This window comes from Alienimonas sp. DA493, from assembly GCF_043951915.1.
GTDB lineage: Bacteria > Planctomycetota > Planctomycetia > Planctomycetales > Planctomycetaceae > Alienimonas.
Genome location: NZ_JBINJD010000005.1, coordinates 1 through 57,671, shown reverse-complemented (window position 1 = coordinate 57,671; position 57,671 = coordinate 1). Strand labels below are relative to the sequence as shown.

The window sequence follows — 57,671 nt, the reverse complement described above, 5'->3', positions numbered from 1 at the left end:
TTCTGGGACGCGGACAAGAAACCGCTCGCCATGGCGGTCGACGTCGCCTGCCCCTCGCAGGAGGTGGAAGGCCGAACGGCCGTCAACGCCGACTTCTGGCACCCGACCCGCGACCTGCTGCGGAAGCGTTACGGCCAGCAACTCGAGGTGGTGGGGTGGTGCGGGGCGGCCGGCGACCAGTCGCCGCATCTGATGTACAACCGGGCGGCGGAAGCGCGCATGCTCACGCTCCGCGGCCTCACGCGTCTCGAAGAGATCGCCCGACGACTGGACGCGGCCGTGGCCGAAGCCAACTCGGCCGCCCGGAACGATATCCGCACCGACGTTCCGATGAAGCATCTCGTGCGGACGCTCAAACTCCCGATTTGGAGGGTGACGGAAGAGCAGAACGCAGCAGCCCAGGCCGAGGTCGATCGTCTCTCCAAGGATCCCGCCGACCGGCGCAAGATGAACTGGCATAAGACGGTGACGGACCGATACAAGCAGCAGCAAGAAGGCGACTTGTACGAGCGACAATTCCACGTCGTTCGATTGGGCGATATCGCGATCTGCACCAACCCCTTTGAGCTCTACACCGACTACGGCGTCCAGATCAAGGCCCGCAGTAAGGCCGTGCAGACGTTCGTGATCCAGTTGGTCGGTGAGGAATCGGGGACTTATCTTCCGACGGTTCGGGCGGTCGGGGGCGGCGGTTACAGCGCGATTCCGCAGAGTTGTCCAGTCGGTCCCGAGGGAGGGCAGGCGCTCGTCGATCAGACGGTCGAGGCAATCAATTCTCTGTGGGACGAGTGAAATCACAACAGGCGACCGGCGGCCGGCCGGGGTCGGCCCGCGGTTGGCTCGGTCGTTCTCGCCGCCGGGTGCCTGGGGCGGTCTGACCGCCCGCACCTTCTCCGACTTGGGTGGCTGGGGCAGGAGGGAGGGAGGCGTCAGCCGACCGACCGGAGGCCCCTGAACCTGTGACGGCGGGTGGCACTGGCGGGGGCCGAGAGCGCCTTGCGCTTTGGGTGCCACTGGCTCTGCCAGTGCGTTCGGTTCCCGCTCGTTCCCGACGCGTCCGAGTCGCTCGTGACTCACCGTGGCACTGGCAAAGCCAGTGGCACACGACGGGCCGCAAGGTGTGGTCGTCACCGTCTCCGCCGTCCGGCGGGGCGGCCTGTTTCCGGACCCCCGGGGGCCGCCCGTCCGCTTCGCTCCGGCGTGAGCGCCTGGCGCCCGGCGGGCCGTCATTGCTCCGCCGTGTCCGGGTGCATGGCGACCCACAGGCGGTAGAGGTTGCGGACCTGCTTGATCCCGCCGAAGGAACTGATCGGGCCGCGGCTCAGGCGGGCCGCCCGGGCCAGCTGCTCCGCCGTCAGCGGGCGGGGGCGGCGGCGGTTCTGGTGCAGCGTTTTGAGCAGGGCGTGCAGCGTCCGCACCGTGGCGTCCTCCGTTGCCGCCGCCGCCGGCAGGCCGGCGGCGACGCGGGCCGACCGCCAGTCCCCGCAGTAGCGGTTCACCGTGCCGGAGGTGATCCGCGCCCAGCGGACGAACTCCTGCTTCGAGAAGTCCGGCCCGCGGCCGGCGGCAAACTCCCGGATCAGGGCGTGCAGGGCCTCCGCGGTCCAGTAGGCGCCCGTCCGGCCGCGGGCCCCGCCGCGGGGACGGGGGGCCGGCCGGGGCGGCCAGAGGTCGAAGCGGAAGCCGCCCAGGTCGCTCTGCGGCGGGGCGTCCGGCGGGGGCAGCCGTTCCAGCAGCGCCGCCCGCACCCGCGTGCGGCGCTCCTTCTCCCGCCGCCGGTCTTCCGGGGCGTACTGCGGGGCGTACTGCGGGCCGCGGTCCGGCCCCGGCGGCCGGACGCGGGGCGGGGCCGGGTTCGAGCGGTCGGCGCCGGGTTCGATTTGCGGTTCGGAGGGCGGTTCGGTCGGCACGGCGGGGGCGGGGTTCGGGGGGAAGAAACGCACGCCCGAGGATCGATCATGAACGCCTGTTCACAAGGGGGATCCGCGGAAACGGCGACCGCCGGGCCGAAATGTTTACGAATGGGACCGGCCGCCCGCCCGACCCAGCCCCCCGGATGTCGCTTGATCGGCCGGCGGCGCCGCGGTGGGCGGGGGGGCCGGGGGCTCTAGGATGCGGCATGCCTGCCGACCGCCCCCTCGACCGTCGCCTGTTCGTCGCCTCCGCCGCGGCCGCCGCGCCGGCCGCGCTTGCCGGGAGCGGCCCGCCGGAGACGCCGGCCGCCCCCGCGGGCCTGACGCGGCGACCGAAGGTGATCTTCCTCGACGTCAACGAAACGTTGCTGAACCTCGACCCGTTGGTCGCCTCGGTCGGCGAGGCCCTCGGGGGACGGCCGGACCTGGTTCCGCTGTGGTTCTCCTCGCTGCTGCATTACTCCCTCGTCGCCACCGTGGCGGACCGCTACGAGGACTTCGGCGTCATCGGGGCCGCCACGCTGCGGATGCTGGCGGCGAATCACGACGTCGATCTCTCCGAGGAGCAGGCCGCCCGGGCGCTGGCGCCGATTCGCTCGCTGCCGCCGCACCCGGACGTCGAACCGGCTCTGAAGCAACTCGCCGACGCCGGCTATCGGCTGGTCACGCTGACGAATTCCTCCGTCGCGGGCGTGAAGGCGCAGATGGAGAATTCGGGCCTGCAGCGGTATCTGTCGGACCGCCTGAGCGTGGAGACGGTGGGGCTGTTCAAGCCGCACGCCCACGTGTATCGCTGGGCCGCCCGGCAGGTGGGCGAGTCGGTCGAGGATTGCCTGCTGGTGGCGGCGCACGGCTGGGACGTCGCCGGCGCCGCCTGGGCGGGGATGCGGACCTGCTTCCTCTCCCGGCCCGGCAAGCAGCGTTACCCGCTCGCCCCGCCGCCGACGCTGCAGGCGGCCGACCTCCTCGAAGCCGCCGGCGCCCTCGTCGCCCTGCCGCGATAGGGCGACGAGGCCGTCGCGCCGGAGGCCGGAGGCGTCCGACGCCTCCCCCGCGCGATCGCGGAGAGCGCCGCGCGGGCCGCGAGGGGGACGGGGATGCGGCTGATCTGAACGAGGGCGCGGTCGTTCCTCTCGCCGGCGCGCGTGTTGGGGGGACGGCCGCCGCGTCGGATGGTTTCCCCGTCGCTCCACCAAGACGGCCCGGACGCGGCGCGTGACGTTCGGATCGGCCCCCCGGCGCCGGTCGCCGTGGGGGAGCGCGGCGCCGGACGCGGGCGTCGACGCCCACCGGCGCTTGCGGCTCCGGCGCCGGTGCGGCCCTGGTGGGCAAGCGTTTTTTATTGCGAGCGAATCGCTGCGGAAGATTGAGAAATCTATTCCCCGGCCGCCCGATTCGATCTTCGGGTCGTCCGTCTCTGCCTCAAAATAACGTCGTCGGAGGCGCTGGACGACGCTCGTCGTTCGCAGCGCGGCCGCCGCTCGCCCGTCTGCTTCGTTCTTCTGACGAAGTCGTCTTCGTCGGTTCTGGTCCCGAATTAAGGTTCTTCACTGTGCAACCGCCGCTCCGCGCACTCACTCGCTCCTGCTCACGTCCCGCGAGCGGGCCCGAGGGAAGGCGTGCCGGGTTTACGCTCATCGAACTGCTGGTCGTGATCGCGATCATTGCGATCCTCGTTTCCCTGCTGTTGCCGGCCGTACAGCAGGCCCGGGAGGCGGCGCGGCGGAGCCAGTGTCAGAACAACCTGAAGCAGCTCGGGTTGGCGCTGCACAACTACCACAGCACGGCCAAGATGTTCCCCGGGAACGTCCGCCAGAATACCGACCCGATCCAGAAGGGCGCCTCCTGGATCGCGCAGATTCTGCCGCAGCTGGATCAGGCGGCGGCGTTCGAGCAACTGACGTTCGTCGACACCACGTTCGTCACCCAGGACGGTCAGCCGGACCGGAACTGGGAGCTCCGCTCCAAGTTGTGGATCGGGGCGTTGCGGTGCCCGTCGAATCCGATGGACGAAACGATCGTCGCCAACAATAACTCGGCGACCGAAGCCCTCGGCGCCCCGGACACGATGCCGGTTCAGGCGTCCGACTACGTCGGGATCACCGGCGGGTACTATCTTCCCGACACCGAGACCATTCCGCAGGGGTCCATCGACACCGGCTACGGCTATATGATGTACGTCGGGGCGATCGTCCCCTGGAACTCTCAGAATAAAAAGGTCTCGATCTCGAAGTTCCGGGACGGCACCACCAACACGATCGCCATCGGGGAGCACTCCGACTACCTGACGGATGCTGCCGGCAACAAAAAGGACCTCCGGCCGTGCACCCACGCCGGCGCCGGCGCCTTGGCCAACGGGGGCGGGCTGCACGCTCGGGGCGGATGGACGCAAAACCTCACGTCGCCGCGGTTCGCGATCAATCACATCGGCGGCACCACGGCCGGGGCGGACTCCCGGCCCTACGAACACCATCTGGGGATCCGGTCCGCCCACTCCGGCGGGGCGATGGTGGCGATGGCGGACGGGTCGGTGCAGTTCCTGTCCGAGACCCTGGACGTCAATAAGGTGCTGATGGCCCTCTGCAACCGGGAGGACGGGGTCGTCGTCGACGACGCCTTCTGACCCGCCGTGAGCAGGCCGCGTGTTGGCCCTCGTTCTTCGGGGCCGCGTCCGACCGACGCGGCTCCCTTCTTTTGTCCGCCCTCTCGTTTTCTAAAGGTTTTCCATGCTTCGACGGACGTTCCCCCTCGGCGTGTTTTCGTTCGCGGTCGTTGTGGCGTCCGGCTGCGGCGGGTCGCCCGACCGGCCGGAGTTGGGCGAAGTCGCCGGTACAGTGACCGACGGCGGCGCCCCGGTCGTCGACGCAGCGGTCGAGTTCAGCCCCCAGACCGGCCGGCCGTCGGTGGGTACGACCGACGCCGAGGGCCGCTACTCGCTGCGGTACACCGTCGATGCGGAGGGGGCGCAGCTCGGCCCGCATACCGTGCGCATCACTCCCTACAACGAACCCCCGCCGGCCCCGGGCGAGCCCGGTTCCGATAGGCCGCCGGCGGCGGCGGCTCCGGCCGTCACCGTTCCCGACCCGGTGGTCGTGGAGGCGGGCGATAACAACTTCGACTTCGACCTCGACACGCTCGGCTCGTAGCGCCGCTCGCAACCCCGGGAGACGGGCGGCGGGGCAGGTATAAAGATCTCGGGAGGGCGTGCAGCATCCGTGGTTCCGGGACCTCCGTCGCCCAATTCGCCGGCGGGCCGGCGGCCTGTCAGGCCGTCGGCTCCCGCGCGTTCAGGGCCGACGCGAAGACCGTCGACCCGGCCGCGCCGCACCAAAGCAGGGCGACGGTTTGAGCCGCGTCCGCGAACCGCAGGACCGCCGCCGTCGGGGCGGGGGACCGGCGTCCGCTGTTCGCTGGGATTTCACACGGCGGGCTCCCCGCGGGGCTCCGCCCAGTCGAGACTGTGGGGCCGGTTGCTCCGGCCTCCGCGGCGCCCGATCCTGCGTGCGTCCGCGGCGATCCGGCCGGGACGATCGCGGCGCCGCCCGCGAGTCCCCGCTCCTTCCCCCGGTGCTCAAAGACTTGCAGACGCCCATGCCGAACCGACGCCCGACCCCGCTGCTCTCGATCCTCCTGCTGGCCGGCGGGACCCTCGCCCCGGCGGCGGCGGGCGCGGACGGGGAGCGGACCGGGGACGTTCTCCGCGAACTCCAGGAGCGGGCGATCGAGGAGGGAGTCTCCGAGGCGGCCCACTGGGGGTGGAAGCCGGAGACCTACACGCTGTGGGGGACGCACACGAACCGGCTCATCCCCGTCTACACCTACGGCACCGCCGGCGCCGGGGAGGGGGTGGACCTGAACGACTACGTCGGCGCCAACAGCGTCTACCGCGACGGCAGGAAATTAATCACCCTGTACGGCCGCCCGCCGGCGAACACCTTCAACCCGCAGGCCGAGTATCTGGACCAGACGAACGTCTACGACCTGCAACGGGCGGCGCTGGACGCCGGCAAGAAGCACGTGTTTCTGGTCGTCTTCGACGGCATGGACTGGCAGACGACCCGGGCGGCGGCGATTTATAACACCGGGCGGGTCCCCTACGCCTCCGGCCGCGGGACCGGCGCCCACTTTCAGGACTACGACGCGAACGGCACGAGCCAGTTCGGGTTCATGGTCACCAGCCCCCACAACGACGGAACCGACGTCGACGTGGACGCCCAGCGGGTGCTGAACCCCGGCGGGGTTCTACCGGGCGGGTACGACCCGGCCCGGGCCGGCGCCGCCCCCTGGACGCCGGGGGAGGACCTCGAATACCTCGTCGCCGGGCCGAAGTTCTCCGCGAACCGGCACGCCTACACGGACTCCGCCGCCTCCGCGGTCAGCATGACGGCCGGCATCAAAACGTATAACAACGCGATCAACGTCGACCCGGAGGGCCGCCGCGTCCGCACGATCGCCCACCAGGCGCAGGAGGAGGGCCTCGCCGTCGGGGCGGTCTCCAGCGTGCCGATCAGCCACGCCACCCCGGCGGCGGCGTACGCCCACAACGTGCACCGCAACGACTACCAGGACCTGACCCGCGACCTGCTGGGGCGGCCGTCGATCAGTCACCCCGACCGCCCGCTGCCGGGGCTCGACGTCCTCGTCGGCGGGGGCTACGGCGCCGATCGGGAGAAGGACTCCGGCCAGGGGGAAAACTACGTCCCCGGCAACTCGTACCTCGCCGCGGAGGACCTGCGGGCGGTCGACGTCGCCCACGGCGGCCGCTACGTCGTCGCCCATCGCACGCCCGGCGTGAACGGTCCCGAACGGCTGGCGGAGGCCGCCGCGGAGGCGGCGGCCGGGGGGAAGCGGCTGTTCGGCTTCTACGGCACGAAGGCGGGCAAGGGCCATCTGCCGTTCCGCACCGCCGACGGCGGCTACGACCCCACCGTCGGCCGCTCCAAAACGGCCGAAAAATATTCCCCCGCCGATCTGGCCGAAAACCCCACCCTCGCCGACATGACGCGGGCCGCCCTGACGGTTCTCGAAACCGACCCGGACGGCTTCTGGCTGCTCGTCGAAGCCGGCGACGTCGACTGGGCAAACCACGACAACAACCTGGATAACGCGATCGGCGCCGTAAACAGCGGCGACGAGGCGGTGAAGGTCGTCACCGACTGGGTCGAGCGGAACAGCAACTGGGAGGAAAGCCTGATGATCGTGACCGCCGATCATGGGCACTACCTCGTTCTCGACCGCCCCGAGCTGCTCGCGCCGCAGTCCGGCGCCGCCGAAGCCGCCGCGGCTGAGTAGCGGGCCCAACGCACGACGCCCGGCCGCGAGCGGCCGGGCGTCGTCGGGGTTCTCCTCGCTCCGCACGCGGCGGGGTCGTGGAACGTTGAAATCAGTTCGTTCGGCTCACACGCCGGCGGGGCGTTGCGCTTTCATGTGGGAGCCGGTGCCGGGACGGGGGTCGGCGGGGACCGCGGCGGGGCTGCGGGTGTGCGTGAACAGGGCGGCGCCGATCTCCATCAGACCGATCGCTACAAAGACCGCCCACGTCCAGTCGCCGAAGGTCTCCGCGAAACCGAACAGCCACGGGGCGGCGATCAGGACCGCGCCCAGGGCGGCGTCGGCGGTCAGGTGGGCCGGCATCGGCACCGCCGGGAGCAGGCCCCCCTCGTAGTTCGTCACCAAACTCAGCAGGGCCACGCCGGCGCCGGCGGCCACGCAAACCGCGACCAAGGCGCTGTAGCCCTCGCCGCGTTCGGCGGCGGCGAGACCCAGCAACCAGGGCAGGGCGAATAGCAGGACGGCGGTGCCGTAGTCGGCAATCGCGTGCAGGCGAGTGGGGATAAAACGCATCGCGGAGGCTCCAAACAGGAGGACAGGGAGGGGAGGGGAAGCACGTTACGGGCGGCCGCGTCGGCCGGGGACGGGGCGGCCGCCCCGCCGTCGGTTCGGTGCGGTCCCGTCGGTTTCGTCCCCCCCGCCCGCCGCGGGAGCCCCCGTCGGTGCCGACCCCACCGTGGCGCGCGTCATCGTCCGGGGAGGGCGACGCGGCCGACGGCTACGGTGGGCGGTCGCTCTCGTCCGATCTCGCCCCCTCCGAAAGCGTCCGATGTCCCGCCAGCCGATCGCGACCGACCCCCGTGAGATGGGGCCCAAACCGCCGTTCCCGGCCCAGGAGCAACAGCCCGTCGGCAGCGAACGCAAGATGGAGCCGGAGCCGGACTACGGCGAGACCTCCTATCAAGGCCACGGCCGAATGAAGGGGAAGGTCGCGCTGATCACCGGCGGGGACAGCGGCATCGGTCGGGCCGTGGCGCTGGCGTTCGTCCGCGAGGGCGCCGACGTGTTAATCTCTTACCTCGACGAGCACGCCGACGCGAAAAAGACCGTCGAGGTCTGCGAGAAAGAGGAAGGCCGCCGCTGCGTCGCGGTCCCGGGCGATCTGGCCGACCCGGCCCACTGCGAGGCGCTGGTGGACCGCTGCATCAGCGAGTTCGGCCGGCTGGACGTGCTGGTCAACAACGCCGCCTATCAGATGACTTTCAACAGCATTCGAGAGGTGTCCGCGGAGGAGTTGGAGAAGACCTACCGGACGAACGTCTTCGCGATGTTCCACCTGTCGAAGAAGGCGCTGGAGCGCCTCCCGCCGGGCGGGGCGATCATTAATACGACCAGCATTCAGGCCTACCAGCCGTCCCCGCCGCTGATTCCGTACAGCACCACGAAGGGAGCGATCCTGACCTTCACCAAGGCCCTCGCCGAGGAGGCGATCAAGCAGGGGGTGCGGGTGAACGCCGTCGCCCCGGGGCCGGTGTGGACGCCGTTGATCCCGTATTCGTTCCCGGGCGAGCACGTGGCCGAATTCGGCGGCGACACGCCGATCGGCCGCCCCGCCCAGCCGGCGGAGCTGGCCCCGACGTACGTGTTCCTCGCCACGCCGGACAGCAGCTACATCGTCGGCGAACGCATCGGCGTCACCGGCGGCAAGCCCCTGCCGTAACCGGCTCGGCGCCGGCCGCCGTTATTCGAGCGCTGCGAATTCCGGTTTGGTTTCGGTGAGAATCTCCCGCAGCGCCCGGCGGTCGGCGGGCGTCAGCCGCGGGTACTCCTCCGCCGCGGTCCCGCCCCGCAGGATCGCCTTGAGCTTCATGAGGACCCGGCGTCGTACCTCGTCGGGCAGCCCGTCGAAGGCTTTCGAATAAATCAGGTAACTGCACGGGTGGCGGAACAGCCGCGTCTGGAGATCGAAGTCCCGCAGCGAGCGGCCCGCCGCGTCGCGGACGCCCCGGGCCGCGAACTCCTCGGCGAAGCCGCTCGTGCCGGCGACGGGGGAGGTCAGCGGAAACTCGTCGCGGAACAGCAGGTATTCCAGCACGCGATCGGCCGCGGCGTCGATGCGGCGCGTGCTGGTGGGACTGAGGTAATCGGCCGGACGGTCCAGCGCCTCGTTCATCACCTGCGACTGGTGAATCGCCCGCCGCGTTTCGTAATTGGCCCAGGCGAGGGCGTTGTGCATCTGGGTTTGATGCTCCAGCACCATCAGGGCCACGAGATCGCTGTGTTCGGTGAGGTACGGCTCGGTCGAGACGCGGGTCTCCAGCGACGTCACGTTGGCGCCGGCTTCGCGGTCTAAATCGCCCTTCCGGCGGTGATAGACGGCGTTGCCCATGTGCCGCATGGCGCCGTGCGTGCCGGTGACGTACCAGCCGCCCCAGCGCTCCTCGAACGGGCTGGCGTGGTCGGTCGTGAAAGTACCGCTGCCGAACTCCGGCTGACCGCTCGCCTGGGCGAACACGCTGCGCACGAGGTATCCGGGTACGTCCTGCGTGCGGGTGGAGGCGTGACAGGTCAGGCAGTTGCCGCGGTCCCGAATCAGCCGCGGCGGCTCCTCTTTGGATTGCTCCAACGTATAAAACTGCGCGCCCTGTTCCGCGTCGGTGGCCGCCAGTTCGAGCACGCCCCCGCCCTGGCAGAACCCGACATACACGTCGTCGTTGAAATAGAGGGCGCGGGGCGTCCGCGAGGAGATCCGGCTCCGCTGCATGCTGGTTTTCGAGAACACCAGCGTCTGGGAACTCTCCGGCACGTCCAGCGCCCCGAGCAGGGACTTGAGGTAGCCGTGCTCCTCGTCGAACGCCAATTCGACTTCGCCGGCCTCCAGTCGGCGGGCCAGCCGGGCCACCGGGTCGTCGACCGGGGCGGTCTCGTAGTTAATAGGCGGACCGCTGAAGCCGTCGCGTTGAGCCGTGCAGGGCGACGACGCGAAGGCAAGCGCCAACGTCGTCATGCAATACGTCAAGCAGTACGTCGGCGACATCCGGTTTCGACGAACCATGAGACTGCTCAATGCACGACGGGCGGGAAGGCGAGACGCGGGTCTCGGACGCTCCGTCCAGGATAGGCTCCCCAAACCTGCATGTCCAGGTGTAGTATTGGCGGCGGCCGATTGGCAGGCGGCGGACTTTGTTTTCCCAGGAGCAGTTATGAAGCAACCGATCGCCGGCTACCATCAGGACGAGGAGGGGCATTGGGTCGCGCAGCTGGCCTGCGGCCACAACCAGCACGTGCGGCACGACCCGCCCTGGACGGTGCGGGAGTGGGTGACGACCCCGCGGGGGCGCCGCGGGATGCGGGGGCATCGGCTCGACTGCCCGAAATGCGACCGCCACGCTCCCGCCGACGCCCGCCCCGCCGAGTGAGACCGGGCGCGGCGCAATTCCCGTCGGCGGGCATTGGACGCTCGCGCAGACGAAAAGACGACGGGAAGGCCGTCCGGCGGACCGAGCGCTGGCCAAAACGGGGGGACGGCAGCATACCCGGGGGCGCTTGCCTGGAAGCTCAATCCCCCAAGGACCGGCCGGGGTCGCCCCACGGGTTCGCGGCGACCTGCACCCAGTAGCGGCCGTGCTCGTGGCTCACCCGCACGTCGCAGCCGAACGCGGCGGAGAGGGCGTCGTTCGTCAGCGTCTCGGCCGGGGCGCCGTCCTCCACGATCCGGCCGGCCCGCATCAGCCACACGCGGTCGGCGTCGCCGGGGATCTCCTCCACGTGATGGGTGATGAGCAGGATCGTCGGTCGCGGCCGGGCGGCCCGCAGGTCGGCCAGGGCGGCGAGCAACTGCTCCCGACCGGGCAGGTCCAGCCCGGCGGTGGGCTCGTCGAGGATCACCAGTTCCGGCCGCGTCACCAGCGCCCGGGCCAGCACCGCCCGCCGCTGCTCCCCGGTGGAAAGCGTCATCAGCGGGTGGGAGAGCCGATGCCCGAGGCCGACGACCCGCAGCAGCTCCGCGGCGGTCTCCCGCTGATCGTCGGTGGGTTTTTCGAACTGGCTGACGGTGGCGAAGAAGCCGGTGCAGACGGCCGCGACGGCGTCCAACCGGGCGTCGACGATCGAGCCCGGCCGCCGCAACTCCCCGGGGCCGAGGTCCGTGGCGCCGTTGACCACGCCGATGCGCCGCCGCAGTTTGCGCAGCTCCGTCCGGCCGAGGCGTTCCCCCAGCACGTGCACGACGCCCTCCGAGGGCCACATCTGGCCGAGCGTCACCCGACTGAGGGTCGTCTTCCCGCAGCCGTTGGCCCCCAGCAGGGCGACCGTCTCGCCGGCTTCGATCCGGCCGCTGACGCCGTCGAGGATCCGCGTGCCGCCGCGGTGCAGCGTGACGCCCTCCAGTTGCACCGCGGGCGGGGCGTCGGGGCGGGGGGAGTGCGACATGCGGGCGGCGGCCGGGGGGACGGAACGGGGGCGGCAGTGTTCCCGCCCCGGCCGTCCGACGCGAGGGCGGGACGGACCGACGCATCGGAGAGAACGCCTCGGTAGGCTGACGGCGTTCTCCCGCGTTCGCCTCCCCGGAGCCGCCCCCGTGTCCGTCGATCCCGCCGCGTCCCCGTCTCCCGAACCCACGGGGCCCGAACCCGTCGATCCCGCTGTCCGGCCGCCGGCCTCGGCGTACGACCAGCGGTTGCTGGATCTGTACGACGATCTCGCCCACAGCCGCATCGACCGCCGCACCTTCACCCGCAAGGCCGCCGCGTTCGTGGCGGCGGGCGTGGGCACCGAGGCCCTGCTGAACGCGCTGGCCCCGAACTACGCCCTCGCCCAGCAAGTCAAACCGGACGACCCCCGGATCAAAACGGAGTACGTCACCTACAAGTCGCCCCAGGGCGGCGGGGAGATCCGCGGGTTGCTCGCCCAGCCGTCCAAGGGGGCCGGGGCCGGGGTGGAGGCGAAGCTTCCCGCCGTGCTGGTGATTCATGAGAACCGCGGGTTGAACCCGTATATCGAGGACGTGGCCCGCCGGCTGGCGGTCGCGGGGTTCGTCGCCCTGGCCCCGGACGCCCTCACCCCGCTGGGCGGCTACCCCGGCAACGACGACGAGGGCCGGGCGATGCAGCGGAAACGCGACGGCGAGGAGATGACCCAGGATTTCATCGCCGCCGCCCGGTGGCTCGACAAATACCCCCGTTCGACCGGCAAGGTGGGCGTCGTGGGCTTCTGCTTCGGCGGGGGCATGGCGAACACGCTGGCGGTCCGCATTCCGGACGTGATCGACGCCGCCGTCCCCTACTACGGCCGCCAACCGGACGCGGAGGACGTCTCGAAGATCGAGTCGCCGATCCAAATTCATAACGCCGGGCTGGACGAGCGGATTCTCGCCGGCGCCGCGGCCTACGAAGCGGCCCTGGAAAAGGCCGGCGTGCCGTTCGAGTCATACGTCTACGAGGGCGCCAACCACGGCTTCCACAACGACACCACCCCCCGTTACGACGCCGAAGACGCGAAGCTGGCCTGGGAGCGGACGATCGCCTTCTTCAACAAACACTTGAAGACCGCCTGAGCCGGCCGCGGGCCGGGGCCGGCTCCCGCGGCGCTCAGGGGGCGTCGCGGGGGACGGCGGCGGCGGCGTAGGCGGCGGGGGCGATCCAGTGCAGATCGTCCCAGTGGCCGGTGTCGTTCGGCTGCGGCGCCCCGGGGGTCGTGCGGCCGCGGGTCACGATCTCCGTGATCGACCGCGTCAGTTCGGCGACCCGGTCCGGGAACTCCGCGGCGCGGTCCGTGGTCTCGGCGGGGTCGTCGGTCAGGTTGTAGAGTTCGGCGGCGTGTCGGTCGTCGCCCAGGATCAGCTTCCAATCGCCGTCGGTGACGGCGTAGCGGTAATCGCCCCCGCCGTTGCCGTGGGTGACGAGGGGCAGGCGGTCGAAGTCGGCGGACGGATCGGTCAGCACGGGGGCGAAGCTCTGGCTGTCCTCGCCGGCGTCGTCCGGCAGCGGGGCGCCGACGATCTCCGCGAGCGTCGCCAGCAAGTCCACCTGGCCGATCGGCCCGTCCCAGGTGCGGCCCGGCTCGGCGATCCCCGCCGGCCAGCGGACGAAGAACGGCACCCGGTGGCCGCCCTCATACACGCTCCGCTTCCCTCCGCGGAAGCCGCCGCGGCTGTCGTGTCCGTAGTTTTCGATCCGCCCCTTCCACGAGTTCTCCGGGCCGTTGTCGCTGGTGAACACGATCAGCGTGTTCTCGTCCAGCCCCTCGTCCTCCAGAAAGGTCAAGATGCGGCCGACGTGGTGGTCCGTTTCAATCACGAACTCGCCGTAGGCGCCGGCCTCCCCGCGGCCGTGGAACTCCGGCCGCGGGCAGACCGGATAATGCGGCGAGGTGTACGGCAGGTACAGGAAGAACGGCGTGCCGTCGCGGGCCTCCGCGGCCTGCCGGCCCATCCACTCGATCGCCTTGTCGGTGAACCGCACGAGGCATTCGTTATCGATAAAGTCGGGGGCGACTTCCAGTTTCTGCCCCCGCGGCGCGTCGGCCGGGGTTTCGGCGTAGGGCGGGCGGATGCGGTAGTCGACGTACCGCGGGTTCGGCTTCTTCGCCGTATAAAGCGTCGGCGGGACGGCGGCGCGGCGGCCCTCGAACCAGGCCAACACCCCGTAGTTCAACGACGCCGGCACGCCGTAAAAATAATCGAACCCCTTGTCCAGCGGCATGTCGAGCGTCGGCCGCGACCAATCGCGGGCGCCCCGCTCGCCGGGGAAGTCCATCCCCAGATGCCACTTGCCGACCATCGCCGTCTTATATCCCCGCGACTTCAACAGCGAGGCGAGCGTCATCCGGCCGTCTTCGATCAGCCCCTTCCGCTCCGCCCCGAACACGCCCCGCTTCAGGATCGTTCGCCACGGGAGGCGGCCGGTCAGCAGCGCGTACCGGGACGGCGTGCAGACGGAATCGGCGCTGTGCGCGTGGGTGAACGACACTCCCTCGGCGGCGAGCCGGTCGAGGTGCGGCGTCTCGAACTTCGCCTCCGGGTTGAGGGCGCCGGCGTCGCCGAAGCCTTGGTCGTCCGTATAAATAATCACCACGTTCGGGGCCGCCGCGACCGCGGCGCCGGTCGCCGCGAACAGGCAGGACAGGGCGGCCGACCAGAACGGTCCGTTGAGGCCGGTGCGCGACGACATTCGATCAATCCTGGCGAAACTGCATGCGGGACGTCGTGAAGCTTCGGGCGGCCCCTTGGCGCCGTCAACGACGGCCGGTCCGGGGGAAGCGCCGGCCGTCAGCGGCGAACGGGGGCGGGCGGAGCCATACTGGGGGCGCCGCGTTCCGCTCCGTTGCCGCTCGACTCATGCTTCGACCGCTTCCGCCGCTGCCCGTCGCCCTTCTCGCGGCGATCGCCCTGTCGACGACCGCGGCCCGCGGGGACGACCGACCGGCGGATACGTTCCCGCCGCTCAAGAACGGGCGGGCCCCCGCGACCTTCAAGGAACTGTGGGCCGGCTTCGACCCGTGGGCCGAACCGCTGGAGGTCGAAACGTTGCGGGAGTGGGAGGAGGAGGGCGTCGCGATGAAGGTGGTGCGGTTCCGCGTCGGCGTGTTCAAAGGGGAAAAGGCGACGCTCGCAGCGGTGTACGGCGCTCCGGCCGACTTGGCGGCGGGCGAGACGGTCCCCGGCTTGGTGCAGATCCACGGCGGCGGGCAGTACGCGGACGAGAAGGCCTGTCTGACGAACGCCCGCCGGGGCTACGCCACGGTGTCGATCGCCTGGGCAGGACGAATCTCCGCCCGGGATTACCGCGTCGGGCCGGACGAGGTGCGGCTGTTCTGGGACGGGCGGACGGACGATCCGGCCTATCGCGTCACGACCGATTGGGGGGCCGTCGACGGCTACCACGCCCCCGGCCGCAACCCGGGCAACGCGTTTCCCAGCGCCGAGCCGGCGGCCTGGACGCTGGACGCGGTCGAATCGCCGCGGAACAGCGGTTGGTTCCTCGCCGCGACCGCCGCCCGTCGGGCGTTGACGTATTTAGAGAGCCGCCCCGAGGTCGACGCCGGCCGCCTCGGCGTCTACGGCCATTCGATGGGCGGGAAACTCACGGTGATGACCGCCGTCGACGACCGCGTGAAAGCCGCGGCGCCCTCTTGCGGCGGGATCAGCGACCGGGACAACGCCAGCCCGCTGTTCCGGGCCACACTGGGCGACGACGCGAGTCTAAAACACGTCGAATGTCCGATTTTCTTCCTCAGCCCCGCGAACGACTTCCACGGCCGTATCGGCGATCTGCCGCGGGCGATCTCGGAAATCGGCTCGGACGAATGGCGGGCGACCTGCTCGCCGCACCGCAACCACCAGGACGCCCCGGAGTACGAAGTCGCCACGCAATTGTGGTTCGACGAACATCTCAAAGGCGCGTTCGTCACGCCGGAGACGCCGCGGACGATCCTCGACCTCACCGCCGCCGGCGGGACGCCGACGCTGACCGTCGAGCCGGACCGCTCGCGGACGATCCTCGCGGTCGACGTATATTACACGCAGGACGGCAAGCCGGACGAGACGCCCGCGGACCGCGACGACGTGGTGCACCGCTACTGGCGCCACGCCGAGGCGGTCGAAACGGCCGGCCGCTGGACGGCCCCGCTGCCGCTCGCCTCGACGGACGCCCCGCTGTGGGCGTACGCCAACGTATTATACGCGCTGGACGAGCCGGTGACCGGCGCCGGGTATTATTACGGAACGTACACGACGGACCGCTTCAACCTGTCGTCGCTGTTGACGGTCGCCTCCCCGGAGAGCCTACGGGAGAACGGCGTGAGGCCCACGCTGGCCCGTCCCGCGGCCCCCGGGCCGGTCGCCGTCGAGACGTTCGAGCCGGGCTGGGAGCGGGAGTGGTTCACGAACGCGCCCGAACGCTGGGGCCGCACGACGAACAAACTCTCGGACGAGATCTACGCGGCGCCGGCGGGAGCGCGGCTGACGCTCGACGTACGGTCCGAACGGGCGAACGAGTTGGTGGTCCGGCTCGACGACCACGTCGCCGTCGTCCCGGTCCGCCCGACCGACGGCGGATGGCAGACGGCGTCGCTGTCGCCGGGCGATTTCCAAACCGTCGACGGCGAGGCGTTGGCCGGCTGGAGCGGCGTACGACAATTGGAGCTCAACGAGACCGCGCGATTGCGAGGCCCCCGCGGCGGCGCCCGCTCGTCCCGCGTCTTCGGTCGGGCGTGGCAGGGGGCGCCGCCCCGCTTTCGCAACCTCCGCTGGGAAGTCCCGGAGGCGCCGGAGGCGGAGGCGGCGCCGCCGAGGGACGGTTCCGCTCTGCTGGACGTCTTCCCCCCGCCGACGGCGACCGTGGCCGCGGAGCGTCGCGGCGAGACGCGGTTCGTTGAAACGTTCACGGCCACCGACCCGGCCCTCTGGGACGAGCGCCTCGACGAGCATGCGGTCTTTCACCTGGAGATGCGGCACGACCAGCGGCCGGAGAATTCATTCCGGTTGCGGCTCGGCCGCGGCGGGCAGATTTATTCGTTGCAGGGGCCGTTCGGGGAGAGCGTGCCGCCGTCCTGGCGGGCGCCGGGCGGCAAGCTCTCGCCCTGGAACGACGAGGTTTGGCAGTTCGTCGCCGTCTGCACGCGCTATAACGGCCTCGCCGCGGTCGAGAAGGCCGGCGACGTCCCCCCCGCCTTCGCCCGGGCCCTGCGGAACAGCGGGTATTCGGACACCTTCTTCATTCATAACTCCGGCGCCTACGTCCCCGGGGACGTAGGCGCGCCCTCGCTGTACTGCCCGCTGCTGGCGGCGGACTACGACGAAGACACGCGAACGGCCCGGATGTTGAACTGGGGGCTCGTGCCGCAACTCAAGACGATTCACCGCTCGCCGTTATTATATTACACGCAGGTGCGGGACGCGGGCGACGGCGTGATCGAGCTGACGTGGGTCGTGCATCACTTCGGCGACCGGGAGGACGTGGTGTTCGACCACCTGAACGCCCCCTGGGGCGGCACGCGGGTCAGCAGTTTGCCGGTGCGGCGCGTCAGTTCGCCGACGGGCGAACTGCTGCGACGGGAGGGGCTCCTCAGCGAGCACGGCACGATCGACGTCCGGAAAACGGGCGGCTGGAACCTGTCCAGCGCCTCCGAGGCCGCCGACAGCCCCAGCCTGGCGCTGGTGTTCGGGCGCGACAAACATCTTGAAGAGGAACTCGCCCGCCGCGACGCCGGCGAACCGTACGTTCAATTCAGGCATTCGCTGTACCGCGACTGGCGCGCCAGCGAGCCGCTGTATGAGACGCGCTGGAGAGACTGGGCCGAGCGTCCGGCCAACTCGTTCCGCAACTACGACGTGTGCGAGATCATCCCGAAACTGCGCATCGTGCCGGACTCGACCATCTGGTTTCGCAGCTACCTGGTCGTCGGTTCGAGGGACGAGGTGAGGCGGCAGGCCGCCGAGTTGGCGGCGCATGTGGATTACGGCCTGCTGCGATTCCCGCGGGAATCGACAGTTCGCACGACCGTTTCCCTGCCGCATCGCAACGTCGCCCCCGCCGCCGCGTTCGAGCTGTATGCCAAGCCGGTTCCGGGCTCCCGGCCGCTGTTTCTCATCGCGAACCGCACAACGGGGGAGGAGGTCGTCACCGCCGACCCGTATGCGTTCGTCGAGTCGGAACCGCTGTCGCTCAACCTGCCGGCGGAGCACCCCCACGCGGATTATTTCGCCGAGGCGCGCGGCTACTCCCTCGCGGAGCGTCACAGCGATTGGCGGGCGCTGCTCGGCTACGCCCTGGTCGAGCGGCCGAAGGAACCCGGCTGGCGACCGTTGTCGCAGGCGCTGCGGGGGGACCGGCTCCCGAAAATGGGGGGAGGGCGTCGCGACCTCTGGGTGTACGTCGGCCCGCAGGAGGACGCGTCGCCGCGGTGAGACGCGTTCCCGCACATCGGTCAGACCGCAGCGTGCGACATGGGAGCCGGAGCCTACGCCGACCCGCGCGCGGCGACCGTCCCGGCGGTTACGCGGCGGCCATGCGGCGGCGGTATTCGGCCTCGTCGATCCGCCTCGTGAGGAATTGATAGGCGAGGGCGTACTTCCGCATGCGGTCGAAGTCCTCCGCCTCCCGGCCCTCCCGGAATATCGTGCGGCTCTGCAGGGTGTTGTCGTGCAGGTCCGCCAGCTTGACCCGCCGGGCGATCGGGGCGGCGGCGAGGGCGACGACGTAGTCCGCGTAGGACTGCTCCGGCCCGTGGGTGAGGAGTTCCAGCGCGACGAGGACCCGCTCCGAAAACCCCTCCGCCCGCAGGTCGTCGAAGGTCACGTCGCTGTCCTCGACCACGTCGTGCAGCACGGCGACGGTCTGGGCGTCCAGATCGTCCGGGTCCTGCTCCGCGATGCGGCCGGCCGCCCGCAGGGGGTGGGTGAGGTAGGGGCGGCCGCCCTTGTCCCGCTGTCCGGCGTGGGCGCGGGCGGCGATTTCGACGGCTTTCTCGAAGGTGGCCACGGGGCGGGCTGCGTTGGGGGCTGCATTGGGGGCGGGGGCCGAGACGGACGCCGTGCAGCCTAACGACTCGCCCCGATCCGCGATGGGCGCGGCGGACGAAACGCTCTATAGACGGTCGCCCCCCACCGCTCGCGCCGCCGCTCGCCGATGTTCCCGCTCTCCCACCTGCTCAGCCGGTTCGTCCAGGCCGGAACCCTGACCGTGTTCGACGCCGATGGCGGGACGCACGTGTTCGGGGGGAAGGAGCCCGGACCGGCCGTCGCCTTCCGGCTGCACGACCGCAAACTGTATCGCACGCTGTTCCTCAAGGCGGACCCGGGGCTGGGCGAGGCCTATATGAACGGCACGCTGACGTTCGGCGGCCCCGACGGCGGCCCCGGCCCCAACGGCGAGGCGGCGGGCGTCGACGGCCTGCGGGATTTCCTGCGCCTGTTCAACGTGAACCGCTTCGCCTTCGTCGATCACCCGTTGCAGAAAACGCTCAAGCGGTTCTCCAAGGCGGTGAAGAAGGTTCGGCAATACAACCCGGTCGGGACGGCTCAGAAGAACGTCGCCCACCATTACGATCTCTCTCGGGAACTATACGAACTGTTCCTCGACGAGGACCTGCAATACAGCTGCGCGATTTTCGCCCACGAGGGGCAGTCTTTAGAGGACGCCCAGCGGAATAAAAAGCGGCACATCGCCGCCAAGCTGGCCCTCGCCCCCGGCCAGCGGGTGTTGGACATCGGCTGCGGGTGGGGCGGGCTGGCGCTGTATCTGGCGAAGGAGCACGACGTGCGCGTGACGGGGGTCACGCTGTCCGTCGAGCAGCACCGCGTCGCCTGCGAGCGAGCGGAGAAACTCGGGCTAAGCGACAAGGTCGAGTTCTTATTGAAGGACTACCGCGAATTGGACGGGCCGTTCGATCGGATCGCCTCCGTGGGAATGTTCGAGCACGTCGGGGTGGGCCACTACGCGGAGTTCTTCGCCAAGGTGAAGAGCCTGCTGACGCCGGACGGGGCGGCGCTGGTGCACTCCATCGGCCGCTGCACCCCGCCCAGCAGCACCGGGCCGTGGCTGCGGAAATATATCTTCCCGGGCGGCTATTCGCCGTCGCTCTCGGAGGTGTTCACCCACACGGAGCAGGCCCGACTATGGGTCACGGACGTGGAGATCCTGCGGCTCCACTACGCCAAAACCCTGCGGGCGTGGGCGGACCGCTTCGCCGCGAACCGGGCGAAGGTCGCGGAGTTGTACGACGAACGCTTCTGCCGCATGTGGGAGTTTTATCTCGTCTGCTGCGAGATGGCCTTCGCGGAGGGCAACGCCCTGGTGTTCCAGATGCAACTCGCCCGGGACCGGGCCGCCCTGCCGCTGACGCGGGATTATATGTACGCCGGCGCCCCGTCCGCGGAGGCCGCCGCGGCGGACGAGAACGGCGAGGCCGTCCGCCTCGCCGCCTGATACACCGTTCCGAAACCTGATCGCCCGCCAACCCGAAGCGTGAGCGAGGGCGTTCCGCTTTGCGGACAGGGCGGCGCCGGCCTCCCTCGCTGACGCTTCGGGTTCGTGTTGAAGCGGCGTTCCGGCCCGCAGGACGGCGCCGCAGGTGTGGCGCCGGGGGGCGAACGTTAACGTGTTCGCCGATCCGTTCCCGCGCCCGCCGGTGCCGACTCATGCTCTGCCGCGTTTTCCTCTCCGCGGCCCTGGCCGCGTTGTTGTCCGTTCCCGTCGCCCCCGCGGCGGAACCGGCCGACGCCGGGGAGCAATGGGTCGCCGTGGGGTACGGCGGGCGGCGGATGATCTCCGAGGACGGAAAGCATTGGACGATCACCGAGGAGTGGGCCGTCGACGGCAAGGACGACTCCAATAATCTAATGGGGATCGCCCGCGGGCAGGGCAAGTACGTCGTCGTGGGCGGCGGCGGGTGGAGCCGCGACACGCAGGCCGGGCACATTCTCGTCTCCGAGGACGGTCGCACCTGGCGCGAGGTTTATCAAGCCCCGAACCGCGTGAATCCGATCGTATTCGGCCCCAACGTCGACGAGAACGGCCGGTTCGTCGCCGGCGGTCCGAACCGCACGCTGCTGTGGTCGGACGACGGCGAAACCTGGCACGAGGGCGCCGCGATCCCCGCCGACGACTTCCCCGGCTGGGCGATGTGGTTCCGCCACGGGGCCTACGGCAACGGCACGTTCGTCTTCCTGGGCGAGGGCGGGAAGAACAAGGAGTTTTATTGGGCCGTCAACTCGAAGGACGGGGCCGAGGCCCGCTTTCGCCGCGATCTGCCGCATTTGAAGGGGCTGGCCTTCGGGGCCGGCCGGTTCGTGGCCGTCGGCCCCGGGGTGATCGCCGCCTCCGAGGACGGCTGGAACTGGACGACCCGGCAGCGCCCGGAAGCGGATAAGTTCAGCTGGATCGTCTGGACCGGCGAGCAATTCCTCATCGGCGGCGGCACACAGAGTTATTCCTCCGCCGACGGCCTCGCCTGGGCGCCGCACCCCCTCAAACCCCGCGGGAAGTTGGTATGGTCCGACGGCGCGCGGTTCATCTCCACCGGCTGGCCCGGGAAGATGTTTTATTCCGAAGACGGGACGAAGTGGGAGCAGGCCCCGGAGCTGACGCCCAACGGCATTAACAAGGTCCTCCGCGGCCCCGCGGCGGAGTAGCGGACCGCCAAGGCAATAACCCGAAGCGTCAGCGAGGGCCGACCGCGAAGCGGTCGCAGGTCGCGTCGACGTCCCTCGCTGACGCTTTGGGTTGGTATTGAAGGTGCGACGGGTTCCGCCGTCAGTCGGCGACCTGAAACGTCGTCCAACGGACGGTTTCGTAGGGCGACTTGTCCCCCGCTTCGTACAGCAGCCCGACGCGGCCGCCGCCGAGATCGACCAGCGCCGAGTACGCCGACGGCCCCGCCGTGATGACGCCGGCCCGGTCCCACGCCGGCAGCGGGTCGTCCGAATTGAGCAGCGGTTCGACGGGGGCGGAAAGGACGCTCAGCCCCCGCCGCGGGCCGGGGTCGGGGATGAGGGAGAGCAGCACGCGGCCCTCGGCGACCGCCAGCCCCGCCTGGCAGGGCGGGCAGTCCAACTCAGATCGGGCCGCGGTCTCCGGCCAGGTCGCCCCGCCGTCCGTGGAGCGGGCGAACAGCCGCCGCCCGCCGGACTGGTCGCGGATCGACATCAATAACTCGCCGTTCGGCAGCGCCGCGACGGTCGTTTCGTTCGCCCCGGTCGGGCCGATCGGGGCGGTGTGGGTCCACGTGGCGCCGCCGTCGTCGGAATAAATTGCGTGCGACTTGTATCCCGGCATGCCGTTCGCCGGGTCGGAGTGGTTCGCGGAGACGATCAGCCGGCCCGAGGGCAGCACGACGCCGGCGCTGCCGGGGCCGGTGGCGTACCACCGCCAGCCGTCGGCCCGCACGGTGTCGCTAATCTCCCGCGGCGACGCCCAGGTCATGTCGTCGACCGTCAGCCGCGTATAAAAAGTCCGCCGCGGCGGGGCCTCGCCGGACAGCACGCGGCGTTCGTGATCGGTCGCGCCGCTGGTCGTATAGATCAAGTGCACGACGCCCCGCGGCGGGTCCGGCAGGAACACCGGGTTGCCGGCGGTGCCGTCGCCGTTCTCGGCGATCACGGTCGACGGCGACCAGGTCGCCCCGCCGTCGGCGCTGGTGCGGAGGACGGTGCGGATCTCCCCGGAGTCCGACAGCGTCGCCCGCTCCTCGCAGGCCGCCAATAAGAGTCCGTGGTCGGACCCGTCGTCGTACCGGCAGACCGCCGGAATGCGGTACGCCAGTTCGCCCGTCGTCCACAGGTCGACCGGAGCGGCGAGGTGCGTGAACGCCGGGGCCGTCGGGGCGGGGGGCTCGTCGGCGCCGGCGGGCGCCGCGAGCAGCAGGAGCGCGGCCGGGAGAAACGGGCGGAGCATGACGTCGGGACGAAAGGGGGAACGCGAACGGGGGCGGCCGTCACTCCGTGGCGGCGTCGGCATTGGCATCGGCGTCGGCCGGCGGGTCGAAGACGGCGTTCTGTTCCATCACCACGTCGCGGGGGGCGTCGCCGCGGAAGTCCGTCGCGGGGGCGCTCAGGCCGCTGAACAGGTTGCCGACGACGACCAACTCTTTCGGCGAGACCGCGACCATCCCGCCGGCCGCCCGGTCGTTCGGGGCTCGCCTCACCTGGCCGTCGCCGAGATAACTGTCGGAGAAATTATTGCCGGACACGGTGATCCGTCCGCTGCCCTCGCCGATCCGCAGGGCGTCGCCCCGCATGATGGTGAAGGTGTTGGCGCTCACGGCGCAGCCGTGGGCGTCGATCAGATTTACGCCGGCGCCGTTGTGGGCGATCACGTTCGCGGAGACCGTGATGCCGTAGCAGTCCCGGTCCAGCGTGACCGCGGCGGCGGCGCACTCCTCAATCATATTGCCGCTTAAAACGCTGCCGTAGGTGTTCTCGATGACGACCCCGCGGCCGAGGTGGTCGTCGAGGTTGTTGCCGTTCATGCAGAGGTTGTAGGCGTCCGTGCAGAGGACGGCGTCCTGGTTCTCCTCGAAGTGATTGGCGGAGACGACAATGTCGTGGCAGCCGATGATATTCAGACCCGCGGCCTTGTTATAGGTGAACAGACAGTCGGCGACGCGGGGATCTTCGTAGCAATAATCCAGCCGCACGCCGTCGCCGCCGTGCTCGGAGACGGACAGACCGTGCAGAAAAATTTCGTTGATTTGAATCGCGTGCACGCCGGGGCCGCTGGCCGGGTTGCCGGTGACGCGGAAGTCAGTCAGCTCCACCCGCCAGAGTTTGTCCGCTTTTTTGACGTCGATCCCGTCCGGGTGGGAGAGCAGCAGGGCCGGCTCGCCGGTTTTATTGTCGTTAATAATGTGCGTGGCGGGGCCGGCGCCGACGATCCGCACGTCGCCGCGGGCCAGCCGCAGGGGCGATTCGATGCGAAACTCCCCAGGCGGCAGCCGGACAACGCCGCCCTCGGCCGGGATCGCGTCGAAGGCCGCCTGCAGGGAGGGGAAGTTCTTCGCGAGGATCTCCTCCCGGGCGCCGGGCAGTTCGGGGCCGTCCGCGACGAGGACCGGGCCGTCCTGGGCGGCCGCCGGGTCGAGCCGGGCGCCGGGGAGGGCGAATGCGGCGAGGCCGGCCAGCGCGAGGGCGGCGACGGCGAGCGGCGGCGAGAGCGACATGGCGGCGGTCTTCCTGCGAGGCGAAGGCGACCGTGCATCCTGCCGCCCCGTCGATCCGCCGCAACCGCGGCCGGAGCGGGGCTCCCCGTCCTCCCCCCGCCCGCCGCGACGAACGCCGCCCGCGCGTCCGTCAGGCCGTCGGTTTGCCCGCGGCGGCGTCGGCCGTTGGGGTGCCGGCGGCCGGGGCGGGGGCCTCGTCCGCCAGGAGGACGTCGTCGTCCGCCTCCTCCTCGTCCAGGTCGACCTCGGTGGAGCGGTCGATCCACCGCAGGGCCAGCCAACTGGCGGCGGCCCAGGTGGCGCCGAACGTCCAGCCGGCCAGCACGTCGGTCGGCCAGTGCACGCCGAGGTACACCCGGCTGGAGCCGATCAGCAGGGTGAGCAGCGTCGCCCCCAGCACGAAGGAGATCTTGCCCTTTTTGCTGGGCTGAGCCCGCGCCGCCAGCCAACCCAGCGTGAGGAACACCACCGCCGACATCGCCGAGTGCCCGCTGGGAAAGCTGCGGGTGAACACCTGCGTTTCGTGGGGCACCAGATCCGGCCGGGGGCGGTCGAAGCCGACCTTCATCAACCAGCTGACGAACGTGCCGAGGACGATCGCCGCCAGCGTCGCCGCCGCCAGCTTCTTGCGTCCGATCATCGCCAGGTGGCCCAGCGCCGCGATTGTGAACAGCGACAGGACCGCGACGCTGCCGATCGCGGTCACGTCCCGGGCCATCTCCTCAAACCAGTGCGGGCCGATCGGGTCGCTGTGGTCGTCGGCGTGCCGGAGGGACAGCAGCACGGTGCGGTCGACCGCGGTGCTGTCGCCCTCGGTGACGGCGTCCGCCAGTTGAACGAATCCGAACGTGCCGGCCGCCACGCCCAACACCAGCAGCGCCGTGGTGAGTTCGTGCTGGAACACCCAGCGGATCGCTCGGAAGCACAGGCGTTGCAGGCGCTTCCACATGACTCGGGGCGGCTCCGGAACGAAACGGGGCGGAGCAGGGTAGCCGACCGCCGCCGCCACGCGGAGCGACCGAACGTCGCGGGGGCGGCCCCACCCCCGGCCCCTCCCGCGACGGCTGGCCGTCGCCGGGGCGGACGATCTCGCCGGCCCGGCGCCGCCGGGCGGGTTCCGGGAACGAGCGACGGGGCGAAACGGATTTCGTACGGTCGAGGGCCGTGTGCCCCGTTCCGTTCGTTCCTCCCCCGCCGGTCCGATGACGCCGCCGCTCTCCCGCCGCCAGTTCGTGCAAACCTCCTCCGCGGCCGCCGCCGGCGCCTCGCTGGCCGTCCCGGCGGTCGCCCGGGACGAAGCGGGCGCCGCGGCCGCCGGCGGGCGGCCGGTGCGGGTCGCGGTGATGGGGCTGGGCCGCGGCCTGGCGCTGGCGAAGGCGTTCTCCGGCCTGCCGAACGTGACGGTCGCCGCGGTCTGCGACGTGGACGCCAGCCGGCTCAACCGCGGGGTGAAGGACGTGACGGCGATGTCCGACGCCCCGCCGAAAGCCGCCACGGACGTGCGGGAGGTGCTCGCCGACCCGACGATCGACGCCCTGCTGGTCGCGGCGCCGAACTTCTGGCACACCCCCGCGGCTCTGATGGCGCTGGAGGCCGGCAAGCACGCCTACGTGGAGAAGCCCTGTTCGCACACCCCCGCCGAGGGCGAACGGCTGGCGGCCGCCGCGAAGAAAACCGGACTCTGCGTGCAGCACGGCACCCAGCGCCGCAGCGCCCCGCCGATCCTGGAGGGGATGGAATTGGTCCGCGGCGGGGGGATCGGCGACGTCTATCTGGCCCGCGCCTGGTACGCCAACGGCCGCGGCCCGGTGAACCTGGACGCCCCGACCGACCCGCCGCCCTCCCTGAACTACGACCTGTGGCAGGGCCCCGTCCCGCGGGCGCCGTACCGCCCGGGGATGATCCCCTACAACTGGCACTGGTTCTGGAACTACGGCAACGGGGAGCTGGGCAACAACGGCGTGCACGCGCTGGACCTCGCCCGGTGGGGGCTCGACGCGGAGTTCCCGGACTCCGTCTTCTGCGCCGCCGGCCGCTACGCCTGGGACGACGACCAGCAGACGCCCGACACCGCCCAGTGCGCCTGGACCTTCCCCGGCGGCAAGCAGATGACCTGGGAGGGGCTGTCCTGCAACAAGCTCGGCGTGATGGGCGACGGCTTCGGCGTGACCTTCCACGGCACGGAGGGCTCCGTGCAGCTGACCAGCGGCGGCTACCGGTCGTTCGACCGGCAGGGCAAGGAGACGAAGCGCAGCGCCAACGTCGACTTCGGCGAGATGGACGCCGCCCACGCCGCGAACTTCGTCGCCGCGATCCGGGCGGACGACCCCGGCCTGCTGCACGCCCCGGCGGACGTCGCCCACCGCAGCACGCTGCCCTGCCACCTCGGCAACATCGCCCACCGGGTCGGCCGCCGGCTGACCTGCGACCCGGCGACCGGCCGCATTCTCAACGACGACGAGGCGACCGCCCTGTGGGACCGCGACTACGCCGACGGCTGGGAACCCGCCGTGCCGGCCTGACCGCCGCCGGCCTGACCCGTCCTCAGTCGCCCGCGGCCCGGTCGGCCGGCGTCGGGAGGGCGGGGACGATCTCGTAGGCTGTGTGCGGCCGGGAAGATTTCCGCACTGCCGGCGCCGGTCGGGCGAGGAACGCCTCGTAGCGGACCGCCGCGGCCTCCGCCGCGTACGGCCCGGGGTGCACGTGCAACAGATACCGCAACCGCAGCGGCTCCTCCGCAGAGACTTCCCGGGGCCCCGTCCGGCAGAGCGACGGGCCGATCCAGCCGTCCGCCCGCACGTGCCAGCGGGTCGGTTCGCCGGCGGGTTCGTCGCTTTCGTCCCCGTCCGCGGCGGGGCGGTTGGCGGGGTGGTCGAAGACGGTCACGCCGTGCGGTTCGAACCGGAAGCCGTCGCCGCGGCCGACGGGGACGGGGCCGCTGTAGTCCACCCAGCGGGCCGGGTTGCCGAAGATTGCCGCCTCCCCCGTGCGGCCGGCGTCGTCGGTGAGTTGTCCGGCGCCGAAATGTGCGGACACGCTCTCAGCGACCCGCACGCCGAGCAGCCCGAAGTTCGTCTCCCCCAGGGTGATCGGCCCGCCGACATCCGGCCCGTCCTCGCCCGGCCCGTCCTCGCCCGGCCTGAAGGCGACGGTCAGTTCGAGTTCGTAGCCGCCCTCGTTCAGGGCGGAGCCGAGCGGACGGAGGGCTGTGACGAGTTCCTGCGTCAGGACCGTGCGGCCGTCGGCGTCGACCCAGGCGATGCGGCAGGCCATGCGGCCCTCGCCGAGGCCGCTTTCGAGGGCGAGCCATTCGGTCTGCCGCACGGCGACGTTGGGGTCGTTCTCCCAGAAGTTCCGCCCGTCCACGTCCCGGTGGGCGAACCAGACGCCGCGGTGATGATCGTGATTGGGGGCGCCGGGGTGCCCCATCCGCACCAGCGAGCCGGCCCCCGGCGCGGCGGTCGGCGCCGTGAGGGGATAGAAGAACGGCCGCCCGCCGGCCCCGCCGGGATGCCAGCGGGTCGCCTCCACGCCGCGAACCCGGAAGGAGACCGCGCCCCCCGGCACCGGTTCGAGCTGCACGTACGCCGCCGCCGGGCCGGCCGCGGCGGGGGGCGCGTCGGCGGGGGCCGGCAGGCCGGCGAGGGCGGCGGCGACCGCGAGGGCGACGGGCATCGGGGACTCTCCACGGAAACGGGGCGGGGCAGGGTGCCGCGCCCCGTTCCCGCCCCGCAACCCGCCGCCGTGACGCCGCCGCCGTTACTCGGAGGGCACGAGTTCCGGCTCGGCCGGCTCCGGGGCGTCCTCGCCGGGGGTGAGGACGCGGAGGTTCTCCTGGAGGTAGAACTCGTCCCGCCACAGCCCCTCCGGGCCGACGACCATCAGACCCATGTCCCGATGGATCGCCACGCGGGCCGATTCGTAGTTCACGTAGGTGGAGATGAGGTCGTTGGAACTGCCCAGCAGACTGCTCAGGGCGTTGAGCAGGTCGAACTGGCTGCCGCCGCCGCCGGGGCCGAACTGCCGTTCGACGGCGTTGTCGAACTGCACGGCGGCGATGCGGACCGCCTGCCGGGTCGTTTCAAAGTTCTGCTTGAGCACCGCGAGCTGCCGCCATGCGGTGCGGACGTCCGCCCGGACGGCGTCCTCGGCGGCGATGAAGTCCCGGCGGGCCCGCTGGTAATCGATCAGCGCCGCCCGGTAGGCGTTGCGTTCCTGCACGCGGTCCAGCGGGGTGTCGAACTCCACGCCGACGTTGAAGTCGCTGTCGTCGAGGCGGAAGTCCAGCGGGTTCGTGCTGCCGTCGGCGTTGAACAGCGGCTGAGTGCGAAAGTTGCCGTTCGCGGTGAGGTTCAGCACGCCCTGCAGCGCGTTGGCGGCGAGTTCCAGTTGCCGGCGGGCGTCCGTGACGGCGGCCCGCTGGTTCATCAGGTCCAGCCGGTTCTCCAGCGCCAGTTGCACGGCGGCCTCCAGCGGCAGGTCGAACGGATTGAGCGCGAGCTGCTCCACCCGCAAGCCCGTCTGCACGACCTCCGCCCCGCGGGCGTCCCGCAGGAGGTCCTCCCGCAGCGTGCCCACGAGGTCCGCCGCCCGCGCCTTGGTCCGGGCCGTGACGTTCGGGGCGTTCAGCTCGGCCAACACTTCCGTCAGCTGCGTGGTTCGGCGGTCCAGACCGCGGAGCAGCGTGTTCAGCGTGAGTTCGTCCCGGTCCAGGTCGCGGCTGAAGCGGGCCTGCTGCAGTTCGTCCAGCTCGCTGAGGCGTTGCTCCTCGAAGCTGCGGACGTTTTCCAAATCGGTTTCCAGCAGGTCCCGCACCACCGCCCGGGTGCGTTCGTTGAGTTCCGCCAGGCCGCGGACGACCTCCGCGATCGCCTCCGCGGGAATCGCCTCGGCGGCGGCGAGGGTCTCCTCGTCCGACCCGATCAGGTTCAGGGCGGCCCATTCCGCGACGAACTCCTCCACGACCTGCTCGTTGGCGATCAGGTCCGCGTCGATCAGCTGGAACGGCTGCAGGAAGGACTCGTCCAGCGTGACGACCATGTCCGGGGGCAGGCCGAGGTACAGCTTGTAGCTGTCCAGGTTGTCCTGCAGGGAGGCCTCCGCCTGCCGCAGCCGGGTGATGAGGTTGACCAGGTTGCTTTCCAGCTGCGAGGCGGCCAGCGTGACCGGGTCGGTGCGGATCTGGGCAATCGCCTCCGCGGCGGCGTCGCGGAACAGCGGGTCGTCGGAGAGCTCCAGCAGGGCCTGCTCCTCCGCCTCGGTGATGCCGTCGACCACCTCCAACAGCCCCAGCGAGGGGTTGTAGCGGGCGACGCCCTCCAGCGGGCCGGTGAACGGAATGTTGATCTGCACCGGCTCGCCGGCCCGCAGCCGCTCCTCGACGGTGGGGACCTCCTCGCCGGGCTCCGCGAAGCGGCTTCCGGGACGGGCCAGGATGTCCGCCGGCACGTCGTCGATCACGTCGTCCGGCAGCCGGGCCAGCGGCACCGGGAACTTGGGCGGCCGCTGCCGGTCCAGTTCGCGGCGGAGTTGCAACAACTGCTCCGTCCGGCGGATGTTGTCCCGCAGGTTGTTGATCGTCTGCACCTGGGTGAGCAGCCCCAGATACCCCCCGCCCGGTCCGGCGGTGGCGGCGTCCGCGAAGAACGTCTTGCGGAACCGGGCCAGTTCCCGGATCGCGTACAGCAGGTTCCGCTCCGACTGGGTGAGGGCTTCCAGCGTGACCTTCCGCCCGGCGCCGCGGAGCAGCGGCTGGACCAGCGAGTAGCTGATCAGGCTGGCGCTGGCGCTGTCCGCCCCGCCGCCGAACACGTACAGCGTGTTGTTCGTCAGTTCGATCGCCCACTGTCCGCCGGCGGGCAGCAGCCGGGAGATCCCGAAGTTCGAGGTGACGGTGCTGGTGTCCGCCAGCGGCCGCCGCAGGTATTCGTCCTGGAAGTTCACGCCCGGCGGGTTCCCGCCCAGCCCCAGGAACCGCACGTCGAAGCGGAACCGCTCGAACGACAGGGCCAGCGCCGCCAGATAGACGTCCTCCAGGATCGTCTGGTACTCCCGGTTGTGGATGTACGCCAGCTCGATCGCCCCCGGCAGGGTGAGGTTGTGCACCGCCGGCAGGAACGGGTTGCCGGAGTCCAAATCGGACCCGCCGACGTCCTCGGTCGGCTCCAGTCCGGCAAATTCGCCCTCGTCCGGCACGACGGTGGCGTCCACGTCCCCGGCGCGGAACCGCTCCGGTCCCCGCCCGGCCTCGTCCGGCGGGACCGGACGCCGCAGCGGGGCGGTCTCCTCGGGATCGATCAGCCCGGTCTGAAAGCCGGCCTGCCGCACGCCGCCCTCGGCGTCGGCGTCGCCGTGGTGGGCGGCCCACGCGGCGTTCAGCCCGGCCCGCGTCAGGCCGAACCGCTCCAACCACAGCGGGTTTTCGATGAACGGCGTGTAGCCGTACGTCTCGTGCCAGTCGTCGTCCCCCTTGATCCGGCCGAAATCGCCCATCCGGTCCATGAACCGGTTCGCCGCGGGGTCGTCCGGCGGAACCGGCTCGCAGTCCGGGTGATTCGGGTCGAAGAACCGGCTGCGGGGGTCCGGGATAATGTCCAGCCGCGGCGGGGCCCAGCGGGGGTCCTGGCTCTTCTCCCAGGCCAGCCCGTAGGCCTCGGCGTCGGCGTTCTGACGCCAGAACGCCTTGCCGCAGCCGATCGGCAGACAAACCGTCGCCGCCAGCAGGGCGAACCCGCAGGCCCGCCGGCCCCGGAACGGGGGCCTCACGGCGGGGGCGCCCGGGGGGCACGCAAACCGGCGGCGGTCACGGCGGTAGGTCATCGGCGGGCGAGGCGGAGGCGGGCAGCGAAAGAGTCCCCGGGAGTCGGTTGATCCCCGGGGACTCTCAGGATTGAGTCAAAAAGCGTCCGTCAGGCGACTTTGCGGCGTCGGCCGGCGTCGGCGTCGGTCTGCTGCACGCCTTCCAGCAGGCGGCTGAGGGCTTCGCACAGCCCGTCCCGCTCCTCGTGGGAGAGGGCGACGCACAGTTCCTTGGCGGCTTCGGCCCGGGCGGCCTCGGCCTGTTCCAAGGCCTCGCGGCCCTGGTCGGTCAGCAGCAGGACCCGCTTGCGGCGGTCGCTCTTGGGGTGCAGGCGGTAGACCAGCTTGCCGGTCCGCATCCGCTCCACCAACGTGCTCACGCTGCTCTCGCACTGGCCCAGGGCGGCGGCGAGCTTCGCCTGGGTGCACCCTTCCGGGGCGCTGTCCTGCACGACCCGCAGGGCCATGTAGCGGGCGTCGGTCATCTTCATCCCGGCGAACCGGGCGTCGAGCACGCCTCGCACCCGGTGGCCGAGCTTCATCAGCGTGTCCAGCACGCGGTTGGCGGCGGCGTCGGCCGGGGAGAGTTCCGGGGTCGGCACCTCCCGGGTCGGGCCGATGCTCCCGGCGATCTGGGCGTATTCCTCCCGCGGACCGGCCGGGGCGGCGGGGTGGGGCTGGGAGGCGAAGCGGTGCTCCGCCGGGATCGTCGCCGGGCCGGTCGGGCGGGCGGCCTGCGTCGGAGCGGCGGGCCGGGCCGGCTGCGGCGCCGGGGCGGCCGGACGGGCGAACGGCACCACCGGGGGGTGCTCCACCCGCTCGCCGTGCGAAGCGGTCGGCTGGCCGGAGCCCTGCGGGCTGTAGGGCGAGCCGCTGACCACCGCTCCGCGACCGGCGGTGACGGCGGCGACCGCCGGGCCGGTGAAGTAGGAGGACTGCGGGCTGTTCGCCGGCAGGGAGGTCACCGCCCCGGAGGGACGGCTGAACGCCGGGGAGCTCGACGCCGGCTTGCCGGACACGGAGGCGGGCGGCACGGTCACCGGCCGCGGCGGGTGCGGCGGGGCGGCGGCCCGGGCGGCGGCGGAGATCGGCGGGTGTTCGACATGGCCGCTGGCGTGGGGGACGGCGGCGGGATCGTTGGGGGTCGCGGGCGGCATGGGGGACTTTCGCTCGTCCTCGAAGTCGTCCGATCGTCGGCGCCCGAACTGACGGGCCGGAAGGATCGGGAGTGGTGGGGGCGCGAACCGCCCGCACACCCGGTATCGGCCGTTCGTCCGCGCCGCATGAGCCGACTTTGCCGATTCTTCCGACGAAGCCCGATTCGCTCCCGAACCCCTTCAGTTCTCGTCCCGGGCCGCGTTGGTTCCGGCCCGCGTCCGCCCCGGGTCGTCGCGGAGCCAACCGGGGCGGCCGGGCGGGCCGAAGCGGTCGCGGGTACAGTGGGGCGACTCCTCCGTCCCGTTTCGCCCCCCGCACCCGCCGTCTCGTTGCGTCTGCTTGTCGAACTCCCGCCGGACCGCGCCGCCCGGCTGACGGACGTGCTCGTCGCCTCCGGCGTGCCCGCCCAGTTTCGCCCCGACGAATCGGTCGGTCCCGGCGCCGGGGACGCCGCCGTGTGGGTGGTGGAAGAGGACGACCTCGAAACGGCCCAGCGGACGCTCGCCGCGTTCCTCGACGACCCGGACGCGGACCGCTTCGTCGCCGCCTCCGCCGAGGCCGACCGTCTGCGGGCCGCCGCGGAGAAGGAGCGCAAGGCCGCCGCCAAACGCTTCCGCCGCGGCCGGGACACGTTCCGCGACGCCGCGAGCGGCGCCCCGCTGTGGAAGCGGGCGCCGGTCTGCGCAGGGCTGATCGCCGTCTGCTGCCTGGTCGCCGCGTTCGGCTGGGGCGGGACGGACGACCCGTGGAGCCTGTGGAGCCGGCAGGAACCGCTGATCCACTGGCTCTGGATCACGGAGAACAGCGTCGTGCCCCTCCGCCAGGGGTGGGTGCGGATCGAGTTCGACACCCTCGGCGAAACGCTGGCCCGGGGGGAGCTTTGGCGGCCGTTCACCCCGGCGCTGCTGCACGCCAACCCGATTCACCTCGCCTTCAACATGAGCTGGCTGGTCGGCCTCGGGGCGATCTTGGAGGGCCGCTTCGGCTGGTGGCGGTTCCTGCTCGGGGTGCTGGCGGTCGCGGGGCTGTCGAACGTCGCGGAGTACTACGCCGACATGCGGTTCGGCCTGCCCGTGCTCGGACTGTTCGACTTCCAGGAGAGCCCCCGCTTCGGCGGCTTCAGCGGGGTCGCCGTGGCGCTGTTCGGCTTCGAGGTCGGCCGGAAACGCGGCGGGCGGCCGCTGACCACGCTGTCGACCAACTCGACCTTCTTCATGCTGGCGTTCCTGGTGCTCTGCCTGTCGGGCAGCATCATCGCCGTCGCCAACGTGGCCCACTTCTCCGGGTTGGCGCTGGGCTTCGGCGCCGGGTTCATCTCCGCGAAGCGGGAGGGGCGGCCGCATCGGTCGCTGACTTCTTGAGCGGCTTCAGGTCCGCCGCCCGCAGCGTGTGGGCCGGCGTGCGGCGGTCGAACGTGTAGCTGGCTCGTTCCGTCCGCGGCGTCCCGTCGGGGCCGGCTACCTTCGGGGCGGGCCGGGTCACGGAGAACACCAGCGTGTTGTGCTGCTCCGGTTCGACGTCCAGCCGCACCCGGTCCGCAATCGTCACGCCCTCCCAGCCGCCGGGCAGCGGGACCTCGAAGTAAACCCAGCCGACGCTGATCCCCACCTCTTTCCCCACGTACTTCAACTTGGCCGGGGCAGGCGCCTCGTCGTCGGCGGGGTCCGGGTCCGGCGGGACGACGACAAAGGCGCTCCGCAGCCAGGCGGCGACGGCGGCGTCGGAACTCTCCGCGTCCAGATCGACCGCCCGCCCGGCGTGCCGTTCGACGACCTCCTCCAACTGGGCCGGCGTGATCCGCAGGGCGACTTCGAGGGAGCGGCTGTCCGGGTTCCACTCCGCCTCCGCCAGCGTGACGTGCTGGGGGTGCACGGCCCCGAGCAGGAGGGAACAACCGGCGGTGAGAATCAGGCGGGCGAACATGCCGACAGTGTAGGGGCCCCCGTGACCCCGCGTCGTCCCGTCCCTCGGCGCCGAACGGCCGGATCACCAACCCGAAGCGTCAGCGAGGGACGCGGGCATCGCTCGCGTCCGCGGGAGCGAAAGGCCCTTGCTGACGCTTCGGGTTGGTTCTTCCCGAGGTTCTGAAACAGCCTCCGGCCGTCAGGCTGACGTGACGAACCGGTCGCCGGCGTGCGGCAGGCGGGCCCGCAGGCCGGCGGCGAGTTCGGCGGCACTCAGCCGGCCCACGCCGGCCGCGAAGTCGCTCGCCGCGGCGGTGAAGTCGAGGTCTTCGGCCATCAGGAACTCTCCGCCGTCCTCCTCCGGCACGAGCCCGGCGGCCTCCGCCCCGGCGGCTGCAGCGTCGTGCAGTTGGACGGCCAGGCGGAACGTCTCCCAATCGCCCAGCGCCGCGTAGGCCGGTGCCGCCAGGCCGTCGATCCGGGTCAGCTCCCGGTCGAGGGTCGCGGCGTAGCGGTCCAGCTCCGCGGTCAGCGACGGGCGGCCCCAATGCGATTCCAGCAGGCTCCCCAGCCGCAGCACGGCGGCGGCGGTGTGGGCGAGGTCCGGGTCGTGCAGCGGGTCGATCGCCGCCGCGGCGGCGGGCAGCAGGGCGTAGTCGGCCCCGGCCACGCGGCCGGTCCGGCGCTGGAACCGCCCGGTCGAGATCGGCCCCGTCCCGGGCGCCGCGTGGCGGGATCGCCCGTGCCGCTCCCGCAACCTGCCCCAGCCGTTCAACCGGAACGGATCCCCGTCGGCGCCGTTCCCCCCGCCGCCGTTGCTCCCGGCGCCGGTCGCCGGGGCGGATTCGCACAGGCCGGACCGGGCCACGCTGGCGGTGCCGTCGGCGAACCGCAGTTCGCGGTACCAGCCGTCGGCGAAGACGTGATGCACGACCGCCCCGTCTGCGGGGTCGCTCTGGCCGACGATCGGCAGGTTCGGCGGGTCGAGTTCGCTGAGGTGGGCGAACGTCAGCCGCGTGTTGCTGGCGAGGGAGGCGACCTCGTCCGGCAACCCCAGCAGGCCGGCGAGGCCGGCGTCGCCCTCGGCCCGCGGCATCCCGCCGGGGGGGCCGGCGTCGATCAGGAAGTCCGCCTCGACCTCCACCGGGCTGGCCGGATTCCCCCCGGCGCCGGCCGGCGGGACGGCCCGTTCGTCCCGCGTTCCGCTCAGCAGGTAGCCGCCCCCGGAGCGGCGTGCGGCCTGTCGCAGCCGGGTGCGGTCGAAGAACACGACGTCCGCGGCGACGGCCCGGGCAGCGGCGAACGCGTCCACGTCCCCCCGGTGCCAGAGGGCCCCCCGCGGACCGGCGGCGGGCACCGTCAGCGGGTCGCCGGGCGGCTCCCCGGCCTTTCCGACCGGCGCCCAGACGGCGCCGCGACAGCGGCCGGACCGCACCCCCGGCCCGCCGCGGTCCCCCTCCGCGGGGTCCAGCAGCGGGGGGAGCCAATTCAGCCGGAACCGCTCCGCGAGGGTCGTCAGCAGGGCGGCGGCGTGCGGGGTGAGCGTTTCGCCCAGACTAAATCGCGGCAGTCGGCCGGGGTCGATCAGCGCCACGCTGCGGCCGCACGCCCGCAGACAGCAGGCGATCAGGCTCCCGCCGAACCCGGCCCCCAGCACGGCGACGTCGCACCGCAGCCGGTGGGGCGGGGTGCGGTCCGGGGGGAACGGCGGGTCGAACATCGACGGACGAAGGCAGCGAACGGACGACGGGACGGAGCGGGCGGCGCGGACGCTCCCGGCCGGACGGGCGGGTTTCCCCCATCATGCCGCTCGCCCGGCCCCGCGACACCCCGAACGCGAGTCCCTTCCGACGCAGGCGGCCGACCCGCGGTCCGCCGCGGCGGTCGTGACGGCGCCCCGCCGCTATAACGCGGGACGGACGAGCCTCCTCAGACCTGTTCCGCCCGTCGTTCCGAGCCGCGCCGACGCCGATGTTCCGCATCCTCTCCCTCGACGGCGGCGGCCTGCGGGGGGCGTTCGGCGCCGGGTTCCTCGCCGCGCTGGAGCGCCGCGTCCTCCCGGCGACCGGCCGACCGCTGGCGGCCCACTTCGATCTGCTCGCCGGCGCCAGCACCGGGGGCATCCTCGCCTGCGGGCTGGCCTCGGGCCTGTCGGCGGAGCGGCTCGTGCAGTTTTACCGGGAGCAGGGGCCGGAGATCTTCCACCCCCGCGAGCCCTTCCGCCCCCGCACCAGCGTGCGGCCGCTGTATCCGCTGGCGAACTGGATCTTCCAGCGGAAGGCCGGCCTGCCGATGGACGAGATGTTCCGGGCCCGCTACTGCCCGTTTCACCTCACCGACGCCTTCGTGACCGCCTTCGGCGACCTTACGCTGGGCGAACTGGAGGGCGTCCGGCTGATCGTGCCGGCCGTGAACCTGTCGAAGGGCCGCATCCACCTGTTCCGCACCGGCCACCTGCCCGGCGGGCGGGGCTGTCAGCGGGATCTCAGGATCGTGGACCTGCTGGTCGCCGCGACCGCCGCCCCGACCTACTTCCCGCACAAGGTGATCGACGGCGAGGCCTACTGCGACGGCGGCGTGTGGGCGAACAACCCGACGGTGCTGGCCGTGGCGGAGGCCGTCGCCCTCACCAGCGGTGCCGCGGGGCTGGAGGACGCCGAGCACGACCGCCGGTCCGACTTCGAAAAGGCCGTGGACGTGACCGGGATCGAGGTGCTCTCCGTCGGCACCGGTCGGGCGACGTACTCCCTCAGCCCGCCGGGGGCGGACGCCGGCAGCCTGTACTGGGCCCGGCACATCGCCGACGTGATGGGCCACAGCATGCAGCAGGGCACGGAATTGCCGGCGGAGTTCTTCCTCGGCGACCGCCTGATGGGCGTGAACTTCGACCTGCCGGACGACACTTGGACGCTCGACGCCGCCGATAAGCTGGAGGCCCTGTTCGAGAAAGGCGAAGCCGCCGCGGAGGAGGTCGGCGACGAGGCGATCGGGCGGTTCTTCGCGTCGCGGGAACCGAGCGTGCCGCGAGAACCGCCGGCAGCGAACCGACCGGCGCCAGCCGGCAGCCCGGAGGCCGGTTGACGGGGCGGAAGCCCGCTGACGGGGCAGGGCGGGGCCGCGTGCAGGTCGCGCGGGCCGCGGGTCGTCGACGCCCGCGAGTTGACGAGGTCGCCGGTTGAAGGTCTGCTTCCGCGGGCGGCAGGCTATCGGGCCGCGGGGCGTGGGGCGCTTCAACCGCTGGAGATTATGAAAAAGGTTTGCGTCGTCGGCGCGTCCGGGAAGCTCGGACGCTACATGGTGCGACACGCGCTGGACCGCGGCTACGAAGTCGTCGGCGTCTGCCGCGAGCAGAGCGTGAGCAAGCTCGACGAGTTCCACGGGCGAATCGCCGTCGTCCCCGGCCCGACCAACGACCGCGACGTGATCCGGCAGGCGGTCTCGGGGTGCGACGGCGTGTTGACGGTGCTGGTCCCCTGGGGCGTCCAACAGTACTCGTCCGGCACGGCGCAGGCGGTATTGGACTTCGCGGAGCCGGACGCCCGCCTCGTCTTTTCCTGCGGCTGGCACATCCCGTGGGACGGCAAGGACGTCTACACGTGGAAGCTGAAGGCGTTTTTGAAGGTGTTCGGAGGGTTGGCGAGGCTCTTTCGCCTGGCGGAGCTCGACGACCAGGTCGAAGCGTGCCGGCGGGTGTTCGAAAGCGACACGCGGTGGACGGTGGTCCGCGGGAGCGATCTTGAGGAAGGCGAGAGCCAGGGGCTCCCCGTCTGGAGCCGGCACGTCGGCGATCCCGCCCTGAAGAGCAACCTGACCCGTCGCGTGGACTTCGCGCTCTTCATGGTGGACGCCCTGACGAACGACGCCCTCGTTCATGAGGCGCCCGCGATCGTCGGATGCCAAACGCCCTCGGCTCGCGCCCACGCCGCACGGTAAACGGAGGGCCGAACCTTGAACGGGGACGGCCGACGCCCCCGTCTCCGTCCGGCTCCGTCGCCGCGCGGCTACGCCGGGGCGGCCGTCCAATGGTCCAGCCCCTCCCGCACGCCGGCGGCGGCGACGCCGGTCGCTTTGTGGAGGTGCGGGTGCTCGTGGGCCAGCAGTTCCGGCAGGGCATTGGCGACGGCGATCCCGCGGAAGTCCCCGCGGAACATCGCGGCGTCGTTGCCGCTGTCCCCGGCGACGACCACCCGCGCCGGCGGCACGCCGAACCACTCCGACAGGAACACCGCCGCGTTCCCCTTGTCCGCCGCGACCGGCAGCACGTCGAGGTCCCGCTTCGAGCTGTACACGATCCGGGCCGCCACTCCGGCGTCCTTGATGCGGCGCTCGATCGTCTCCAACTCCCCCGGTTTGGCGCGGGGCAGGTAGTAGCTGGCTTTATAGTCCGACTGGAACTTCTCCGGCTGGACGATCAGCCGCGGGACCGTGGCGAGGGCGTAGCGGACGGCCTCGGCGTCCCAGTTCTCGAACGTCGCCGGCCAGTCGGCCAGCGGTTCGGGGAACTCGCCCATGTGATCCCGGACAAAGATCTCCGTGCCGACGCCGCCGATGACGGCGTCGGGCGTGGGCAGCTCGGTGGCGGCGACGCTCTCCAGCACGCTGGCGGCGAACCGCCCGCTGCTGAGGACCAGCCCCAACTCCCCGCGTTCGCGGCGTTCCTCGTAAAACGCCGCGAAGTCGCGGAGGCCGGCGGCGTCGGCGCTGTCCGCATCGGCGTGGTCCGGCCCCAGCAGGGTGCCGTCCACGTCGGAGATCAGCAGCCAATCGAACCGGGGCGCGTCGGCGCGGGAGGGGGCGGGGGCGGCGCCGGAGGTCGGGGCGACGTCCGAGGTCGGGCCGGGGCTCAAGCCATCGCCTCCAGCACCGGTTCCGCCGGCATGGCGGCGCCGGCGGGGGACGCCCCCGGCCCGTCGCCGGCGCTCGTCTCCGTCGCGAGCAGCGGCGGAGCGGCGGCGGCGTGTTTGCCCAGCCCCACGGTCGCGGCGGTCTCGTGTTCCGACGGATGATCGACTTGATCCAGCAGGTTTAAGACCTGCTGGGCGACGCCGGTCCAGGTGAACTTCGCCCGGGCCTTTTGCGACCCGTACTTCGCCAATTGATCGCTGACCCGTTGGTGGGTGAGGATCTGGGCAATCGCGTGTCCGTAGGCGTCGGGATCGAAGGGGTCGGCGTAGAGGGCTTCAAGCCCCCAGACCAACAGCGGCCAAAGACCGCCCTCGGTGGTGACGACGGTCGGCGTGCCGACGGCCATCGCCTCGACGGCGGTCATGCCGAACGGTTCGTACCGGCTGCAGAGGGCGAACACGTCCGCGATGCGGTAATAATCCGCGAGCTGGTCGTCCGGCACGTAGCCGCGGAACTCGACCCGATCCTCAATGCCGAGGTCCGCGGCGATCTCCTCCAGTTCGGCTTGCAGCTCTTTTTCCTGCTCGTTCAACTCGTCGGAGCCGACGGCGAGGATCAGTTTGGCGTCCTTGACCCGGTCGAAGACCACGGGCATCGCCCGGAGCAGCAGGTCGTATCCCTTGTTCCGGGCCAGCCGGCCGAGCGCCATCACGGTGGGACCGGCGGCGTCGAACTCTTCCTTCAACGCGTGCCGGGTGGCCTGGGAGACGGGGAAGAAACGGGTGTCGTCGTAACCGGGAGGGATCACGGCGACCTTGTCCGGCGGAGTGTCGTAATTCGGGCCGGTAATCAGGTCGTATTGCTGACCGGTGGTGGCGACGACGACGTCGCACTCGTCGAAGACGGTTTTTTCTTCGCGAATCCGATGGGTGAAGTTGTACTTCTTTTCCAACTCCGCCGGATCGCCGTCCATCTGCGACTGTTTCCAGGCGCCGATGCTGTGCGGCGTGAACAGGTGCGGCACGGCGAGCCGGTTGCTCAGGGCCTGTCCGGCGAGCCCGGCGTCCCAGTAATGAGAGTTAATGAACTGGTAGCTCAGCCCCTGCTCCTTAAAGTGGGAGGCGGCGTTCTGCACCCATTCGGGGATATGGTTGCAAAGAACTTCCTTCGGAATGAAGTCGTTTCCGCCGCAGGGGAATCGCAGCACGTGGACGCGCTCGTCCACCTCTTCGAGCGCCGGCTGATCCTCGAAGCGGCGGGTGGCGATATCGACGTGATAACCCATCCGGGCGAGTTGCTTGGACAATTCAAGCACGTAAACGACTTGCCCGCCGGTGTCCGGTTTGCCGAATTCGGGCTCCGCGGCGACGTAGCCGTGGGTGGAAATCATTAAAATGCGCTTGGGCGCGCTGGCGGCCATCGGGGGGAAGGCTCTTTCGGGGAGAAGACCACCCGAACCTATCGGCTCCCCGTGGCGGCCCATAGGGGACGATCCCCATCTGCCGGGGGGGGCTCGTCGGCGGGGCCGGTGAGGCAGAGGGGGCGAGGGTTCACACCTTGCCGCCCGAGGGCCGATCCGCCGGGGCCGTCGGAGGATCGGCGTATCGTTCGGCGTAGCGGTTCATCAGGGGCGTCACCGTGAAACCGTGCAGCAGCACGCTGGCGGCGATCGTGAGGATCGCGCAGTCGGCCAGCCCGGCGGAGAACTCCGGCATCGCCTCCCCGACGCCCAACCCGAAGGCGTGCGACAGGTAGTAAATCGTGCCGATTCCCCGGATGCCGAACCAGGCCGTCAGCCGCCGCTGCGGGCCGGTGAGGTCGCAGAACCAAGTGGTCGCGTAGAGGGCCAGCGGCCGGGCGACGAACAGCACCACCGCGGCGAACAGCCAAGCCCGCACGTTCCCCACCCGGGCCGGCGAGAGCAGCAGGCCAATCACCACCGCCAAAAAGAGCTGCACCATCCGTTCCAGCGCGTCCGCCACGCGGGTCTGCTCCTGGGCGAGCTCCCACGCCGCGGGGGCGTCGTCGGACTCCTCCGTCTCGGAGAGAACCGCTTCGCACCCGGCGTTCCCGTTCGACGCGCCGTCCGCGGGGGGGCCGGGCTCCGTGCCGCAGTCGTCCAGCACGGCCTCGGCGGGGTCGCACTCGGCGGCGTGAGGTTCCTGAATCTCCAGCCCCCGCAGGGCGACGGCGCCGGCGAAGACGGCCAGGAAGGCGTAGGTGTCGATCAGCAACGCCAGCCCGTAGGTCAGCCCGATCAGACCGAGGGTGAGCAACTCCTCGGCCCCGGCGCCGGGCTCCAGCCGTTTGCGGCAGTACAGGATCAGCCAGCCGAACGCCCGCCCGGCGAGGGTGCCGAAGGCCAGTCCGCCGGCGATCTTCCACACGCAGTCGACGAGCAGCCAGCGCCACAGGCCCTCGCCCAGCGGGTGCAGGTCCTGATCGATCAGCCGCCCGATCAGGCCGACCGCCAGCAGGACGAAGGGGAAGGCGGTGCCGTCGTTGAAGCCGGCCTCCCCGGTGAGGGCCCGGCGGAGGCGGTCGTCGTCGCAGGGGTGTTCGACCTGCACCTCGTCGGCCAGCACCGGGTCGGTGGGGGCCAGCACGGCGGCCAGCAGCAGCGCCGCGGGCAGCGGCAGACCGAGCATCGCGTAGCCGGCTCCGGCGACCAGCGCGACGGTGGCGATCATCGTCAGCGAGGCCAGCACGGCCGGGGTGATCCAGCGGCGGTCGCGGATCGGCAGCCGCATCTTCATCCCTGCCGCGTATAGCGAGACGATTACCGCCAGTTCGCTGAGGACCTCCAGCAGGCCCGCGTCGCGGACCCAGTTCAGCGAAATCAGCCCCAACCCCAACGGGCCGATCCCCAGCCCCGCGAGCATGTGCAGTTGCGGGGCGGAGATCCACGGCCGCTTCAACAACGGGGCCAGCAGGCCCATCGACGCCGTCAGCAGCCCGACGACGACATACCAGAGGACGTGATCGTTGAGCATGAAGGGGCGAGGAGAAAGGCGTCAGGCGAGAGCGACGGGGACGGGCTTGGGGTGAAGGTGAAACGTTGCAGGTTGACGGCGCCGCGTCGGCGCCGACGGCTCTTTCACCCTGCAACCTTAACCGTCCCCGGTTGAAGGCCTTCCGCCTTCCGCCTCGCCCCTTTCCCCTCTGTTTCCCTTACGTGAGCGTCGCGTGCTCCGGGTCGACGTGCAGCGAGTGGCAGGCCTTCACGAAGCTGGCGGCGCTCCAGGCCTGATAGGCCTTGCCCATCGGCCGGCCGGTTTGACCGTGGTGCCACTCGTTGAACTCCCACTCCCGGCCCACGCCCAGCTTGCAGCACTCGGCCAGTTTGACGAGTTCCCGCTTGGCGAGGTCCTTCATGCCGAGTTTGTGAACGTAGCGGACCCACAGCCCGCCGACGAACGGCCAGATCCCGCCGTTGTGGTAGTGGTGCGGGAGGTTGAGCAGGTTGACGGTGAAGTAGTCCTTCCACTCCCGGTCGCCGCTCTGCACGACGGGGTAGAGGTTCTCCACCGGCCAGGGGTCGGAGACGCCCACGCCCCACAGGAAGCGGAAGGTCATCAACGCCCGGTCCTTGTCGACCAGTCCGGTGATGAAGGCCAGCAGGTTGGCGTACACGTCGCAGCGCCAGCTGAACGCGAACGGGCTGACCTCCGCGACGAGGTAGCGGGCGTCGCCGAGGGCGAACTGGGCGTCGGCGAAACTGGGCAGCGGGACGTTGTGCAGCGGGTTGGGGTCCTCCGGGGGTTCCGCCCGGGAGGTGCTGGGCCAGAAATTCTTGAGGATCAGCCGGCCGACCCGCTTGCTCCAGGAGCGGTATCGCGCGGCCCCGTCGTCGTCGCCGAATTGTTCCAGAATGTCGGCGTAGCAGCCCAGGCAGCGGAACCACAGCACCTCGTCGTAGAGCACGTGGTAGTTGCGGGCGAACAGGTCGGTCCAGTCGCCGGCTTCGGGGATCTCCAGCAGGCCGTCGCCGTTGCTGTCCTGGGCGGCGAGCCAGGCCATCATCGTCTCCAGCCGCTCGCGGTGCTTCTCCGCCAGCGACCAGTCGTTCCGGGCCTTGCAGTAGGCCCGCAGGGCGATCACGACCCACAGCCCGGCGTCGATGGAGGCGATCCCGCCGACCCCGGTGAACTCCGGCCGGCCGTCGTCGATCGTCACGTTGCAGGGCACGTGGCCGTTCTCGGCGGTGTGGCCCAGCAGCGTTTCCAGGGTGGCCCGCTGGCAGAGGTCGATCTCCTCGTCCACCAGATCCAGCGTCCAGCAGATCGTCTTCGCCCCGTCCCGGGCCCAGACGCTGCGGTAGTTCACGTCGGTCCCGTAGACGGTGTTGTCGTTCAGGGAGCAGGCGCTAAAGCCCGCCGAGGTGACGTTGCGGCGGACGGCGTCGACGGCGGCCTCGTAGCCGGCCTCCAGCAGGCTCACTTCCTCCGGGGAGAGCGTCGCGTCCTCGTCGGACTGAAACAGCGGGCGGCGGGGGGCGGAGTCGTCCGGCACGGAACGGGGGGGTTAGCGTTCGGGAACGGGAAGGAGCGAGCGGGGGAGATCCTAGCCGGGACGCCGCCGGGCATCAGCGCCGCCGCCGCCCGCTGCGTCCGCCCGGGGCGGCCCCTACGCAATACGGCCCGAACGCCGGGGGCGTTCGGGCCGCTGAGACTCGGCGAAGGGGCCGCCGACGGCGGGGCTACCGCGTCGGGCCGGCTTTGACCGGGCCCTCGCCGTTGGCCCCGTCGCCGGTCGCCCCGGCGCTGGTGGTCGCCGGGGAGCCCTCGCGGAGGTAGGCGATCAGGTCGAGGATCTCGCTTTTCTCCAGCGTGCTGACCAATTCGTTGGGCATCTCGGAGGTCTCCGAGGGAACCCGCTCGAGGATCGAATCAGTCGGCACGTCCACCGTCGCCCCGCCGAACGGGTCGGTGCGGACGGTGACGTAGCCGTCCTCCTCGGCGGTCACGCGGCCGTTATAGACCTGGCCCTCCTCGGTGAGGATCAGCTCCGCCTTGTACTGGTCGGAGACGACCTTGCTGGGCTCCAGAATCGCTTCGAGCAGGTAACGGGCGTCGAAGCGGCCGCCGACGCCGGTGAGGTCCGGTCCGGTGGAGCCGCCCTCGCCGTCGAAGCGGTGGCACTGGGCGCACTTCGCCGCCTGATAGGCCCTGCGGCCGGCCTCCAGGTCGCGGCCGTCCATCTGGGCGTTGGGGTCGCCGAAGTCCGGCATCTGCCAGTTCGCCACGAACTGCCGGGTGGTCGCCTCGACCACGTCCGCCGGCGGGGCCGGGGCGTCGATCACGTCGGCCAGCTTCGTCTTCGCCCCCTCGGGCAGCTTGTCGACGGCGTCCTTGCGGATCTGGGCCACGAACTTCTTAAAGCTATTCCCGCCGCGGTACTTCGTCTCGGCGAGGTTCAGCCAGCCGAAGAAGGTTTCGTACTGGTCCCCGGTCCACAGGGCGCTCTGGCCGGTGAGGTTCCGCAGCATGAAGGGGTAGAACATCTGGTCGGCCTGCGTGGAGACGTTCCGCAGCCGGTCCATCGCCAGGGCCACGACGCCGCGGGCGCTGGGCGGAATCGGGTCGTGGGAGGCGAGGTAGGTCAGCAGCCGCACGGCCTCCCGGTTGACCCGCTCCTCCGGGCTGGGGGTGAGGGCGACGAGCTTCTTGGCCAGCGCCTCGGCCCGCTCGTCGTCGGGGTGTCCGCCGAGGCGGATGAAGGCCAACTGGTAGGCCCGCATCGCGTCGAGGGTCTGCTCCGTGGTCAGGCGGCCGAAGTTCAGGGCGTTCAGCTTGTCGAGCAGCAGGCTGCGGTCCGCCTGCTCGCCGGTGCGGGCGAGGGCGACGGCGGCCTGAATCACCGCGTTGGGGCGGGTCTCATGGGCGAACTCGTCCTTCCACTCGGCGACGTCGTGCCGTTCGAGCGCCACCCGGGCGGCGTAGCGAATCGCGCGGTCCCGGGAGCCGAGGTGCGGCCAGAGGGCGTCCAGCGCGACCGGCTCCCCGGTGTGGCCGCGTTCCAGCATGTGCCGGGTCTTGCGGGCGACCGCGGCGACGGCGTCCTCCTGCGGCTCCGTCGGGGCGGCGTCGCCGACGTAGCGGATACGGTACAGCCCGGACTGCGTCCGCCGGCCGCCGGTCGTCATGTAGAGGGCGCCGTCGTGCGGGTTCGCCGTCAGGTCCGTCACCGGCAGCGGGCGGCCGGAGAGGAAGGTGCGGAAGGTCGCCGCGTAGGTGGCGCCGACCGGCTTCATCGTCACCTCGAACACCCGCCCGTGGGTCCAGTCGGCGAGGAACAGGGCCTCCGGGTTGGGGAAGTTCGTGCCGCGGGCGAACTCGACGCCGGTCGGGCTGCCGAGACCGAGGTCCACCACGCTGCCGACGCTGTCGGCGTAGTAGTCCGGCCATTTGCCGGTGCCGTAGCGCCAGCCGAACTCCGCCCCGCGGACGACGTGGTTCAGCCGCGTCGGCCGGTACCAGGGGGTGCCGGTGTCCCATTCCATGTCCGCGTCGAAGGCGAACAGTTCGCCGGCGGCGTTGAAGGCCATGTCGTAGGGGTTGCGGAAGCCGGCGGCGTGAATCCGCCAGTCAGTCCCGTCCGGCTTGCAGCTGCCGATCCACCCGCCCGGGGCCAGTCGGCCGGTGGCGTGGCCGTTGCCGTCCGGGTTGCGGGGGAGGAGCAGGTCCTCGGCGAAGTTTTTGACGGCGGATTCCTCCTCGTTGTAGCCCTCCGGCAACTTGGTCTCGTTGCCGACGATCACCCACAACCGGCCGTCGGCGCCCTCCCGCATGGCGTGCGGACCGTGCTCCCCGCGGCCGTTGAGGGACTGAAGCTTTTCGACGGTGTCGTAGTGGTCGTCGCCGTCCGTGTCCTTGGCCCGGTACAGGCCGGAGTTGGCGCCGTCGTTGACCATCACGTACAGCGAATCGAACGCGCACAGCAGGCCGTGGGCCATGCCGGTGTCGACCTCCATCGGGTGCACGTCGATCGCCCCGTCCGGCTCGCCCACCGGCGGCGGGGTGACGCGGTACAGCTTGCCGTACTGGTCGGAGACGATCAGCCGGCCCTTGGGGTCGACGGTCATGCTGACCCAGGAGCCCTGCTGCTCTTTGGGCACCGAGTACAGCAGTTCGATCTCGTAGCCGTCGGCCAACTCGATCTCGTCGGCCGGGGTGGCGCCGGGGGCGGACGGGGCCTTCTCCAGCACGTTGCCCCAAGGCTGCACGCCCAGGGCGCCGAGGTCCTTGGCGTTCGCCCAACTCTCAGCGCCGACGAAGCCCGGCGTCGTCCAGCCGGCGCCGGTCACGCCCTCGGGGGCGACCTTCCAGGATGAGTCGCTGACCAGCCGCTTTTTGCTGCCGTCGTTGTATTCCAGATCGAGCACGACCAGCACGGCGGCGGCGCCGTCCTCGTTCTTCGCCTCGACCGACAACACCTTGGAGCGACCGCCCCCCAGCGCCGTCACGTCCGCCCGGCTCGGTTCGGACCACGACCGGCTGCTGAGCACCTTCGTCCCGTCCAGCCAGACGACCGCCTGGTTGTCGGAGGCGACGGTCAGCGTGGCCGACTTCGGCCGCGGCCCGCCGGGGAACGCTTTGCGCAACCGCACCGTCTGGCCGGAGGTCGCCTCACCGTCGGCCCAGATCCAATGGGGTTTGGCGTCCGGTCCGCCGAGTGCGTCGGCGGGCGCCGCGGACGTGAGCGGGGCGAGGACCAATAAAACCGCGGGGGCGAGCATGGGCGGACGGGCAATGCGGGAAGGAAGCGGGACCGGGCGCGGCCCGGATCGGGCAGTCTAACGGACCTCCGATCGGATCAAAGCCGCCCGATGGTCGCACGGCGCCCCCGGTCCCGAGGCGGCGGACGTCAGCGGCCCGCCGGCGTCAGAACCCGCGGAACCGGCGCCCGGGCAGCGTCCAACGCGGCCCGCAGCGCCGCCGTCTTCTCCGGCCGCTCCGCCGCCAGATCGTGCCGCTGGCCGACGTCCTCGGCGAGGTTGTAGAGGTGCACGTCGCCGGTCTCCCGGGGCGTGTCGTGCTTTGCGAACCATTTCGGATCGACCCCGCTGTGGTGGCCGGTCTTCGCGTCGATCAGCAGCCAGTCGCCCTGTCGGAGGGCGTAGGCGTTGTTGAAGGTGTTGTGCACGATCGCCTCCCGCCCGGAGGTCTCCGCCCCCTTCAACACCGGCAGGAGCGAATAAGAATCCTGATAACGGGTCCCGTCGGCGGCCGCGGCGTCGGACGGCAGTTCGGAACCGGTCGCCTCCGCGACGGTGGCGAACAGGTCGACCTGCGATGTGAGGGCGTCCGTCGTCGAGCCCGGCTCCGTCACCCCGGGCAGGCGGACGAAGAACGGCACGTGATGGCCGCCCTCGTGAATGTCCCGTTTTAATCCGCGGAAGGGTTCGGCGGACCAGTGGTCGAACTGCTGATCCCGGGCGTAGGCGTAGCGTTCCGGGCCGTTGTCGGCGGTGAAGACGACCAGCGTGTTCTCCGCCTCGCCGCTCTCCTCCAGCGCCTTCAACAACCGGCCGACGACGTGGTCGGTCTGATGCACGAAGTCCCCGTACGGCCCGGCCTGCGAGGCACCGTCGAACTCGTCGTTCGGGATGATCGGGGCGTGCGGGGAGGGGAAGGCGAAGTACAGAAAGAACGGCTGTTCCGCATCGGCCTGCTCCTTGAGATAGGCGACCCCGCGGTCGGCGAGCGTCGGCAGCACGTCGTAGGGGTTCCAGCCCTCGACCATCGGCCCGGGGCGGCACTCCCAGTTGCCCTCCTTGATCGGCGGCCAGAGCGATTCGTCCTTCATGACGGTGGGGGCCTGCGTGACCCGGTCGTCTTCGATCCAGGCGTACGGCGGGAAATTAATCACCGTGTCGCCGAAGTAGTGATCGAACCCCACCGCCAGCGGACCGCCCGGGATCGGCTGGGACCAGCCGAACGCCTCCGGCGGCAGCCCCTTGCGACGGCCGTCGCCCACCGGCTTGACCGACGGATCGCGAACCGCGTCCCAGTCCCAGCCGAGGTGCCACTTGCCGATGCAGGCCGTGCGGTAGCCGTTTTCTTTTAGAAGTCGCGCCAGCGTGAGCTGGCCGTCTTCGAACACCGATCCGCCGAACGAATTGACGATCCCGTGAAAGTCCCGCCAGTGGTGCCGGCCGGTCAGCAGGGCGTAGCGGGAGGGCGTGCAGATGCCGGAGGAGGAATGGGCGTCGGTGAAGGTCAGCCCCTCCGCGGCCAGCCGGTCGAGGTGCGGCGTGGGGATTTTGGAATCTGGGTTCGTCGCCCCGACGTCGCCGTAGCCGAGGTCGTCGGCGTACAGGATCAGCACGTTCGGCCGCTCCGGCGGGCCGGCGTGAGGTTCGTCTGCGGGGGCGCCCGCGCCGGGGGCCAACAGGGCGAGCAGGGCGGGAACGAGCATGGGCGGGCGAGGGATCGGACTGACGGGGAGCGACGCCACGGTAGCGTCCGGCGTCGCGGTTTGCCGCCGGATCGGCCGGCGCCGATAGGCGGGTGACGCTGTCGCGGGCGTCCCGTACACTGTTTGGGCCGCGCTCGCCCGTGGTCCCGCCCCGCCGTCCCGCCCCGGTCCCTCCCGTATGCGTTTCTCCGCCGTCGCGGCTTCGTTCGCCGTCGCCTGCCTGACCGCCGCCGGTTTGACCGCCGCCGGCTTCGCCGCGGGGCCGGACCGCCCGGCCGCCCCCGAGCTGGAGGCCGCCGCGGACGTGGCGGAGGAGCCGATCGACTTCAACCGCGACGTGCGGCCGATCCTGTCGAACAAGTGCAACCTCTGTCACGGCAACGACGAGGCCGGCCGCTCGACCCCGCTGCGGTTCGACACCCCCGAGGGGGCGTTCGTCGAGTTGAACGGCGGCGGCCACGCGATCGTCCCCGGCGACCCGGCCGCCAGCGTGCTGCTGGACCGGGTGACGGACGAGTACGCCCCCATGCCGCCGGAGGGCGAGGGCGACCCGCTGACCCCCGCGGAGGTGGACACGCTCCGCCGCTGGATCGAGCAGGGCGCCGAATGGACCGGCCACTGGGCCTTCGAACCGATCGCCAAACCGCCGGTCCCCTCGCCCAGCGAGCCGGTCGCCGCAGCGCACAACGAGATCGACGCCTTTCTCAACGAAGAACTCGCCGCCTCCGGCCTGCCGGTGAACGGGGAGGCCTCGAAGACGCAGCTCATCCGCCGGGCGACCTTCACCCTCACCGGCCTGCCGCCGACGCCCGCGGAGGTGGACGCCTTCCTGAACGACGACCGGCCGGACGCTTACGAGCGGTTGGTCGACCGGCTGCTGGCCTCCCCCCGCTACGGCGAGCGGCGGGCCCGCTACTGGCTGGACGCCGCCCGCTACGGCGACACTCACGGCCTCCACCTGGACAACGAACGCAGCATCTGGCCCTACCGGGACTGGGTCGTGCGGGCGTTCAACGAAAACAAACCCTTCGACGAGTTCACCGTCGAACAGCTCGCCGGCGACCTGTTGCCGGAGCCGTCGCTGGATCAGCTCATCGCCACGGGCTTTAACCGCTGCAACGTGACCACCAGCGAGGGCGGCAGCATCGACGAGGAATACCGCGTCCGCTACGCCGTCGACCGCACGGAGACCGTCGGCACCGTGTTCATGGGCCTGACGGTCGGCTGCGCGGCCTGTCACGATCACAAATTCGACCCGATCTCCCAGAAGGAGTTCTACAGCCTCTACGCCTACTATCGCAGCGCCGCGGACGCGCCGATGGACGGCAACGCCCTGCTCCCGCCGCCCAGCGTGCGGGCGGAGGCCCCCTGGCAGACGGCCGAACGCGGCCGGCTGCAAAGCGAGATCGCCGCGGAGGAGCACGCCTTCCGCTCCTACATCGCCGGGCTGGATTACGCCCCGGCGCCGGAGTCCGCGGCGCCCCTCGACCCTGCGGAGCGGGCGGACTTCCTCTGGGTGGACGACGCTCTCCCCGCCGGCGCCAAGCCGGAGGGGGACGAGGACGATGGCGGCGTGAACGGCTGGAGCTGGTACCCCGAGGACGAGGGCCCGGTGAAAAGCGGGGCCGTCGGCTGGGAGCGGAACACCCGCTACCAGGGCCAGAGCTTCTTCACCGGGGCGACCGACCCCGTCGTCGCCCGGGAGGGGGACACCGCTTTCGTGCATGTGTTCGTCGAGTACGGCGGCAACCCGGGGGCGATCATGCTCCAGGTGCACACCAAGTCCGAGGGCTGGGACCACCGGGCGATCTGGGGCAACAAGAACGCCATCAATTTCGGTACGGTGGACACTCCCTCGCGGCTGCCCAAGGGCAAGCTGCCGGAGCGTCGGCAGTGGACGCGACTGGAGGTCCCGCTGAGCGAGATCGGCATCGAACCGGGCGACGAGATCGACGGCCTCGCCTTCACCCAGAAGGGCGGCCACGTCCGCTGGGACGCCGCCGGATTCAAGACGACCGCCGCCCCGGCGCTCCGCCTCGCCGCCGCCCGCACCGCCTGGGAGGCCGCGGTGACGGAGAGCGAGACCGCCGACCGCCTCCCCGCGGAGATCGCCGCCGTCCTCGGGAAGCCCGCCGAGCAACGCGGCCCTGAGGAGGAGGCCGCCCTCGCGGATTACTTCCGGGCCGTTGTGTTCCCCCGCATTGAGGAGCGGTTCGCCGCTCACGAGACGGAGTTGAACGCCCTGCGGGCGGCGATCAGCCGGTTGAACGCGACCGTGCCCAACACCCTCGTGATGCGGGACGAGAACGAACCCCGCCCGGCCTTCGTGCTGGAGCGCGGCGAGTACGACAACCCGACCGACCGCGTGTACCCCGGCACCCCCGCCGTGCTCCCCCCGCTGCCGGAGGACGCGCCGCAGAACCGGCTGACCCTGGCCCGTTGGCTGGTCGACCCGGACCACCCGCTGACGGCCCGGGTGACGGTCAACCGTCTCTGGCAGCAGCACTTCGGCACGGGGCTGGTGCGCACCAGCGAGGACTTCGGCTTCCAGGGCGAATGGCCCAGCCACCCGGAGCTGCTGGACTGGCTCGCCGCGGAGTTCATCGAGAGCGGCTGGGACGTGAAGGCGCTGCACCGCCGGATCGTGCTCTCGGCCGCCTTCCGCCGCTCCGCCGAAGTCGGCCCGGAGCAGCTTCAAGTCGACCCGGACAACCGCCTGCTGGCCCGCGGCCCCCGCTACCGGCTGGACGCCGAAGCGATCCGCGACGCGGCCCTCGCCGCCAGCGGCCTGTTGGTTGAACGCCTCGGCGGCCCCGGGGTGAAGCCGTACCAACCGGACGGGCTGTGGGAGGCGGTCGGCTACACCGATTCCAACACCGCCAAGTTCCAGCGGGACGACGGCGACGCGCTGCACCGCCGCAGCCTCTATACGTTCTGGAAACGCACCAGCCCCCCGCCGAGCCTGTCCACCTTCGACGCCCCCAGCCGGGAGTCCTGCGTGGTCCGCCGCAGCCGGACGAACACCCCGTTGCAAGCGTTGGCGCTGATGAACGACGTGCAGTTCGTCGAAGCGTCCCGCCACCTCGCCGCCCGCCTGCTGACCGAGGGGGACACGACGGACGAAGCACGACTGACGCACGGCTTCCGCCTGACCGTCGGCCGCACACCGGAGGCGGACGAACTGGCAGTCTTGAAGCGAGTGCTGACCGCCCGCCGCTCCGCCTTCGCCGCCGACCCCGCCGCCGCGACCGACCTGCTCGGCGTCGGCGCCACGGAGCGGAACGAGTCCCTCGACCCAGTCGAACACGCCGCCTTCACCCTGCTGGCGAGCCTGCTGATGAACACCGACGCGTTCGTGACGCAGTAGACTCCGCGAACCGTATTCCAGACCTCCACCGCCGAATCAAATGCCCGCCGCTGAAGCCCTCAAACTCGCCCCGCTCAGTCCGGCGGCGGAAGCGTTGTACCGGCAGGCGTCGACCTTGTCTGACGAAGACCGGGTTGGACTGGCGGACCGGCTGACCGGCTTTCGGCCCGGCGGCCCCGCGGTCCCGACCGCCGCCGAACGGGCGGAACTCGACCGCCGGGTGGCGGCGTTTCACGAGGGCGCTGACCTTGGCGAACCTTGGGAGCGGGTCCGCGGTCGCATGACCGCCCTCATCGAACAACTGTCGGGAGCGAGCGATCCGCCCGGGGCCGCCGAGTGACCGTCCGTTCGCTCGCCCGCGCCGATGACGAACTCGCCGACGCGATCCGTTATTACCACCGGGCCGGCGGGCCGGAGTTAGCCACGCGGTTCCTGAACGCCTTCGACGCTGCAATCAATCACATTGGAGCTGATCCCGAGTCGCTGCCGGTCTTCTACGAGACCGAACGTTACGGCCCCGTCCGCCGGTGCCCGCTCGGTCGGCCGTGGCCGTACGACGTACTGTTCACCCTCGGACGGAACGCCGTCGCCGTCGTGAGCGTTTGGGATTACCGACGAAACCCCGCCGACCGCCCCGCCTGACGTCCTGCACGAACGAAAATCGAAGCTCATGAACGCCCATCCCGCCCTCGAACGCGATCTCCACCTCACCCGGCGCCGATTCTTCGGCCGGGCGGCCGGGGGGATGGGCGCCGGGATTGGCGCCGCCGCGCTGGGCTCGCTGCTGGGGCGCGACCTGAGCGCCGCGGAGTCCTCCGGGGCGACCGCTCCGGTGCGCGACGCGGCCGCCGGCGGGCTGCACTTCGCCCCCAAGGCGAAGCGGGTGATCTCGCTGTTTATGAGCGGCGCCCCCAGTCAGCTCGACATGTGGGATTATAAACCGCAACTCAACGACCTGTTCGACGAGGACCTGCCGGACAGCGTCCGCAACGGTCAGCGAATCACCACCATGACCAGCGGGCAGGCCCGCTTCCCGCTGGCGCCCAGCAAATACAAGTTCGCCCGCCACGGACAGCACGGCGCCTGGGTCAGCGAACTGCTCCCGCACACCGCCTCCGTGGTGGACGATTTGTGCGTGGTGAAAAGCATGTGGACGGAGGCGATCAACCACGACCCGGCGATCACCTATATCCAAACCGGCTCCCAGCTGCCGGGGCGGCCGTCGACCGGGGCGTGGGCCAGCTACGGGTTGGGCAGTCTGAACGAGGACCTGCCCACCTTCGTCGTGCTACACTCCTCCTGGAGCGGCCGGAAAAGCGCCCAGGCGCTCTATAATCGTCTCTGGGGCAGCGGATTCCTGCCGACCCGTCACGCCGGCGTGGCCCTGCGAAGCAAGGGCGATCCAGTGCTGTACCTCTCCGATCCCCCCGGCGTCTCCCGGGCGGCCCGGCGGGACGTGCTGGACGGGCTGGCGGCGTTGAACCAGAAAACGCTGGACGAATACGGCGACCCGGAGATCGCCACCCGCATCGCCCAGTACGAGATGGCCTACCGCATGCAGGCCAGCGTGCCGGAGTTAATGGATCTCTCCGGCGAAACGCAGGAGACGCTGGACCTCTACGGTCCGGACGTGAACGTCCCCGGCACCTTCGCCGCCAACTGCCTGCTGGCCCGTCGGCTGGCGGAGCGGGACGTGCGGTTCACGCAGATCTTCATCCGCGGCTGGGACCAGCACGGCAACGTCGCCGGCGACCTGCCCAAACAGTGCAAAGACGTCGATCAGGCCTGCGCCGCCCTCGTCACGGACCTGAAACGCCGCGGCCTGCTGGACGACACCCTCGTCGTCTGGGGCGGCGAGTTCGGCCGCACCGTCTACTGCCAAGGCAAATTAACGAGGCAGAACTACGGCCGCGACCACCACCCCCGCTGCTTCACGACCTGGCTGGCCGGCGGCGGCGTCAAACCGGGAATCGTCTACGGCGAGACGGACGACTTCAGCTACAACGTCACCGAGAACCCGGTGCACATCCACGATTTGAACGCCACGATCCTGCACCAACTCGGCATCGACCACGAGAAGCTCACCTACCGCTACCAGGGCCGCGACTTCCGCCTGACCGACGTGCACGGCAACGTGGTGCATGACATCCTCGCCTGAGCCGTCCGGCTTGATCGTCTGCGAAGACCGCTCGTTCCCGGCCGCGGACCGGCCGCGGATCACGATCGACCTGGCCCGCCGGGTAGTGATCTTCGAACGCTGCCACGTGCCCCGAAACTTCTTGTCTGCGGGAGTCGAACCGCTGCGGGAGGCGCCGTTCGAGAACGTCCGCTCCGCCCGGGAGCTGCGCGTGGGCGGCGGCCGCGGGTTGGGACTGCGAACCCTGTTGGGGCTGGGCCGGGTCGCCGGGCTCACCGCGACGGACGCCGGTTCGCTCGCCTCGATCTTCCTCGGCACGACGGCCGGCCGGGCCCGCGTGTTCGCCCACTGGCACAACTTCGCGGCGTTCCGCGAGGCGATCCGCCCGATCGCCGCCGAGTCCCCCCACGGCGAGGCGCTGGAGGACAACCCGCTGGTCGCCGCGGCGGTCGCCGTCGCCATGCTCGCCGTCACCGCCGGCCTCGTCTGGTGGCTGCTGTGATCGGGCCTGCCCGGTCGATAAACTGACGACTTACCTGAGATGGGTTTCCGAGCATGCCCCGCGATTTGATGGCCCCGGAGACGGAGCCGACCGACGACGAATTACAGACCGTGATGGTCGCTGCGCGGGACGCGGCGATGGAGCGAAAGAAGCAGGCCGACGCTTGGACCGCCGCCCGGTTGGCGGAGGCTGCTGCGGCGATCAGAATCGATCGGGAACGCCGTTGCGTGCAGGAACGCAGCGCCCGTGGCTGAAGCGATGCGATCGCCGGAGCCAACGTTTGAGCCGAAGCCCCGCCTGCTGATCGTCGCCGGGCCGAACGGCTCTGGGAAAACCACGGTCACCGAGCAGGGACTGGCGCACGAATGGTTTGCCGGTTGCGAATATATCAATCCGGACGCTATCGCCCGAGACGAGTTCGGCGACTGGAACGACCCCGCCGCGGTACTCGCCGCCGCAAAAGCGGCCACGGCCCGTCGGGAGGCGTGCTTGGCGGACGGCCGGAGCTTTGCGTTCGAAACGGTCTTTTCCGGACCGGATAAGGTCGACTTCGTTCGCCGCGGGCTGGCCGCGGGGTTCTTTGTGCGACTGTTTTTTGTCTGTACCGAGAACGCCACGATCAATGCGGCCCGCGTCGCCCGTCGTGTGATGGAAGGGGGACACGAAGTCCCGCTGCGAAAGATCATCGACCGTTGGGGACGGTCCCTCGCCAATTGCGGCATGGTCGCTGCAGAGGTGGACCGGCTCTACCTCTACGACAACTCCGTCGACGGCGAGCCGGCCCGGTTGATTCTGCGGGCGGCGGACGGAGAAGTAATAAAACACTACGGACCGGTTCCGGCGTGGGCTAAGCCCATCGCGGAGACGCTCCGCGAACGCTCGAACTGATCGGCCGGCCGGTCAGCGGGGAGCGACCGGCGCCGTCAGGTCTTCGAACCGCACCGCCGCCGTGACTGGGGCGGCGGGGGCGGCGATCTCCACGCGATCGACCGCGGCGCCGGGCGGCAGGTCAAAGCTTGCCCGCACGGCGACCGCGGCGGCGCCCTCGGCGACGACGCGCGGGGGAGCGGTCGGTTCGAGCGTCGCCCCGTCGGTCGTGTGCAGGCGGACGGCGACCTCGTAACGCCAAGTTTGATAACTCTCGAACGCCGGACCGCCGCCGTCGGCGTCGTACAGGACCGCGGCGGCGATCGCCGCGTCGACCGGGCTCGTCGTGACGCTCTCCAGTCGCATCGTCGCCCCGTCGGCGGTCTGCGACTCGCCGGCGGCGTTCGCGGGGAAGGCGAACGTGCGGCGGCCGGGGATGAAGGTCGTCTCGTACGCCCCGCCGACGGTCAGCGCCGCGGGGGCGGCCGCGGCGGGGGCGTCAGCGGGCGGGAGGAAGTCGACGGCGAAGGCCGTCGCCCCGTCGACGAACTGGGCCTCCCGCGACGCCGCCGGGCTGAACGGGGCCAGCCGCTCCCCGCCCGCGGTCGCCGTCAGGCCGCCGTCGATCGGGCGGGCGGTCAGCGGGTGCAGGCGGGGCTCGGCGATCAGCCGCACCGGCACGCGCCACAGATTGCCGTCCGCCCCGAACCGCGGTCGCACCGCGACCGGGCCGATCTCGACCCGCAGCACGCCGTCCGCCGTCGCCGCGGGGGCGGCGTCCTTTGCCGGCGGGAGCAGCGCCAGACCCGCCTCCGTGACGCGCCCGACGGCGAACCGGCCGGGGGCGAGGGCGTTCAGCGCCTCCCAGAACGTCGCCGTGCCGTCGGGCCCGGCGACCGCCGACAGGTCCGGCCCCGCGGCGGAGAGCGTCCCCTTCGGCAGCGCGGAAAGGTCCAAGGCGTTCCCGGTGCGATCCGCGATCGCAGCCAATTGGTCGTGCAGCGAACCCCGCGGCAACTCGGAAATTGGCAGGCGGGACGGCCCGGCGGAGAGCGACGGCGGGGCGGCGAGGGCGGTGCGGACCCGTTCCAACGCCGCCCGCGCCGCGGCGCCGGTCGGGGCGGCGGGGGAATCGGGCGCCGGCAGCAGATCGGCGGCGGCGGGGCCGAGGGCGATCAACGCCCGCTCCGCCAGCGCCCGCTCCGACCGCGACGGGGCGGAGAGCGACGCGACCAACGCCGCCACCCGCTCCGGCGTCGGCTCCTCGGACGGCCCCTCGTCGGGACCCGCGAGCGGAAGGAGCGTCGCCGCGACGGCGAGCAGGGCGGCGAACGACATGGCCGGACCTCGGCGGGCGGGGGCGGGTGGTGCGGAACGCAGCGGCCGCGACGGGCGGCGGACCGGTTCAGCGTCCGCCCGTCCCCGACCGGCGGCAAGGGGGCGGGGTAGGGTTCGGCGTTCCGTCCGCTTCTGTCAGGCGTCGTCGTGTCCGTCGGAGTGAAAATCGCCTTCGTCCTCGCCCTGCTGGCCGCGACGCTGTTCAGCGGGACGGCGCTGGGGCGGGAGCCGCGGGGTCGTCCGACGGCGGGGCGGTCGCTGATCGAACTAACCGGCCCCGACGGCCCGGTGCGGGGGCGGTTGGAACTGCGGACGTCCGACGCCGCCTGGCTGACGGACGATCTCGGCGCCCTGCACGCCCTTCCGCTGGCCGGGGTGCGGGAGTTTCGCCGGGTCGACGACTGCTTCGCCCCGCTGCCGACACCCGCCGCGGCCGCCCGGCTGCGGGCCGAAAGCGACGACGACGCAGCGGTGTTCGCCACCCGGCATTACCTCGTGGTGCGGCACGCCAGCCGCACGCCGGGGACGTTCGGGGCGAAGCTGGAGCGCATCTACGCCTCGGTCACCGGCTGGTTCGCCCGGCACGGCGTGCGGCCGCGGGAGCCGGAGTTCCCGCTGATCGCCGTGGTGCACCCCAGCTTTGCGTCCTTCGCGGCGGCCGCCGCTGCGGAGGGAGCCTCCCCCTCGCCGCAGTCCGTGCCGCGGGCGTTGAAGGGGTATTACAGCCCGATCAGCAACCGGCTGAGCGTCTGGGAGCCGCCGGGCGGGGCGGGGGACGCCTCCTTTGAAGCGACGCTGATCCACGAGGCGGTCCACCAGATCGCCTTCAACACCGGCCTGCACCATCGTACCGGTGGCACGCCGCGGTGGGTCGCCGAGGGGCTCGCCACGGCGTTGGAGGCCCCGGCGTTTCTCTCCGCGGCCGGCTCGGTGCGGCCGAGCGACCGCGTGAACCCCGGCCGGCTGCACCGCTTTCGGACGGAGCCGCACGCCGACGGCTACCTCGACGCGCTGGTCGCCGGCCCGCACGGCGACGACCTGATCGGCCGCGACTCGCTGACGTTTTACGGCGAGGCGTGGGCGTTCACCTTCTTCCTGATGCACACCCGCGGCGACCGCTACGCCCGCTACCTGCGGAGCGTCGGCGAAACGACCGCCGCCGACGCGGACGACCCCGCGGCCCGCCGGGCCGCGTTCCACGCCGCCTTCGGCGTGGCCCCGGGACGGTTGGAGGGGGAACTGGCACGGTTCGTCGCGGCTCTCTGACGGTGAAGAACCCGCTTCCGGACCGATTCGGTACATCAACTCGAAGCGTCAGCGAGGGCGTCGGCTGCGGGCCGACTTGCTTCGCACGTCGGAGCCCTCGCTGACGCTTCGGGTTGGTGCAGGGGCTCTCCGCCGCCGCGCATGAAAAAACCGCAGCCGGGGCGATTGCCCCGGCCGCGGTCGATCTCCTGTCACTCCGGTCCGCGGTCGGCGCCGTCTCGAGCCGGCG

The 57,671-nt window shown here is 71.1% G+C and carries 44 protein-coding genes (1 of these 44 running past the window's edge); 23 read left to right on the top strand and 21 right to left on the bottom strand.

Annotated features, from left to right (window positions below; translation table 11 throughout):
• Positions 1–792 carry the 3' portion of a hypothetical protein gene (locus tag ACG2DA_RS01495; RefSeq protein ID WP_395253688.1) on the top strand. The gene continues 690 nt to the left of window position 1, outside the view, so 792 of the gene's 1,482 nt are visible here — the last part of the coding sequence; the start codon falls outside the window, past its left edge; its stop codon occupies positions 790–792.
• Positions 793–1,226: 434 nt separating this feature from the next.
• Here ACG2DA_RS01495 and ACG2DA_RS01490 read toward each other — a convergent pair whose 3' ends face one another.
• Positions 1,227–1,943, bottom strand: coding sequence for a hypothetical protein (locus tag ACG2DA_RS01490; protein ID WP_395253687.1), 717 nt, complete (start codon positions 1,941–1,943; stop codon positions 1,227–1,229).
• Between the two features lie 176 nt (positions 1,944–2,119).
• Here ACG2DA_RS01490 and ACG2DA_RS01485 point away from each other — a divergent pair, with 176 nt between their 5' ends.
• The 4 genes from ACG2DA_RS01485 to ACG2DA_RS01470 all read left to right on the top strand — a co-directional run bounded on the left by ACG2DA_RS01485 (position 2,120) and on the right by ACG2DA_RS01470 (position 7,205).
• A complete protein-coding gene (locus ACG2DA_RS01485) occupies positions 2,120–2,917 on the top strand; it encodes a haloacid dehalogenase type II (protein WP_395253686.1) in 798 nt (265 codons plus the stop codon).
• 320 nt (positions 2,918–3,237) lie between these two features.
• Positions 3,238–4,536: a DUF1559 domain-containing protein gene (locus ACG2DA_RS01480; RefSeq protein ID WP_395253685.1), complete on the top strand. Its 1,299-nt coding sequence runs from the start codon at positions 3,238–3,240 to the stop codon at positions 4,534–4,536.
• A 130-nt stretch (positions 4,537–4,666) separates the two neighbouring features.
• On the top strand, positions 4,667–5,059 hold the full coding sequence (locus ACG2DA_RS01475) for a carboxypeptidase-like regulatory domain-containing protein (RefSeq protein WP_395253684.1): 393 nt from the start codon (positions 4,667–4,669) through the stop codon (positions 5,057–5,059).
• Positions 5,060–5,504: 445 nt separating this feature from the next.
• Positions 5,505–7,205, top strand: coding sequence for an alkaline phosphatase (locus ACG2DA_RS01470; RefSeq protein WP_395253683.1), 1,701 nt, complete (start codon positions 5,505–5,507; stop codon positions 7,203–7,205).
• Between the two features lie 105 nt (positions 7,206–7,310).
• Here the strand turns inward: ACG2DA_RS01470 and ACG2DA_RS01465 are convergent, their stop codons facing one another.
• Positions 7,311–7,757, bottom strand: a complete 447-nt coding sequence (locus tag ACG2DA_RS01465; protein ID WP_395253682.1) for a hypothetical protein — start codon at positions 7,755–7,757, stop codon at positions 7,311–7,313.
• Between the two features lie 256 nt (positions 7,758–8,013).
• Here ACG2DA_RS01465 and ACG2DA_RS01460 point away from each other — a divergent pair, with 256 nt between their 5' ends.
• Positions 8,014–8,904 carry an SDR family oxidoreductase gene (locus ACG2DA_RS01460; RefSeq protein ID WP_395253681.1) on the top strand — a complete coding sequence of 297 codons (891 nt, stop codon included), beginning with the start codon at positions 8,014–8,016 and terminating at the stop codon, positions 8,902–8,904.
• A gap of 21 nt (positions 8,905–8,925) precedes the next feature.
• On the opposite strand, the gene ACG2DA_RS01455 is transcribed toward ACG2DA_RS01460, so the two are convergent.
• Complete coding sequence (locus ACG2DA_RS01455; protein WP_395253680.1) at positions 8,926–10,221, bottom strand: hypothetical protein; 1,296 nt, start codon at positions 10,219–10,221, stop codon at positions 8,926–8,928.
• Between the two features lie 166 nt (positions 10,222–10,387).
• Here ACG2DA_RS01455 and ACG2DA_RS01450 point away from each other — a divergent pair, with 166 nt between their 5' ends.
• Positions 10,388–10,603: a DUF3565 domain-containing protein gene (locus ACG2DA_RS01450; protein ID WP_395253679.1), complete on the top strand. Its 216-nt coding sequence runs from the start codon at positions 10,388–10,390 to the stop codon at positions 10,601–10,603.
• Positions 10,604–10,742: 139 nt separating this feature from the next.
• Here the strand turns inward: ACG2DA_RS01450 and ACG2DA_RS01445 are convergent, their stop codons facing one another.
• The gene (locus ACG2DA_RS01445) at positions 10,743–11,615 is read right to left on the bottom strand and encodes an ABC transporter ATP-binding protein (protein WP_395253678.1); all 873 of its coding nucleotides are present in this window, start codon (positions 11,613–11,615) and stop codon (positions 10,743–10,745) included.
• Positions 11,616–11,862: 247 nt separating this feature from the next.
• Between ACG2DA_RS01445 and ACG2DA_RS01440 the strand changes: the two genes are divergently transcribed.
• Positions 11,863–12,738: a dienelactone hydrolase family protein gene (locus tag ACG2DA_RS01440; RefSeq protein WP_395253677.1), complete on the top strand. Its 876-nt coding sequence runs from the start codon at positions 11,863–11,865 to the stop codon at positions 12,736–12,738.
• Positions 12,739–12,772: 34 nt separating this feature from the next.
• Here ACG2DA_RS01440 and ACG2DA_RS01435 read toward each other — a convergent pair whose 3' ends face one another.
• Positions 12,773–14,353, bottom strand: coding sequence for an arylsulfatase (locus ACG2DA_RS01435; protein ID WP_395253676.1), 1,581 nt, complete (start codon positions 14,351–14,353; stop codon positions 12,773–12,775).
• 167 nt (positions 14,354–14,520) lie between these two features.
• On the opposite strand from ACG2DA_RS01435, the gene ACG2DA_RS01430 reads away from it, so the two are divergent.
• Complete coding sequence (locus tag ACG2DA_RS01430; RefSeq protein WP_395253675.1) at positions 14,521–18,090, top strand: alpha/beta hydrolase family protein; 3,570 nt, start codon at positions 14,521–14,523, stop codon at positions 18,088–18,090.
• Positions 18,091–18,178: 88 nt separating this feature from the next.
• Here ACG2DA_RS01430 and ACG2DA_RS01425 read toward each other — a convergent pair whose 3' ends face one another.
• Positions 18,179–18,664 carry an HD domain-containing protein gene (locus tag ACG2DA_RS01425; RefSeq protein WP_395253674.1) on the bottom strand — a complete coding sequence of 162 codons (486 nt, stop codon included), beginning with the start codon at positions 18,662–18,664 and terminating at the stop codon, positions 18,179–18,181.
• Positions 18,665–18,811: 147 nt separating this feature from the next.
• On the opposite strand from ACG2DA_RS01425, the gene ACG2DA_RS01420 reads away from it, so the two are divergent.
• The gene (locus ACG2DA_RS01420) at positions 18,812–20,110 is read left to right on the top strand and encodes a class I SAM-dependent methyltransferase (RefSeq protein WP_395253673.1); all 1,299 of its coding nucleotides are present in this window, start codon (positions 18,812–18,814) and stop codon (positions 20,108–20,110) included.
• Positions 20,111–20,322: 212 nt separating this feature from the next.
• Positions 20,323–21,315 carry a hypothetical protein gene (locus tag ACG2DA_RS01415; protein ID WP_395253672.1) on the top strand — a complete coding sequence of 331 codons (993 nt, stop codon included), beginning with the start codon at positions 20,323–20,325 and terminating at the stop codon, positions 21,313–21,315.
• 121 nt (positions 21,316–21,436) lie between these two features.
• Here ACG2DA_RS01415 and ACG2DA_RS01410 read toward each other — a convergent pair whose 3' ends face one another.
• The 3 genes from ACG2DA_RS01410 to ACG2DA_RS01400 all read right to left on the bottom strand — a co-directional run bounded on the left by ACG2DA_RS01410 (position 21,437) and on the right by ACG2DA_RS01400 (position 24,789).
• Complete coding sequence (locus ACG2DA_RS01410; protein WP_395253671.1) at positions 21,437–22,576, bottom strand: exo-alpha-sialidase; 1,140 nt, start codon at positions 22,574–22,576, stop codon at positions 21,437–21,439.
• Positions 22,577–22,616: 40 nt separating this feature from the next.
• Entirely contained in the window at positions 22,617–23,840 is a 1,224-nt protein-coding gene (locus ACG2DA_RS01405) for a right-handed parallel beta-helix repeat-containing protein (protein WP_395253670.1), read from the bottom strand.
• 130 nt (positions 23,841–23,970) lie between these two features.
• Positions 23,971–24,789, bottom strand: a complete 819-nt coding sequence (locus ACG2DA_RS01400) for a phosphatase PAP2 family protein (RefSeq protein WP_395253669.1) — start codon at positions 24,787–24,789, stop codon at positions 23,971–23,973.
• Between the two features lie 253 nt (positions 24,790–25,042).
• On the opposite strand from ACG2DA_RS01400, the gene ACG2DA_RS01395 reads away from it, so the two are divergent.
• A complete protein-coding gene (locus tag ACG2DA_RS01395; protein ID WP_395253668.1) occupies positions 25,043–26,362 on the top strand; it encodes a Gfo/Idh/MocA family protein in 1,320 nt (439 codons plus the stop codon).
• Between the two features lie 22 nt (positions 26,363–26,384).
• On the opposite strand, the gene ACG2DA_RS01390 is transcribed toward ACG2DA_RS01395, so the two are convergent.
• The 3 genes from ACG2DA_RS01390 to ACG2DA_RS01380 all read right to left on the bottom strand — a co-directional run bounded on the left by ACG2DA_RS01390 (position 26,385) and on the right by ACG2DA_RS01380 (position 31,795).
• The gene (locus ACG2DA_RS01390) at positions 26,385–27,515 is read right to left on the bottom strand and encodes a DUF6807 family protein (RefSeq protein ID WP_395253667.1); all 1,131 of its coding nucleotides are present in this window, start codon (positions 27,513–27,515) and stop codon (positions 26,385–26,387) included.
• Between the two features lie 84 nt (positions 27,516–27,599).
• Positions 27,600–30,605, bottom strand: a complete 3,006-nt coding sequence (locus ACG2DA_RS01385; protein ID WP_395253666.1) for a TolC family protein — start codon at positions 30,603–30,605, stop codon at positions 27,600–27,602.
• Positions 30,606–30,748: 143 nt separating this feature from the next.
• Positions 30,749–31,795, bottom strand: coding sequence for a MarR family transcriptional regulator (locus ACG2DA_RS01380; protein ID WP_395253665.1), 1,047 nt, complete (start codon positions 31,793–31,795; stop codon positions 30,749–30,751).
• Between the two features lie 330 nt (positions 31,796–32,125).
• On the opposite strand from ACG2DA_RS01380, the gene ACG2DA_RS01375 reads away from it, so the two are divergent.
• Positions 32,126–33,157 carry a rhomboid family intramembrane serine protease gene (locus ACG2DA_RS01375; RefSeq protein ID WP_395253664.1) on the top strand — a complete coding sequence of 344 codons (1,032 nt, stop codon included), beginning with the start codon at positions 32,126–32,128 and terminating at the stop codon, positions 33,155–33,157.
• On the opposite strand, the gene ACG2DA_RS01370 is transcribed toward ACG2DA_RS01375, so the two are convergent.
• Together ACG2DA_RS01370 and ACG2DA_RS01365 are read right to left on the bottom strand one after the other, a co-directional pair.
• Entirely contained in the window at positions 33,108–33,719 is a 612-nt protein-coding gene (locus ACG2DA_RS01370) for a DUF6702 family protein (protein WP_395253663.1), read from the bottom strand. The two genes, ACG2DA_RS01375 and ACG2DA_RS01370, sit on opposite strands and share 50 nt — an antisense overlap.
• A gap of 180 nt (positions 33,720–33,899) precedes the next feature.
• Complete coding sequence (locus ACG2DA_RS01365) at positions 33,900–35,420, bottom strand: hypothetical protein (protein WP_395253662.1); 1,521 nt, start codon at positions 35,418–35,420, stop codon at positions 33,900–33,902.
• Between the two features lie 251 nt (positions 35,421–35,671).
• Between ACG2DA_RS01365 and ACG2DA_RS01360 the strand changes: the two genes are divergently transcribed.
• A complete protein-coding gene (locus ACG2DA_RS01360; RefSeq protein WP_395253661.1) occupies positions 35,672–36,781 on the top strand; it encodes a patatin-like phospholipase family protein in 1,110 nt (369 codons plus the stop codon).
• A gap of 165 nt (positions 36,782–36,946) precedes the next feature.
• Positions 36,947–37,633: an NAD(P)-dependent oxidoreductase gene (locus ACG2DA_RS01355; protein ID WP_395253660.1), complete on the top strand. Its 687-nt coding sequence runs from the start codon at positions 36,947–36,949 to the stop codon at positions 37,631–37,633.
• A gap of 68 nt (positions 37,634–37,701) precedes the next feature.
• On the opposite strand, the gene ACG2DA_RS01350 is transcribed toward ACG2DA_RS01355, so the two are convergent.
• The 6 genes from ACG2DA_RS01350 to ACG2DA_RS01325 all read right to left on the bottom strand — a co-directional run bounded on the left by ACG2DA_RS01350 (position 37,702) and on the right by ACG2DA_RS01325 (position 47,965).
• Positions 37,702–38,547, bottom strand: a complete 846-nt coding sequence (locus ACG2DA_RS01350; protein WP_395253659.1) for an HAD-IIB family hydrolase — start codon at positions 38,545–38,547, stop codon at positions 37,702–37,704.
• Entirely contained in the window at positions 38,544–39,965 is a 1,422-nt protein-coding gene (locus ACG2DA_RS01345; protein WP_395253658.1) for a glycosyltransferase, read from the bottom strand. Before ACG2DA_RS01345 ends, ACG2DA_RS01350 begins: the two co-directional genes overlap by 4 nt.
• A gap of 130 nt (positions 39,966–40,095) precedes the next feature.
• Complete coding sequence (locus ACG2DA_RS01340; protein WP_395253657.1) at positions 40,096–41,538, bottom strand: cation:proton antiporter; 1,443 nt, start codon at positions 41,536–41,538, stop codon at positions 40,096–40,098.
• A 178-nt stretch (positions 41,539–41,716) separates the two neighbouring features.
• Positions 41,717–43,057 (bottom strand): amylo-alpha-1,6-glucosidase, encoded by a 1,341-nt coding sequence (locus ACG2DA_RS01335; protein WP_395253656.1) that lies wholly within the window; start codon positions 43,055–43,057, stop codon positions 41,717–41,719.
• Positions 43,058–43,244: 187 nt separating this feature from the next.
• Positions 43,245–46,283, bottom strand: a complete 3,039-nt coding sequence (locus ACG2DA_RS01330) for a c-type cytochrome (protein ID WP_395253655.1) — start codon at positions 46,281–46,283, stop codon at positions 43,245–43,247.
• Between the two features lie 128 nt (positions 46,284–46,411).
• Positions 46,412–47,965 (bottom strand): arylsulfatase, encoded by a 1,554-nt coding sequence (locus ACG2DA_RS01325; protein ID WP_395253654.1) that lies wholly within the window; start codon positions 47,963–47,965, stop codon positions 46,412–46,414.
• Positions 47,966–48,143: 178 nt separating this feature from the next.
• Here ACG2DA_RS01325 and ACG2DA_RS01320 point away from each other — a divergent pair, with 178 nt between their 5' ends.
• The 7 genes from ACG2DA_RS01320 to ACG2DA_RS01290 are packed head-to-tail and all read left to right on the top strand — an operon-like array spanning position 48,144 to position 54,859.
• Positions 48,144–51,332, top strand: coding sequence for a PSD1 and planctomycete cytochrome C domain-containing protein (locus ACG2DA_RS01320; protein ID WP_395253653.1), 3,189 nt, complete (start codon positions 48,144–48,146; stop codon positions 51,330–51,332).
• A gap of 40 nt (positions 51,333–51,372) precedes the next feature.
• Entirely contained in the window at positions 51,373–51,672 is a 300-nt protein-coding gene (locus tag ACG2DA_RS01315; RefSeq protein ID WP_395253652.1) for an addiction module protein, read from the top strand.
• A complete protein-coding gene (locus ACG2DA_RS01310; RefSeq protein WP_395253651.1) occupies positions 51,669–51,974 on the top strand; it encodes a type II toxin-antitoxin system RelE/ParE family toxin in 306 nt (101 codons plus the stop codon). Before ACG2DA_RS01315 ends, ACG2DA_RS01310 begins: the two co-directional genes overlap by 4 nt.
• A 28-nt stretch (positions 51,975–52,002) precedes the next feature.
• Positions 52,003–53,490: a DUF1501 domain-containing protein gene (locus ACG2DA_RS01305; RefSeq protein ID WP_395253650.1), complete on the top strand. Its 1,488-nt coding sequence runs from the start codon at positions 52,003–52,005 to the stop codon at positions 53,488–53,490.
• Entirely contained in the window at positions 53,474–53,971 is a 498-nt protein-coding gene (locus ACG2DA_RS01300; protein ID WP_395253649.1) for a hypothetical protein, read from the top strand. Before ACG2DA_RS01305 ends, ACG2DA_RS01300 begins: the two co-directional genes overlap by 17 nt.
• Positions 53,972–54,024: 53 nt before the next feature.
• The gene (locus tag ACG2DA_RS01295) at positions 54,025–54,225 is read left to right on the top strand and encodes a hypothetical protein (protein WP_395253648.1); all 201 of its coding nucleotides are present in this window, start codon (positions 54,025–54,027) and stop codon (positions 54,223–54,225) included.
• Between the two features lie 4 nt (positions 54,226–54,229).
• Positions 54,230–54,859, top strand: a complete 630-nt coding sequence (locus tag ACG2DA_RS01290; RefSeq protein WP_395253697.1) for an AAA family ATPase — start codon at positions 54,230–54,232, stop codon at positions 54,857–54,859.
• Positions 54,860–54,871: 12 nt separating this feature from the next.
• Here the strand turns inward: ACG2DA_RS01290 and ACG2DA_RS01285 are convergent, their stop codons facing one another.
• Positions 54,872–56,176, bottom strand: a complete 1,305-nt coding sequence (locus tag ACG2DA_RS01285; protein WP_395253647.1) for a hypothetical protein — start codon at positions 56,174–56,176, stop codon at positions 54,872–54,874.
• 159 nt (positions 56,177–56,335) lie between these two features.
• On the opposite strand from ACG2DA_RS01285, the gene ACG2DA_RS01280 reads away from it, so the two are divergent.
• Positions 56,336–57,442 (top strand): DUF1570 domain-containing protein, encoded by a 1,107-nt coding sequence (locus tag ACG2DA_RS01280; protein WP_395253646.1) that lies wholly within the window; start codon positions 56,336–56,338, stop codon positions 57,440–57,442.
• Positions 57,443–57,671: the final 229 nt, after the last annotated feature.

Bases quoted from the DNA above. Each gene is read 5' to 3' on its own strand.
- ACG2DA_RS01485 (WP_395253686.1), top strand. From the start codon at position 2,120: ATGCCTGCCGACCGCCCCCTCGACCGTCGCCTGTTCGTCGCCTCCGCC.
- ACG2DA_RS01470 (WP_395253683.1), top strand. From the start codon at position 5,505: ATGCCGAACCGACGCCCGACCCCGCTGCTCTCGATCCTCCTGCTGGCC.
- ACG2DA_RS01465 (WP_395253682.1), bottom strand. From the start codon at position 7,757: ATGCGTTTTATCCCCACTCGCCTGCACGCGATTGCCGACTACGGCACC.
- ACG2DA_RS01460 (WP_395253681.1), top strand. From the start codon at position 8,014: ATGTCCCGCCAGCCGATCGCGACCGACCCCCGTGAGATGGGGCCCAAA.
- ACG2DA_RS01455 (WP_395253680.1), bottom strand. From the start codon at position 10,221: ATGTCGCCGACGTACTGCTTGACGTATTGCATGACGACGTTGGCGCTT.
- ACG2DA_RS01450 (WP_395253679.1), top strand. From the start codon at position 10,388: ATGAAGCAACCGATCGCCGGCTACCATCAGGACGAGGAGGGGCATTGG.
- ACG2DA_RS01445 (WP_395253678.1), bottom strand. From the start codon at position 11,615: ATGTCGCACTCCCCCCGCCCCGACGCCCCGCCCGCGGTGCAACTGGAG.
- ACG2DA_RS01435 (WP_395253676.1), bottom strand. From the start codon at position 14,353: ATGTCGTCGCGCACCGGCCTCAACGGACCGTTCTGGTCGGCCGCCCTG.
- ACG2DA_RS01430 (WP_395253675.1), top strand. From the start codon at position 14,521: ATGCTTCGACCGCTTCCGCCGCTGCCCGTCGCCCTTCTCGCGGCGATC.
- ACG2DA_RS01420 (WP_395253673.1), top strand. From the start codon at position 18,812: ATGTTCCCGCTCTCCCACCTGCTCAGCCGGTTCGTCCAGGCCGGAACC.
- ACG2DA_RS01415 (WP_395253672.1), top strand. From the start codon at position 20,323: ATGCTCTGCCGCGTTTTCCTCTCCGCGGCCCTGGCCGCGTTGTTGTCC.
- ACG2DA_RS01410 (WP_395253671.1), bottom strand. From the start codon at position 22,576: ATGCTCCGCCCGTTTCTCCCGGCCGCGCTCCTGCTGCTCGCGGCGCCC.
- ACG2DA_RS01405 (WP_395253670.1), bottom strand. From the start codon at position 23,840: ATGTCGCTCTCGCCGCCGCTCGCCGTCGCCGCCCTCGCGCTGGCCGGC.
- ACG2DA_RS01400 (WP_395253669.1), bottom strand. From the start codon at position 24,789: ATGTGGAAGCGCCTGCAACGCCTGTGCTTCCGAGCGATCCGCTGGGTG.
- ACG2DA_RS01395 (WP_395253668.1), top strand. From the start codon at position 25,043: ATGACGCCGCCGCTCTCCCGCCGCCAGTTCGTGCAAACCTCCTCCGCG.
- ACG2DA_RS01390 (WP_395253667.1), bottom strand. From the start codon at position 27,515: ATGCCCGTCGCCCTCGCGGTCGCCGCCGCCCTCGCCGGCCTGCCGGCC.
- ACG2DA_RS01380 (WP_395253665.1), bottom strand. From the start codon at position 31,795: ATGCCGCCCGCGACCCCCAACGATCCCGCCGCCGTCCCCCACGCCAGC.
- ACG2DA_RS01370 (WP_395253663.1), bottom strand. From the start codon at position 33,719: ATGTTCGCCCGCCTGATTCTCACCGCCGGTTGTTCCCTCCTGCTCGGG.
- ACG2DA_RS01365 (WP_395253662.1), bottom strand. From the start codon at position 35,420: ATGTTCGACCCGCCGTTCCCCCCGGACCGCACCCCGCCCCACCGGCTG.
- ACG2DA_RS01360 (WP_395253661.1), top strand. From the start codon at position 35,672: ATGTTCCGCATCCTCTCCCTCGACGGCGGCGGCCTGCGGGGGGCGTTC.
- ACG2DA_RS01355 (WP_395253660.1), top strand. From the start codon at position 36,947: ATGAAAAAGGTTTGCGTCGTCGGCGCGTCCGGGAAGCTCGGACGCTAC.
- ACG2DA_RS01345 (WP_395253658.1), bottom strand. From the start codon at position 39,965: ATGGCCGCCAGCGCGCCCAAGCGCATTTTAATGATTTCCACCCACGGC.
- ACG2DA_RS01340 (WP_395253657.1), bottom strand. From the start codon at position 41,538: ATGCTCAACGATCACGTCCTCTGGTATGTCGTCGTCGGGCTGCTGACG.
- ACG2DA_RS01330 (WP_395253655.1), bottom strand. From the start codon at position 46,283: ATGCTCGCCCCCGCGGTTTTATTGGTCCTCGCCCCGCTCACGTCCGCG.
- ACG2DA_RS01325 (WP_395253654.1), bottom strand. From the start codon at position 47,965: ATGCTCGTTCCCGCCCTGCTCGCCCTGTTGGCCCCCGGCGCGGGCGCC.
- ACG2DA_RS01320 (WP_395253653.1), top strand. From the start codon at position 48,144: ATGCGTTTCTCCGCCGTCGCGGCTTCGTTCGCCGTCGCCTGCCTGACC.
- ACG2DA_RS01315 (WP_395253652.1), top strand. From the start codon at position 51,373: ATGCCCGCCGCTGAAGCCCTCAAACTCGCCCCGCTCAGTCCGGCGGCG.
- ACG2DA_RS01305 (WP_395253650.1), top strand. From the start codon at position 52,003: ATGAACGCCCATCCCGCCCTCGAACGCGATCTCCACCTCACCCGGCGC.
- ACG2DA_RS01300 (WP_395253649.1), top strand. From the start codon at position 53,474: ATGACATCCTCGCCTGAGCCGTCCGGCTTGATCGTCTGCGAAGACCGC.
- ACG2DA_RS01295 (WP_395253648.1), top strand. From the start codon at position 54,025: ATGCCCCGCGATTTGATGGCCCCGGAGACGGAGCCGACCGACGACGAA.
- ACG2DA_RS01290 (WP_395253697.1), top strand. From the start codon at position 54,230: ATGCGATCGCCGGAGCCAACGTTTGAGCCGAAGCCCCGCCTGCTGATC.
- ACG2DA_RS01285 (WP_395253647.1), bottom strand. From the start codon at position 56,176: ATGTCGTTCGCCGCCCTGCTCGCCGTCGCGGCGACGCTCCTTCCGCTC.